Below are 56,009 nucleotides of genomic sequence, written 5' to 3'. Positions count from 1 at the left end.
CCACTCCTTGGTGCCGGCGATGAAGACCGGGAGGGCGTTGACGAAGGCGACCTTGGCGTCGATGGCGCACTGGGCGTAGAACTTCGCCGCGTCCTCGGAACCGACGGGCAGGTAGCAGACGAGGACGTCGACCTGCCTGTCCTTGAGGATCTGGATGACGTCGACCGGCTCGGCCTCGGACTCCTCGATGGTCTGGCGGTAGTACTTGCCGAGACCGTCGAGGGTGTGGCCGCGCTGGACGGTGACACCGGTGTTGGGGACGTCGCAGATCTTGATGGTGTTGTTCTCGGAGGCGCCGATGGCGTCCGCCAGGTCGAGTCCGACCTTCTTGGCGTCCACGTCGAACGCGGCGACGAACTCCACGTCCTTGACGTGGTAGTCGCCGAACTGCACGTGCATCAGGCCGGGGACCTTGGACGCCGGGTCGGCGTCCTTGTAGTACTCGACGCCCTGCACCAGCGATGCGGCGCAGTTGCCCACGCCGACGATGGCTACGCGAACCGAACCCATTCCGGTTGCTCCCTGTGTGTACGAGTGAGGCCCTGAACGGGTCTCACGTGGCGGTGTCGTCGGACGCATCCGGCCGGAGGGAATCCCCGGACCGGGGCAGGGCGCCCGGCGTTCCATTGGTGGTGTTCTGCTGAGCGGACCCCCCGGAGGCGGAACCCTTCAGGTCCCGTCCGGCCCGCTCGCTCTCGATGAGCTCGTTCAGCCAGCGCACTTCGCGCTCCACGGACTCCATCCCGTGGCGCTGGAGCTCAAGCGTGTAGTCGTCGAGGCGTTCCCGGGTGCGAGCCAGCGAGGCGCGCATCTTCTCCAGGCGCTCCTCCAGCCGGCTGCGGCGGCCCTCCAGCACGCGCATCCGTACATCGCGGGAGGTCTGCCCGAAGAAGGCGAACCGTGCCGCGAAGTGCTCGTCCTCGTACGCGTCGGGGCCGGTCTGGGACAGGAGCTCCTCGAAGTGCTCCTTACCTTCGGCCGTCAACCGGTAGACGATCTTGGCGCGGCGCCCGGCGAGCGGCGCGGCGAGAGCGTCCTCGGTGGTGCTCCCCGGCTCCTCGATCAACCAGCCGTTGGCGACCAGCGTCTTGAGGCAGGGGTAGAGCGTTCCGTAGCTGAACGCACGGAACACGCCGAGCGACGTGTTGAGTCGTTTCCGCAGCTCATAGCCGTGCATCGGGGACTCGCGGAGCAGGCCGAGGACGGCGAACTCAAGGATGCCGGAGCGCCGGCTCATGGTCGCCTCCTCTCGTCCGCGGCTCGCTTATCTCGCTCTGATGTATCGACTCGATACATCCCGACGATAGATCGGGTTTCCTCGTGCGACAAGAGGAACGACGGTGAACGGGATCACATCACCGATTCGTTGGAGGCAACTTGCCTGATTTGGGGTGAACTTCGGGCCTCGGCGGGTTTTGGTGGTGCGTAGTCTGTGCGGCATGCAGACCACCGGGAACCAAGTGACGCCTGGGGGGCGTCCACGTCCTCGGTGCCGTACGGGTGAATGCAGGACCGACCACATCCGTATTTCGGGGGGACCGGAAATCAGCCGCCGTTCCAGGCGCCCACGGGTGCGCCTGCCCGAGGAGTAATCGTTCGATGAGCGAGCACCGTCGCAAACCGCCGCCGCCGCAGGGAGGCGGACGTGCCGCGGCCCGACGCGGCCAGTCCGGACCGTCCTCCGGTCGCCGTGCGGCACCGCGAGGCGCCACTGGGTCTCTTTCCGACTCCTATGGGTCCAGTTCCTATGGGTCGGACTCGGGCTCGGGAGGTGAGGAGCGTCCGTACGGCAGCCGTGCCGAGGCACGCCGGGCGGCGCAGAGAAGCACGGGAAACAGTCGCCGCAGACCGGCCGACAACGGGAGTCGTGGTCCGGGTGGTCCTGCCGGGCCCGGGCGCGGCAGAGGCCGGGCGTCGACGGCGCCCGGCAAGAAGCGCCTGATCGACTACCCCCGGGCGAACAGATTCGGCTGGCGCCGCTGGGTGCCGTCCTGGAAGCTCGTCTCAGGCCTGTGCCTCACCTTCTTCGGCAGCCTGGTCGCACTGGTCGGCGTCAGCTACGCCATGGTGGGTGTCCCGAGCGAGAACACGGCGGCCCAGTCCCAGAACAACGTCTACTACTGGGCCGACGGCAAGCAGATGGTCGCGACGGGCACCGGCGTCAACCGGCAGAACGTCAACATCGCCCAGATCCCCAAGGCCATGCAGTTCGCCGTGATCTCGGCGGAGAACAAGAGCTTCTACACGGACCCGGGCGTCGACTTCAAGGGCATCGCCCGCGCGCTCGTCAACATGGCCCAGGGCGGTGAGACGCAGGGTGGTTCGACGATCACCCAGCAGTTCGTCAAGAACACCTACCTCAGCCAGGACCAGACGCTCACCCGCAAGTTCAAGGAGATGTTCATCTCCATCAAGGTGGGCACGAAGCTCCCCAAGGAGCAGATCCTCCAGGGCTACCTGAACACCTCCTACTTCGGCCGTGGCGCGTACGGCATCCAGGCCGCCGCCCAGACCTACTACGGCGTGGACGCGAAGGACCTCAAGCCGAGCCAGTGCGCGGTCCTGGCAGCCCTGCTCAAGGGCGCGACCTACTACGACCCCGCAGGTAACCCGGACATCGACCCCGCGGCCACCCAGAAGGCCAACTACCAGCGCTCGCACGACCGCTGGGCCTGGATCCTCGAAGAGATGCACAAGGACCAGCACCTCACCGACGCCGAGTACCAGACGGCCGCCAAGAAGTACCCGATGCCCCAGGGCCGCAAGGCGGTCAAGGGCATGACCGGCCAGATCAGCTACCTCGCCGACACGGCCAAGAAGTACGTCCTCGCGCACTCCAACATCACGGAGACGCAGTTCGACCAGGGCGGCTACCAGATCTACACGACGTTCCAGAAGGACAAGGTCAACGCGCTGACCGCGGCCGTGCAGAAGGTCCAGAAGGCGCGTCTGGACCCGAAGAACCGGGAGAAGGACAAGTACGTCCAGTTCGGTGCCGCGTCGGTGGTGCCCAACGACGGCGCGATCGTCGCGCTGTACGGCGGTGCCGGTTACGAGAACAACCACTTCACCAACAACGCCGACACCTCCGGTGTCCCCGTCGGTTCGACGTGGAAGCCCTTCGTCCTGGCCGCCGCCATGCAGTACGGCACGTACAAGACCTCTCCCGAAGGGGTCTCGCCGCTGAGCAAGTACAACGGCAACGACCACCTCAAGGTCATGAACGAGGACGGCACCGCCGTCCTGAACAAGGACGGCTCGACGTTCTTCCAGAACAACGAGAGCAACTATCGCTGGGGATACATCTCCCTGCGCAAGGCGATGGAGCAGTCGATCAACACGCCGTTCGTGCAGCTCGGCTGGGACGTCGGCATGTCGCACGTGAGGGACGTGGCCAGCCGGTCCGGCATCCTGGACAGCAGCTTCGCGACCCTCAACCCGTCCTTCGCCCTCGGTACGTCGACTCCGAGCGCGATCCGCATGGCCGACGCCTACGCGACCTTCGCCGCCTCCGGCAAGCACGCGGACCCGTATTCGGTGACCGAGGTCAAGCAGGACGGAACTGACCTGCAGGGCTTCAGCAAGCCGAAGGTGACCAGCGCGATGCCCGAGAACATCGCGAACAACGTCACGGACACCCTGGAGAACGTGATCCAGAACGGTACGGGTACCAACGCCAAGGCCCTGGGCCGTACGGCGGCGGGCAAGACCGGTACCACCGACAGCAACAAGTCGGCCTGGTTCGTCGGCTACACCCAGCAGCTGGCCACGTCGGTGGCGATGTTCCGAGAGAACCCGAAGGACGCCGAGCTGCTCTCCATGAATGGCACCGCCGGCGTGGCGTCCATCCACGGTGGTGACATCCCGACCTCGGTGTGGACCGAGTACATGAAGGCCGCGCTGAAGGGCAAGAACGACCCCGGTTTCCCGGATGCCTCCAAGGTCGGCCAGATCGCCGACGAGGCGGGGGCTCCCTCCCCGACGCCGACCGTCAGCATCACGCCGAGCGAGACGCCGACCGAGACGCCGAGTGCCACTCCGAGCGAGACGGTCACTTCCCCGTCGCCCACGGTGACGGAGACCTGCCAGTTCGCTTGGAACTGCTCGACCGACGGTGGTGACACCGGCGGCAGCACGTCGGGTACGACGTCCTCGCCGACGGCTACGGAGTCGACCGGCGACAGCACCACCAGAGGCAATGCCAACGGCGGAGGGAATCTCTTCGGTGGATCAACCGGCTAGCCGGGCGGTCTGACCGGCTGGTGACCATTTCGCCCGCCGAAGTCTGTTTCACGTGAAACATGGGCCGCCGCACCCGGCGAGGTGCGGCGGCCCTCGGCGTATTCCTAGGGAGGTACGGCAGGATGGGCCCCATGCCCAGTGCAGAGACGACGCCCGCGGGCGTGCGTGAGTCGGAGCCGGTGCGGCCGACCAGGGAAGACGAGGTCGCCGCGGCCGGGAGTGAGCTGATCGGCGGCCCCATCGGGCGGCGTGCGCTGCTCGGCACGTCCTGGTGGACGCCGCTACGCGTGGTCGTCATCGTGGCGGTCGGGATGTTCGCCCTCGGCATGGTGCAGAAGCTGCCCTGCTACGACAGCGGCTGGTTCTTCGGCGCGAGCTCCCAGTACACCCACGCCTGCTACTCGGACATTCCGCACCTTTACCAGGGGCGCGGTTTCGCCGACGGTCTGGTGCCGTACTTCGACAAGCTCCCGGGCGACATGGACTACCTCGAATACCCGGTGCTGACCGGTGTGTTCATGGAGGTGGCCGCATGGCTCACGCCTGGCAGCGGCAGCATCATGCTCCAGGAGCAGGTGTACTGGTTCGTCAACGCCGGGATGCTGATGCTGTGCGCCGCGGTCATCGCGGTCTGTGTGGTCCGTACGCACCGCCGGCGCCCCTGGGACGGCCTGCTGGTCGCCCTGGCGCCCGCCTTCGCGCTGACCGCCACCATCAACTGGGACCTCCTGGCGGTCGCTCTGACGGCCGCGGCGATGCTGATGTGGTCCCGGAGCCGTCCCCTCGCCTTCGGCGTCCTCCTGGGGCTTGCCACGGCCGCCAAGCTGTACCCCGTCTTCCTGCTGGGGCCGCTGTTCCTGCTGTGCTGGCGCGCGGGTAAGTGGCGGGAGTTCTTCGTTGCCACGGGCGGTGCGGTGGTCGCCTGGCTCGTCGTGAACCTGCCGGTGATGATCTTCGCCTTCGACGGCTGGTCGAAGTTCTACACGTTCAGCCAGGAGCGCGGTGTCGACTTCGGTTCCTTCTGGCTGATCTGGGCGCAGAACACGACCACCCCGCCCAGCACCGACTTCGTGAACACCGCGGCGACGGTCCTGGTGCTGCTCTGCTTCCTGGGCATCGCCGCCCTGGCCCTCACCGCCCCGCGCCGGCCGCGCTTCGCCCAACTGGCCTTCCTGGTGGTGGCGGCCTTCATCCTCACCAACAAGGTCTACTCCCCGCAGTACGTGCTGTGGCTGGTGCCGCTGGCCGTCCTCGCCCGGCCCAAGTGGCGGGACTTCCTGATCTGGCAGGCGTGCGAGGTGGCGTACTTCCTGGGGATCTGGATGTACCTCGCGTACACGACCAGCGGAGACGCCCACAAGGGCCTGCCGACCGACGGCTACCACTGGGCCATCGCCGTGCACCTGCTGGGCACGCTCTACCTGTGCGGCATGGTCGTCCGCGACATCCTCATGCCCGAGCGGGACGTGGTGCGCCGCACCGGGGAGGACGATCCCTCCGGCGGGGTACTGGACGGCGCGGAGGACGTCTTCGTGCTCGGCGCGGCGGCCCGTCCCCCGCGCCACGCGGCCCACTTCGAGGGGCCGCAGGTGGAATGGGGAAGCCGATCCTCCGAGGACGGTTCGCTCTGAGCGAACATCCCTGGTCCGGAACGGGAGAAGGGCCGCACACGGACTCCGTGTGCGGCCCTTCTCCCGTTCTGCGAACGGTCGGCGGTCCGAATCTCTGCCCTGCGGGCGGTCAGCGGTCCACGAGACGGTCGAACTGGGTCGTGGTGTGCCGCAGATGGGCCACCAGCTCCTCGCCGACCTTCGGCTCCGGGGCGTCCGAGGGCACGAAGAGGATCGACACCTGCATGTGCGGCGGCTCCGCGAACCAGCGCTGCTTGCCGCCCCAGACGAACGGAGAAAGGTTCCGGTTCACCGTGGCCAGGCCGGCCCGTGCCACGCCCTTGGCGCGCGGCATGACGCCGTGCAGGGCCTTCGGGGCCTCCAGGCCCACCCCGTGCGACGTACCGCCCGCAACGACCACCAGGAACCCGTCCGAGGCCGCCTTCTGCTGCCGGTAGCCGAACCGGTCGCCCTTGGCGACGCGGCTGACGTCCAGGACCGCCCCGCGGTACTCGGTGGCGTCGTGGTCCCCCAGCCACAGCCGGGTGCCGATCCGGGCCCGGAACCGGGTCTGCGGGAACTGCTGCTGGAGCCGGGCGAGTTCGTCGGCCTTGAGGTGGCTGACGAACATCGTGTGCAGCGGCAGCCTGGCCGCGCGCAGCCGGTCCATCCAGCCGATGACCTCCTCGACGGCGTCCGAGCCGTCGGTGCGGTCCAGCGGCAGGTGGATGGCGAAGCCCTCCAGCCGGACGTTCTCTATGGCCGAGTGCAGCTGCGGCAGGTCCTGCTCGCTGATGCCGTGCCGCTTCATCGTGGACATCACCTCGATGACCACACGGGCACCCACCAGGCCGTACACGCCGTCGATGGACGACACCGAGCGGATGACCCGGTCGGGCAGCGGCACGGGTTCCTCACCGCGCCGGTACGGGGTCAGCACCAGCAGGTCGCCGCCGAACCAGTCCTTGATGCGCGCGGCCTCGTACGTCGTGCCGACGGCGAGGATGTCCGAGCCGAGCCGCGTGGCCTCCTCCGCCAGGCGCTCGTGCCCGAAGCCGTAGCCGTTGCCCTTGCAGACCGGGACCAGACCCGGGAACTGCTCCTGCACGTGCTTGTGGTGCGCCCGCCAGCGCGCGGTGTCGACGTAGAGCGTGAGCGCCATGGCCGGACCTGGAACCTTTCTGGGGGCTGGCGACTGCCAGAGGACTGCGGTGTGTCAGGGCTATAGAAGCACGGAGCGTGACGTCAGCGGCGCGACATGTAGATGTCGAGCGCCTTGTGGAGCAGCTTGTTCAGCGGGAAGTCCCATTCGCCGAGGTATTCGGCGGCCTGGCCACCGGTGCCCACCTTGAACTGGATCAGGCCGAAGAGGTGGTCCGTCTCGTCCAGCGAGTCGGAGATGCCGCGCAGGTCGTAGACGGTCGCGCCGAGCGCGTACGCGTCGCGCAGCATCCGCCACTGCATGGCGTTCGAGGGCCGCACCTCACGGCCGATGTTGTCGGAGGCGCCGTAGGAGTACCAGACGTGCCCGCCGACGATCAGCATGGTCGCCGCGGACAGGTTGACCCCGTTGTGCCGGGCGAAGTACAGCCGCATCCGGTTGGGGTCCTCGGTGTTGAGCGCCGACCACATGCGCTGGAAGTACGACAGCGGGCGCGGCCGGAAGTGGTCGCGCACGGCCGTGATCTCGTACAGCCGCTGCCACTCCGCCAGGTCCTGGTAGCCGCCCTGCACCACCTCGACGCCGGCCTTCTCGGCCTTCTTGATGTTGCGTCGCCACAGTTGGTTGAAGTTCTTGTGGACGTCTTCCAGGGAACGGTTCGCCAGCGGCACCTGGTAGACGTAGCGCGGCTGGACGTCGCCGAAGCCGGCGCCGCCGTCCTCGCCCTGCTGCCAGCCCATCCGGCGCAGCTTGTCGGCCACTTCGAAGGCGCGCGGCTCGATGAAGTCGGCCTCGATGTCGCGCAGCCGCTTCACGTCCGGGTTCTGGATGCCGGCCTTGATGGAGTTGGCCTCCCAGCGCCGGATGATCACCGGCGGGCCCATCTTCACCGAGAACGCGCCCTGCTGCTTGAGGTGGGCCAGCATCGGCTGGAGCCACTCGTCGAGATTCGGCGCGAACCAGTTGATGACCGGGCCCTCGGGGAGGTAGGCGAGGTAGCGCTTGATCTTGGGCAGCTGGCGGTACAGCACCAGGCCCGCGCCGACCATCTCGCCGGTGCGCTCGTCGAACCAGCCCAGGTTCTCCGAACGCCACTCCGCCTTGACATCGGCCCAGGCCGGGACCTGCATGTGGCTAGCCGCCGGCAGATTCTGGATGTACGCCAGATGCTGTTCGCGGCTGATGGTCCTCAGGGTCAGGCTCATGTAGGGGCGCTCCTCGGGCTGGTGTGTCCCCATGGGTACAGGGGCTCCGGCTCTCGCGCCGAAGCCTACTGCGCCTCGCCCGCGGCCCGACTGGCCGTACGGCACCTACGCCCCGGCTCCCGTCGGGCCGGGGCGTTCCGCGGTTGTGCGGGGGTGCCGGCTCAGCCGAACAGGCCGCCGTGCGCCATGCCGATGAAGAAGCCGATGCCCGAGGCACCGAGACCCAGGATCAGACCGAAACGCTCGCGTGTGGTGATCGAGACCCACTGCCCGTACAGACCGGTGAAGAGGCCGATCAGGCCGGTCCAGGAGCTGAGCAGGTGCAGGCTGTGGAAGAACGACGTGATGAAGGCGATCAGCCCGAGCGCCAGCGTCACTGCCATCAGCGAGTCCTGGAGCGGATGGGTCTTGCCGTCGGTGGCGAACAGGGATCCGGCGGTGTTGGGTCGCAATGCCTGTGCCATGGGGCACCTCCTGCGGAAGGTGGCGCATCGTAGCGCCGTTCACACCCGATGTGTACAGATTGAGGGCCCTGGCCGCCGGATTTCAACCGGAAGCGGGTGTGCGGGTAGTCTGTAGCGTCTGCACCGGTGTCTGCCCAGGCCCTGGCCGGGATCCCAGCGGGAACCCCCGAATGTCAGTGGCTGCCGATACCGTTGCGTACGCATCACAACCCTCCTGCCACGGAACGACCGTGGCCGCTGAGTCCAAAGGAGGTGGGTTCCACATGCGTCACTACGAGGTGATGGTCATCCTCGACCCCGATCTGGAGGAGCGCGCTGTCGCCCCCCTGATCGAGAACTTCCTCTCCGTCGTCCGTGAGGGCAACGGAAAGGTCGAGAAGGTCGACACCTGGGGCCGTCGTCGTCTCTCGTACGAGATCAAGAAGAAGCCCGAGGGCATCTACTCGGTCATCGACCTGCAGGCCGAGCCTGTGGTCGTCAAGGAGCTCGACCGCCAGATGAACCTGAACGAGTCGGTCCTCCGGACCAAGGTCCTCCGCCCCGAGACCCACTGAGCTCTCCGCTCAGCCGATCTCGGGATTTCGAGTAGCAGCACAAGCAGCCAGCAGCAAACCCGCCGAGAGGTTCCCCCATGGCAGGCGAGACCGTCATCACGGTCGTCGGCAATCTTGTCGACGACCCCGAGCTGCGCTTCACCCCCTCCGGTGCGGCGGTCGCGAAGTTCCGTGTCGCGTCCACCCCCCGCACCTTCGACCGTCAGACCAACGAGTGGAAGGACGGCGAGAGCCTGTTCCTGACCTGCTCGGTCTGGCGTCAGGCGGCGGAGAACGTCGCGGAGTCGCTCCAGCGAGGCATGCGCGTCATCGTGCAGGGCCGGCTGAAGCAGCGGTCCTACGAGGACCGTGAGGGTGTCAAGCGCACGGTCTACGAACTGGACGTCGAGGAAGTCGGCGCCAGCCTGCGGAGCGCCACGGCCAAGGTCACCAAGACCGCCGGTGGCGGCGGCCGCAGTGGCCAGGGCGGTTACGGCGGCGGTGGCGGCCAGGGTGGCGGCGGCTGGGGCGGTGGCCCCGGTGGCGGCAACCAGGGCGGCGCCCCCAACGACGACCCCTGGGCTTCCAGCGCTCCCGCCGGTGGCGGGAGCGGGAACCAGGGCGGCGGCGGCTGGGGCGGCGGCTCCGGCTCCGGCGGCGGTGGCGGCTACTCGGACGAGCCCCCCTTCTAGGGGCACGGGCTCGTATCCCCACTTCTTGATCACACAGGAGAAACACCATGGCGAAGCCGCCTGTGCGCAAGCCTAAGAAGAAGGTCTGCGCTTTCTGCAAGGACAAGGTCACGTACGTGGACTACAAGGACACGAACATGCTGCGGAAGTTCATTTCCGACCGCGGCAAGATCCGTGCCCGCCGCGTGACCGGCAACTGCACGCAGCACCAGCGTGACGTCGCCACGGCCGTCAAGAACAGCCGTGAGATGGCGCTGCTGCCCTACACCTCCACCGCGCGCTAAGGGAAGGGTGACCAACTCATGAAGATCATCCTCACCCACGAGGTCTCTGGCCTCGGCGCCGCCGGCGACGTCGTCGACGTCAAGGACGGCTACGCACGCAACTACCTCATCCCGCGGAAGTTCGCGATCCGCTGGACCAAGGGTGGCGAGAAGGACGTCGAGCAGATCCGTCGTGCTCGCAAGATCCACGAGATCCAGACCATCGAGCAGGCCAACCAGGTGAAGGCCCAGCTTGAGGGCGTCAAGGTCCGCCTGGCCGTCCGTGCCGGCGACGCCGGCCGCCTCTTCGGTTCCGTCACCCAGGCCGACATCGCTTCGGCGATCAAGGCTGCCGGTGGCCCCGAGGTCGACAAGCGCCGCATCGAGGTCGGTTCGGCGATCAAGACCCTGGGCGCCCACGAGACGTCCGTGCGTCTGCACCCCGAGGTTGCCGCCAAGGTCAACATCGAGGTCGTCGCGGGCTGACGCTGCGCTCGGCATGAGCAGTAGCCCGAGAGGGGCCGCACCCGTGAAAGGGTGCGGCCCCTCTTTCTTGCCCATCACTCTTGGCCGGCGATGGTGTGGAGTCATGGGTGTTTCACGTGAAACGTGACAGCCCGCGATGTTTCACGTGAAACCGTCGGCAACGCGCATCGGTCAGCGCGTCGCGCCGGTCACGATCCACAGGCCGGAGCGGGCGCGCAGCCAGAGGGTGAGCATCCGAACGGTCATCATCAGCGTCATGGCTCCCCAGAGCGCCGTAAGTCCGCCGCCGAGGACGGGGACGAGCAGCGCCACCGGGGTGAAGACCACGAGCGTGAGGACCATGGCCCCAGCGAGATACGGCCCGTCTCCGGCGCCCATCAGTACGCCGTCGAGGACGAAGACCACGCCGGAGATCGGTTGGGAGAGCGCCACGATGAGCAGCGCGGGCAGCGCGGTGCTCTTCACGGCGGGGTCGCCTGTGAACAACGGCAGGAAGAGCGGTCGGGCGGCGATTACGAGCAGGCCGAGAATCACTCCCGTGGCTATGCCCCACTGCACCATGCGCCGGCAGGCTTCGCGGGCGCGGACGGCGTCGTTCGCCCCGAGATAGCGGCCGATGACGGCCTGTCCGGCGATCGCGATCGCGTCCAGGGCGAAGGCCAGCAGGCTCCACAGGGAGAGCACGATCTGGTGGGCGGCGATGTCGGCATCGCCGAGCCGGGCCGCCACGGCGGTGGCGATCATCAGGACGGCACGCAGCGAGATCGTCCGGATGAGCAGGGGCACACCAGCCTGTGCCGAGGCTCGTATCCCCGCGGTGTCGGGGCGCAGTGAAGCCCCGTGTCTGCGGGCGCCGCGCACGACGACGGTCAGGTAGACCGCCGCCATTCCGCACTGCGCGATGACCGTGCCCCAGGCGGAACCGGCGATGCCCAGTCCGGCCCCGTAGACGAGTGCCGCGTTGAGCCCGGCGTTGGCGATGAACCCCGCTACGGCGACGTACAGGGGCGTCCGGGTGTTCTGGAGGCCGCGCAGGACGCCGGTGGCGGCGAGCACGACCAGCATGGCCGGGATGCCGAGGGAGGAGATCCTCAGGTAGGTGGTTGCGTAGGGAGCGGCGGTGGCCGAGGCACCGAAGACATCCACGATGCCGGAGGCGAAGGGGAGGACCACGGCGATGACCGCGGCACCGAGCAGCAGGGCCAGCCAGATTCCGTCCATCCCTTGGCGGACGGCCGCCTGGAGATCGCCTGCGCCGACCCGCCGGGCGACGGCGGACGTGGTGGCGTAGGCGAGGAAGACGAAGACGCTCACGGCAGTGGTGAGGAGGGCTGAGGCGATTCCCAGACCCGCGAGTTGAGCGGTGCCGAGGTGGCCGACGATTGCGCTGTCGGCCATGACGAAAAGCGGCTCGGCGACGAGTGCGCCGAAGGCCGGGACCGCCAGCGCGATGATCTCTCGGTCATGCCCCCGGCGGGTGGCCTCGGAGGTCGCGGGAGCCTGTGACATGGGCGCTAATCTAATCGTCCACAGGTAAGTGATGCAAATGAATAGTGACCCTTACCTGTGGTTGCGTGGCCCGCGCCGTCGCGCGTTGTTCGAAGCGATCTTGGCCCGACTGGGAAAGTTTTTCTTCTGCACAGCCGGTGGATGGGAAAAGCGCAGTTCAGAAGGTGTTGTGGACAGGGATCGAGGGCTTGTTCACAGGGCTGTCCACCGCGTCGTGCACAGGTTTTGGCAGGTTCTCCACAGCATACGGGCGGTCGTCCACATGGCCTGTGGATAACCAGATTGGCTGACGGTGCCCGCGGGCCTAACGTGGTCCGGCACCCGCTCCTCGTCACGGCCTCGGAAACCTCACAAAACCGACGCGTCCAGAACCGGAATGGGGCGTCCTAGTTGTCAGTGTCGTGCCGTACAAAAGAGGGCACGGCGAGATCCGCGGTGCGGACGGGAGGAGGTGGCTCGGTGAGCATTTCCGAGCCCTTGGACGACCCGTGGGCCGATGCCGGTCCGAGTGATCGTCTGCCCGCCTCCCGCCGACGGGACGAGGGCGGTCGTGGCCGGGACGACCGCCACGACCGGGGCCGGGACAGCGGGGAATGGGACGGCGGGGGCGCCACCTTCGAGCGGGTTCCCCCACAGGACCTGGACGCCGAGCAGTCCGTGCTCGGCGGCATGCTGCTCTCCAAGGACGCCATCGCCGACGTCGTCGAGATCCTCAAGGGCCACGACTTCTACAAGCCCGCCCACGAGACGATCTATCAGGCGATCCTCGACATCTATGCGAAGGGCGAGCCGGCCGACCCCATCACCATCGCCGCCGAGCTCACCAAACGCGGCGAGATCAACAAGGTGGGCGGCGCCACCTATCTGCACACCCTCGTCCAGACGGTGCCGACGGCGGCGAACGCCGAGTACTACGCGGAGATCGTCCACGAGCGGGCGGTGCTGCGCCGCCTGGTCGAGGCGGGCACGCGGATCACGCAGATGGGATACGCGGCCGACGGCGACATCGACGAGATCGTCAACAGCGCGCAGGCCGAGATCTACGCCGTCACCGAGCAGCGGACCAGCGAGGACTACCTGCCGCTCGGCGACATCATGGAGGGCGCTCTCGACGAGATCGAGGCGATCGGCTCCCGTACCGGCGAGATGACCGGCGTGCCCACCGGCTTCACCGACCTGGACTCGCTCACCAACGGCCTGCACCCCGGCCAGATGATCGTCATCGCCGCGCGTCCCGCCATGGGCAAGTCCACCCTCGCGCTGGACTTCGCACGCGCCGCGTCGATCAAGCACAACCTCCCCAGCGTCATCTTCTCCCTCGAAATGGGCCGCAACGAGATCGCGATGCGTCTGCTGTCCGCCGAGGCCCGGGTCGCCCTGCACCACATGCGCTCCGGCACGATGACCGACGAGGACTGGACCCGGCTGGCCCGCCGGATGCCGGACGTATCGGCCGCGCCGCTCTACATCGACGACTCCCCGAACCTGTCGATGATGGAGATCCGCGCCAAGTGCCGTCGGCTCAAGCAGCGCAACGACATCAAGCTCGTGATCATCGACTATCTCCAGCTGATGCAGTCCGGCGGCAAGCGGTCCGAGAGCCGCCAGCAGGAGGTGTCGGACATGTCGCGAAACCTCAAGCTGCTGGCCAAGGAGCTGGAGGTTCCGGTGATCGCGCTCTCACAGCTCAACCGTGGTCCCGAGCAACGTACGGACAAGAAGCCGATGGTGTCCGACCTGCGTGAGTCCGGCTCCATCGAGCAGGACGCCGACATGGTCATCCTGCTGCACCGCGAGGACGCCTACGAGAAGGAGTCGCCGCGCGCGGGCGAGGCGGACATCATCGTCGGCAAGCACCGTAACGGCCCGACGGCGACGATCACCGTGGCGTTCCAGGGCCACTACTCCCGCTTCGTGGACATGGCGCAGACCTGATCCGAGCCGGGACGGCACCGATCTGATCCGTGCCGGCGAAATGGACTCGACGCCGGTCCGTCCACCGGGTGGACTGGGCGCATGACGACATTCCAGGAAGAGCTGCTCCCCGCCACCCGGCGGGCGCTGCTGCATCGGATCGCCGTGGCCCAGTCGGAAGGACGGGCGCCGTCTCTGGTGGCGGCGGTCGTGCGAGGCGGACGGGCCGTCTGGCACGGGGCGCGGACCTCGGTGGACGGGCATGGGCCGGACGAGAACGTGCAGTACCGGATCGGCTCGATCACCAAGACGTTCACGGCCGTTCTGGTGCTCCGGCTGCGTGACGAGGGGCTGCTCGACCTCGGCGACCCGCTGGAGAAGCATCTGCCCGGCACCGGCGCGGGGGAGGCGACCATCGCCGAACTCCTCGCGCATACCGGCGGGTTGGCCGCCGAATCCCCGGCGCCCTGGTGGGAGCGCACGCCGGGCACGCTACGTCCGGAGCTGAGCGACGTGCTCGGTGAGCAGCCTCTCCTGCATCCCGTCGGCCGCCGTCACCACTACTCCAACCCCGGCTACACCCTGCTCGGCGCACTGGTCGAGGAAGTCCGCGGTGCCCCCTGGGAGGAGGTACTGCGGAGGGAGGTGTTCGAGCCCCTGGGCCTCGACCGCACGAGTGCCCAGCCGCAGCCGCCGCATGCGGGTGGCTGGGCGGTGCACCCCTGGGCCGACGCCCTGCTCCCGGAACCGCTGGAGGACCTCGGCCGGATGGCGCCGGCCGGACAGCTCTGGTCGACCACCGGCGACCTGGCCCGCTTCGCCGTGTTCCTGGCCGCTGGGGACGACCGAGTGCTGAGCGCCGAGACCCTGCGGGAGATGCGCACCCCGGCAGCCCCCGCCGAACCCGCCGACGTCCTGGACGGCGCCACCTACGGCCTCGGTCTGCAGATCCAGCGTCGTGACGGGAGGCTGTTGGTCGGGCACTCCGGCTCGCTGCCCGGCTTCCTGGCCAACCTCACCATCAGCGTGGAAGACGACGTGGCGGCCGTGGTGCTGGCGAACTGCACCTCCGGCCCGCTGCTGTCCGCGACCGGCGCCGACCTCGTCCGTATCGTCGCGGAGGCCGAGCCGCGCATCCCCGCACCATGGCGCCCACTGACTCAGGCAGAGCCGTCCGTCCTGGAGTTGGCAGGCCCGTGGTACTGGGGAACACATGCCTTCGTGCTGCGGGTGTCGGCCGACGGGCTTGTCTCGCTGGGGCCGCTGACCGGCGCCGGCCGCCGAGCCCGTTTCCGCTCCAACAGCGACGGCACCTGGACGGGCCTGGAGGGCTATTACGCAGGAGAGGTTCTACGGCCCGTACGGCGCCCGGACGGCACCGTGAGCCACCTGGACCTCGGATCGTTCGTGTTCACGCGTCAGCCGTACGACGAGGCGGCTCCCGTACCCGGTGGGGTGGACCCCGAGGGATGGCGGGGGATCGGCTAGCGGAGGAGAGGGCGGGGGTGGTGTTTCACGTGAAACACCACCCCTGTGCGCATGCTCCGCTCGACGGCGAGTCGCCGGTGGTCAGATTTCGAGCTTGAAGCCTGTGTGCGAGGCCGTGAAACCGAGCCGCTCGTAGAAGCGGTGGGCGTCGACCCGTGACGTGTCCGAGGTGAGCTGGACCAGCTGGCAGCCCTGGCGACGGGATTCGTCGATCGCCCACTCGATGAACCGGGTGCCCAGCCCGCTGCCGCGCTCGTCGGCGTGGATACGCACGCCTTCGATGATCGACCGGGTGGCACCGCGCCTCGACAGCCCGGGAATGACCGTGAGTTGGAGCGTGCCGACGACGCGACCTTCGCGGACCGCGACGACCAGATGCTGGTTGGGATCGGCACTGAGCCGTTCCAGGGCGCTCAGATAGGGCGCGAGGTCGTCCGGCGTCTCCCGCCGGGCGCCCAGCGGGTCGTCGGCGAGCATGGCGACGATGGCCGGGACGTCGTCGGCGACCGCGGTGCGTATGTCAAGGTCTCCCATACCCGCAGCCTATGCGGGCACGTGCAGCGACTCCACGGCCCGGACCAGGGGAGCGAGGTCCGGGTTCCTGGCCGCTTCGTCGAGGGACTCGCGCAGCGCCGTGTCGTTGGTGGGGCGAGCCTCTTCCAGCAGCCGCAGGCCTGCCTCGGTGACGTTGGTGTAGATGCCGCGGCGGTCGGTCGGGCAGAGGTAGCGCTCCAGGAGACCGCGGTCCTCCAGGCGTGTGACCAGGCGGGTGGTGGCGCTCTGGCTGAGCACGACCGCATCGGCCACCTGCTTCATCTGCAGATGGCCCCCTTCACCGTCGTGCTGCCGGCTGAGGACGTCGAGCAGCGAGTACTCGCGCACGCTCAGATCGTGCTTGGCCTGAAGGGCGCGCTCGATGTGCGCCTCGATCCTGCCGTGCAGCAGGGAGAGGGCGCACCAGCCCTGGGCGAGGGCGGTGAGCGCGGGGTCCGTCGCTGTCATTGGCGTTTTCCTCCGTCCAGGAGCCGCTGAACCCAGGATAGAGCAGGCGCGCAATATCCCTCGCTTGCACATAGCCCGCGTCTGCAACTATTGTGGACGCACGCAAAGCGCACCTGCAATCGTCTGGGAAGGTCGTACCTCCATGCCTCTCGCGCTTCTGGCCCTCGCGATCGGGGCCTTCGGAATCGGAACGACCGAATTCGGGATCATGGGCTTGCTGCCCGAGGTCGCGGGCGACTTCGGGGTCTCCATCCCGACCGCCGGCCTGCTCGTCACCGGCTACGCCCTCGGCGTGGTGATCGGCGCCCCGCTGATGACCGTGCTGGGCACGAGGGTTCCTCGCAAGCGGATGCTGATGCTGCTGATGGGCATCTTCATCGCCGGCAACCTGCTGACCGCCGTCGCCCCCGTCTTCGCCGTCATGCTGATCGGCCGCGTGGTCGCCTCCCTCGCCCACGGCGCCTTCTTCGGCATCGGCTCGGTCGTGGCGGCCGAACTGGTCGCCCCGAGCAAGAAGGCAGGGGCCATCGCGATGATGTTCACCGGCCTCACCGTCGCCAACGTCATCGGCGTCCCGCTCGGCACCCTCGTGGGGCAGCACGCCGGCTGGCGCGTCACCTTCGGCATCGTCGCCGCCCTCGGCGTCGTCGGCCTGGCCGGTATCGCCAAGCTGGTCCCCGAACTGCCCAGCCCGCAGGGCGTGCACCTGCGCCACGAACTGGCCGCGTTCAAGAACACCCAGGTCCTGCTCGCCATGGCGATGACCGTCCTCGGCTTCGGCGGGGTCTTCGCGGCCATCACCTACATCGCGCCGATGATGACCCATGTCACCGGCTTCGCCGACGGCTCCGTCACCTGGCTGTTGGTCCTCTTCGGCCTCGGCATGGTCGGCGGCAACCTGGTCGGCGGCAAGTTCGCCGACCGCGCCCTGATGCCCATGCTGTACGTGTCCCTGGGCGCCCTGGCCGTCGTCCTCGCCCTCTTCACGCTCACCGCACACAGCAAGATCGCTGCCGCTGTGACCGTCGCGCTGATCGGAGCCCTCGGCTTCGCCACCGTTCCGCCGCTCCAGAAGCGTGTCCTGGACCAGGCACACGGCGCTCCCACCCTTGCCTCGGCCGTGAACATCGGCGCCTTCAACCTCGGCAACGCCCTGTCCGCCTGGCTCGGCGGCATCGTGATCGCCGCCGGCTTCGGCTACACCTCCCCCAACTGGGTCGGCGCGGCCCTCGCCGCGGCCGCCCTCGTCCTCGCCTTCCTGTCGGCCGCGCTGGAGCGCCGCCACGGCGCCCCGAGCGCGGTGGTCGCCGGCGGCACGCCCGCAGGACAGCGGGCCTCGGTCCACCACTGACCGCCCGCATCTCTCACCGCACGTCAGCACCGTCCAAGGAGAACCATGAGCACCACCGCCGTCGCCCCACTCACCATCCAGGACGCCGAACTCCTGATCGCCGAGGCCCGCCGCGCCGCGGAGGCCGCCGGAGTCACCGTCAGCGTCACCGTCCTGGACGCCGGGGGCCATCTGCTGGCCTTCCGGCGGGACGACCGCGCCGTGCTGATCTCCGGTGAGACCAGCACCCGCAAGGCCTACACGGCGCTCCAGCTGAACACCCCCACCGCCGACCTCGTCGACGCCGTCCAGCCCGGCGGCCTCTTCCACACCCTGCCCACGGCGCTCGACCGGCCGCTGCTGTTCATCGCGGGCGGTGTCCCCGTCCAGCGTGACGGCCGGCTCGTCGGGGCGATCGGTGTCGGCGGCGGTGCGCCCGACCAGGACCACGGCTTCGCCTCAGCCGCCGTAGCGGCACTCGTCTGACAGCACCTCGCTCGACGGCGAACGCCGGCTCCCCGGAAGGAGCCGGCGTTCGCCGCGGTCGAAGGCCGCTCAGCCCGCCGCGACCGTCAGCGGTGCGAACCGTCGTGTCCAGTCCCCCGGTGACTCCGTGATCCCGTAGGTCATCACCGAGTTCATGGCGACGGAGGCCAGCCCGCGGGCCTTCGCCCAGGCCAGCAGTTCCTCGTGCCGGACGTCGATGTCGGTACGGAGAGGGCGGTCGGTGTGGGCGGCGAGCGAGGCGATCAGGGACTTCGCGGTCTCCGTGTCGCGGGCGATCAGCGGTCCGACGACATGGCTGTCCATGTTGGGCCAGGCGGCCGCGTATCCGACGATCTTCCCGTCGTCCACGGCGACGCGCAGCAGGTCCGAGAACGCGGGCAGCCGGGTGATGAGCAGGGTGCGGTCGACGCCGAACACCTCCTCGTCCAGCCGGAGGATGGAACCGAGGTCCCCGGCGGTGGCCGCCCGGGTCACCACCCGCGGCTCGGGCCCGCCCGGGGTGAACGGTCCGCGGAGCATCTCCGAACGTCCCGTGACCTTGAATCCCAGCTCCTCGTAGAGCGGCCGGCCGTACGGCGTCGCGTACAGGGTCAGCGGAGTCGTTCCCATCGCCGAGACGATGTGCCGCATCAGCCGGCGCCCGATGCCCCGGCGGGCATGTCGTTCGGCGACCAGGACCATGCCGACCGCGCCGAGATGCGGGCGTTCCCTCGGGCCGTACTCCGTGATGACACAGGCGGCGACCAGGCCTCCTGCGGGGTCGTCGATCCCGTACCCCTTCCCGGCGGTGAGGAGCAAGCGCCACTTGTGTTCCTCTCGGGGCCACCCCCGATCCTCGGACAAGTCGGCGCAGGCGCTGAGGTCGCGTGGCGTCAGTCGACGAATGGGCAGAGGGGCGTCGGAAGGAGTTGACACGCAGGTCAGGCTTGCCGACCGACACCTCCGGCGTCCACCTGTTTCAGGTTGGACGCACGCGCTTTTGGCCATGCCGTAGTGCCCGGCTCAGCGCCGTAGTACGCGGCTCGGCCCCTGGACAGGTGTGGGGCGTTTCACGTGAAACATCACTGTATGGTCCCCGTGCGTTGCCGCACCAGGGAGCTCTGCGCGCCACCGGTTAGCCTCGGGTCCATGGCGAGACTTCACCTCTTCGATCTCGACGGCACCTTGCTGCACGGCACCTCTGCACCCGTCGAGATTTCCCGTCAACTCGGTCTGGAAGCAGAGACCATGGAGCTTGATCGGGAGATTTCGGCCGGACGGATAGATCCGCCGGAGTACCAGGCCCGTGTGTACACCCTCTGGGCCGAGCTGACCGAGGCGCATGTGACGGCGGCCTTCGACGGTGCGCCGTGGCTGGCCCGGATCCAGGACGTCTGGGCCGAGATCAGAGGAGCAGGGGACTACTGTGCGGTGGTCTCGCTCTCACCCTCGTTCTTCGTGGAACGCCTGCTGGACTGGGGAGCCCATGCGGCCTTCGGGTCCCGCTTTCCGGCGGTGCCGTTCGTCGAACCGGTGGATCCGGCGGGAGTGCTCACTGCCGCGGCCAAGGTGACGATCGCAGACCGTCTGTGCGAGCAGTTCGGGGTCGGCCGGGCGGACTGCGTCGCCTACGGCGACTCGATGTCGGACAGGGACTTGTTCGGTGCGGTTCCGGTGTCCGTGGCGGTCAATGCGGACGGACATCTCGCCGGTCTCGCGACGTACTCCTACACGGGCCGGGATCTATGGGATGCCTATGAATTGGCGCGGGGCGCCCGGTAATTGAGGGAACCGATGGTTCGCCCGTTGCCAGTTTCACGGCGGAGACAGGGGGGACTTGTGCGTGCGGCGACGGCCGGTAGGGTCGACTCCGGTTAACGTCCGGGGCGGGACGCTCCCGGCGGGAGCGATTGCGGCCCATGTCACACTCTCGCCTTACTTGTCCGTACACGGGGAATCACGGGTTGAATGTGGTCGTGTCGGCCACGGGACCCGACCGGGGAGAGCTAGCCGTCAACGGGGGAAAGCAAGCACCTTCCGAGTGAAGTGCGCAGACCGATCGCAAGATGTTCGAGGCGAGGGCACACCATGGACGCTCCGACCACCACGTCGGCGGGCAACGACGGGGCCGGCGGAGGCAACTGGTTCACGTCCCACGGCAGCCCCGCGGTCGACCCCTCGGCAGGGCCTCCGGGCGTGGCGCCGGGGGCCGGGCAGGAACCGCCCCAGGGCAGCCCTCTCGTGCCTGCAGAGCCCCGGGAGCGAATACGGCAGACGGCGGAACCGACGCGCCTTCAGGGAGCCGCTCAGGCCCCGTCCGGCGGACAGTACGCAGTACCCGGCCCCTTCGCTCCCGCGACCGGACATCCTGCACCCGGTTCCTTCGAACAACGCGTCCCGCCGCCGCGGAGCGCGCAGCAGCCGCAGGACGCCTCCCCGGACGCGATCCGCATCCGCAGCACCATGGCCGAGATCGGTCCGATCGCCGACAAGGTCACCTCGTACTTCTACGCCCTGCTCTTCGTCCGTCACCCCGAACTGCGTCCGCTGTTCCCGGCCGCCATGGACACCCAGCGGGACCGGCTGCTGAAGGCGCTGCTCACCGCGGCCGAGCACATCGACAACCCGCCCGTCCTGGTCGAGTACCTCCAGAACCTGGGCCGCGGCCACCGCAAGTACGGCACCCGGCCCGAGCACTACCCGGTCGTCGGGGAGTGCCTCATCGGCGCACTGAGCAGGTACGCCTCGGGCAGCTGGGACCCCGAGACGGAGGCGGCCTGGGTACGGGCGTACACGACGATGTCCCAGGTGATGATCGACGCGGCGGCCACGGACGAACTGCGCGCGCCGGCCTGGTGGCACGCGGAGATCGTCGCCCACGACCTCAGGACCGCGGACGTCGCGGTGCTCACGCTCCGTCCGGACCAGCCGTACCCCTTCCTCGCCGGGCAGTACGCGAGCCTGGAGACACCTTGGTGGCCGCGGGTGTGGCGGCACTACTCCTTCGCCTCCGCGCCCCGCTCGGACGGCCTGCTCACGTTCCATGTGAAGGCCGTCCCGGCAGGCTGGGTCTCCAACTCGCTGGTGCACCGCGCCCGTCCCGGTGACGTCGTCCGCCTCGGGCCGGCCGGTGGCTCGATGACCGTCGACCACACGCGGGACAACGGACTGCTCTGCCTGGGCGGCGGCACCGGCATCGCACCCATCAAGGCGATGGTCGAGGACATCGCCGAGCGCGGCTCACGCCGCCCGGTCGAGGTGTTCTACGGCGCCCGTACCGACCACGACCTGTACGACATCGACACCCTGCTCCGGCTCCAGCAGAGCCATCCCTGGCTCGCGGTCCGCGCGGTCGTCGACCAGCGGGCGCACCTCCAGCTCCCCGACGCCATACGCGGCTACGGCCCGTGGATCGAGTACGACGCCTATCTCTCCGGTCCGCCCGGCATGATCCGCAACGGGATCACCGCGCTCCGGGCCGCCGGCATCCCCGCGCACCGCATCCGGCACGACTCGGTCGAGGAACTGGTCGTCGTCGGCGACTGACCCGTCACCCGAGATCGGGAGCGTGCATGGCCCGCACGCCCTCGATGTTGCCGTCCAGGTAGTGCCGCAGCGACAGCGGTACGAGATGGACGGAGGCGATCCCGACACGGGTGAAGGGGACCCGCACGATCTCGTACTCGCCGGCGGGTTCGTCGACTTCGGGGCCGTGCCGCAGGGCCGGGTCCATGGACTCCAGCCGGCAGACGAAGAAGTGCTGCACCTTCACACCGGTCGCGCTGCCGCTGTCACCGATGTGCTCCACGGTGTCCACGAAGCAGGGCACCACATCGGTGATCTTGGCGCCGAGCTCCTCGTCCACCTCGCGGTGCAGGGCGTCGACGACGGTGGTGTCCTCCGGCTCGACCCCGCCACCAGGCGTAACCCAGTAGGGATCGACACCGGGCTTGGTGCGCTTGATCAGAATCAGGTCGTCGCCGTCCAGGAGAACGGCACGGGCGGTGCGCTTGACCACGGGTCGGACGGTCATGGGAGAAATGTGGCCCAGCTGGTTCCACGTGAAACATCGCGAAGCGCCACCGTGCGGCCGCATTGCGTCAACTCCGCAGGAAGTGCTCAGCCCCAGTCCGCGGACGCATGCTGGAGCCACTCGTGGGCACGTGCCACATGCGGCATGGCGAGCGTGCCGGTGCGCACCACCAGGAAGTACGTCCGGAGCGGAGGCACCGCGGGATCGTGCAGTGCCACGACCTCTCCGCGTTCCAGTGCGGCCGTGCACAGATACCGGGGCAGCACGGCGAGGCCGGCGCCCGCGACCGTACAGGCGAGCACCGCGCGCAGATCAGGCACCACGACCGTCCCCGAGGCGGCTGGACGCATGTCGAAGACGGAGCCCCAGTAGCGCGAGACGAACGGCAGAGACTCGTGGACCTCGACGACCGGGAGGTTCTCCAGGGCGGCCGCGCCCTTGCCGCGTACCGTGCCGGGGCCGATCTCCTCGGCCCAGCGCGGGGCGGCGACCAGTACATGCTCCTCGTCGCAGAGTGCGGCGGCGGTGAGCAGGGCGCCGCGCGGCCGGATGGTACTGATGGCCAGGTCGTGGTGGCCGGCGGACAGCCCCTCCAGGGTTTCCTCGGCGTTCCCGAACGAGGCACGCAGTGCGAAGCCCTGGCCGTCGTCCCCGGCGAGTTCCGCGAGAGCGGGGAGGGCGCGCTCGGCGGTGAACTCGGGTGGACCGGCGAGGTGCAGGGTGCGCACCGAGGAGTCGTCATCGAGACCGCGTTCCGCTATCTCCACGAGGGCGTCGAGATGCGGGGCGGCCTTGTGGGCGAGTTCGTCGCCGATGGTCGTGGGGGTCACCCCGCGGGCCTGGCGCAGGAAGAGCGGTCGGCCCAGTTGCCGTTCCAGGGTCCGGATCTGGGAGGTCACGGCCGGCTGTGAGAGGCCGAGCAGGGCGGCGGCGCGGGTGAAGGAGCCGGCCCTGTGCACGGTGACGAAGGTGCGCAGCAAGGCCAGATCCATCGCACGCCCTTCCGTTCGGCCTGCCCTTTTCCGGCCTCCGGGCAGGCCCCAACTATAAATAAGTCGATAGGTCTCTGTCGCTACAGTGATTGGACACTGACGCAGAGTCAACTAGCCTTGGTCGCGCGGTTCTTGGCGCGCGAGAATCGGGACGGTCCGAGCCACGAGGGGGGAGGCTCGGACCGTCCGTTATGCGTAGCCGGACCCGTGGGGGCGTCCGTAATCCGGTCACCGGCCCGACTCGTCGAGGGCACGCAGCACATCGGCCACGAGATCCTCGGGGTCCTCGGCCCCGACCGAGAGCCGGATGAAGCCGTCCGGTACGTCGTCCCCGCCCCAGCGCCGCCGCCGTTCGGCCGTGGAACGCACCCCGCCGAAGCTCGTCGCGTCGTCGACCAGCCGCAGGGATTCGAGGAAACGCTCGGCACGCGCGCGCGTGGGCAGCGTGAAGGAGATCACCGAGCCGTAGCGGCGCATCTGCTGCGAGGCGATCTTGTGCGCGGGGTCGTCGGACAGGCCCGGGTAGCGCAGGCCGGTCACCTCGGGCCGTTCGCGCAGCGCCTCGGCGAGCAGCAGGGCGGTCGCGTTCTGCCGGTCCACCCGCAACTGGAGGGTGGCGAGGGAGCGGTGGGCCAGCCAGGCTTCCATGGGCCCCGAGATCGCCCCGACGATCTTGCGCCAGCGGCGTACCGCGGCCATGGCTTCCGTGTCGCGCCCGGCGACGTAGCCCAGCAGGACGTCTCCGTGGCCGGTGAGCTGCTTGGTGCCGCTGGCCATGGAGAAGTCGGCGCCCAGCGCCAGCGGCCGCTGGCCGAGCGGGGTGGCGAGGGTGTTGTCGACGGCGACCAGGGCGCCGCGTGCGTGTGCCGCCTCGGCGAGCCGCCGGATGTCGCAGACGTCGAGCCCGGGGTTGCACGGCGACTCGATCAGCAGCAGTTTCGCGCCGTCCAGGACGTCGAGCTGGGCGTCGCCGGCGGTCGGCGCGGTGCGCACCTCGATGCCGTACGCCTCCAGCTGGGCGCGGATCAGGGGCAGCACCTGGTAGCCGTCGGAAGGCAGCACGACCGCGTCACCGGCGCGCAGTTGGGAGAAGAGCACTGCCGCGATGGCCGCCACGCCGGATGCGAACACCAGCGTCTCCACGTCCTCGCCGGGTGCCTCCAACTCGCCGATGGCCCGTTCCAGATGGGTCCAGGTCGGGTTCTCGTCGCGGCCGTAGGCGTACGGCCCGCTCACCTCACCGGGCAGGTGGAAATGCGCGGCGAAGACCGGCCCGGGCAGAGTCGGCTCGTTCTTGACCGGCTCGGGCAGCCCCGCGCGCACCGCGCGCGTGCCCTCGCCCATGGTCGAGTCGCTCATGCCGCTGTCCCCTCCACTTCGGCCCGTACCACGGCGAGCAGACCCGTGCTCGCCGCCTCCACCATCTCAAGACACTCCTCGAAGCCGTCCAGACCGCCGTAGTACGGATCCGGTACGTCCAGGTCGTCATCGGCGGCCGGGTCGTACGAGCGCAGCAGCCGGACCTTGCGCGCGTCCTCCTCGGTGGGAGCGAGGCGGCGCAGGGACTTGAGGTGGCCGGAGTCGAGGGCGATCACGAGGTCGAGGCGGGCGAACCAGGACGCCTGGAACTGGCGGGCGGTGTGCTCGCTCTCGTAGCCGTGCTCCTCAAGGACGCGGGCGGTGCGCGGGTCGGCGCCGTCGCCCTCGTGCCAGCCGCCGGTGCCGGCGCTGTCGGCCGCCACGCGGTCGTCGAGCCCGGCCTCGGCGATACGGGCACGGAAGACGGATTCGGCCATCGGGGACCGGCAGATGTTGCCGGTGCAGACGAAGCAGACGCGGTAGGTCATCAGGCGCTCAGTCCGAGTCGGGAAGGACCATGTTGAGGGCCCAGGACACGATCGAGATGATCAGGCCGCCGAGGACGGCCGTCCAGAAGCCCTCCACGTGGAAGCTCAGGTCGAGCTTGTCGCACACCCACGACGTCAGCAGCAGCATCAGCGCGTTGACCACCAGGGTGATCAGGCCGAGCGTGAGGATGAACAGCGGGAAGGTCAGGATCTTCACGATCGGCTTGACCAGGAAGTTGACCAGGCCGAAGACCAGGGCGACCAGGATCAGCGTCCAGACCTTCTTGGCGGTGCTGTCGCCGGTCAGGGTGATCTTGTCGAGCAGCCATACGGCGACCGCAAGGGCGCCCGCGTTGGCGATCGTCTTGACTACGAAATTCTTCATGTGTCTGATCGTGGCAGAAGAGATCGGATGCAAATAGTGAGGCGAGGGCGACAACGGCGATGAAGGCATTCCGGCTGGACGAACTGGAGGCGGAGCGCGCCGCCAACGACGGGGCCTACCTGCAGTTCCTGCGGGAGCGGAACATGTCGGTCGGCCTCTACGCCCTCGACGCGGGCTCGCACGACCCGCAGCAGCCGCACAACCAGGACGAGGTCTACTTCGTCGTCAGCGGCCGTGCCGCGATCACCGTGGGCATGGAGACCACACAGGTGGCGCGGGGCAGCGTGGTGTACGTCCCGGCCGGGGTGGCCCACAAGTTCCACCACATCAGCGAGGATCTGCGGGTTCTGGTCGTCTTCTCTCCGCCCGAGGCCTGACCCCGGGCCTCGGGGTTCCCTAGGGGAAGGGTCAGGGGAGGACAAGGGATCCCGGGCCCCCGTACGACCCCTTCGCGGCTCTAGCATCGGGTGCAGGACATCGCATCGTGCGGGACGCACGAGACCGTACGTGCCGGAGCGCACGAGAAGGCGGAGGACAGGGCAATGCGAGAGATCTTCACGGGTCTGCCGTGGTGGGTGAAGTGGATCGCGGTGCCGGTCATCGCGCTGGTGGTGTTCGGCGGTCTGATCACGGCCGTGATCAGCTGGGTGGTCTTCCTGCTCTTCAAGCTGCTGATCTTCGTGGCGCTGGTCGGCGGACTGATCTACATCGTGCGCAAGTTCATGTCGAACTCCTCGTCGAAGAGCGACTGGTGAGGACCGTGGGAATCGGTGACCGGTAACAGGAGTCACCGGTTCCCTCGGGCGGGGGAAGTTTCCCGTACGGGCCGACCGGGAGCGTCGGTGGACGGTTAGAGTCGCTGACCCCCTCGCGCTCCGGGAGTGACCCTTGGCCACGCTTGACGCCACCTCCGCACCCACGGAACACCCCCCGCCCCCGACCCAACGCAGTTCCGGCACACCCCCCGTGCAGCGGCCGGCCTCGCCGGCCGACTCCGCACAGCCCCATTCGGCCACCCTCATCGGCTCTGTGCAGCGCGCGATGCGCCTGCTGGAATGCGTCGCCGGACACGAGCACGGCGCACCCGCCAAACAACTGGCCCGCGAGACCGGCCTCGCCCTGCCCACCGCCTACCACCTGCTGCGCACCCTGGTGCACGAGGGCTATCTGCGCCGCGACAAGGGGCTGTTCTTCCTCGGTGAGGCCGCGGAGCGGCTGAGCAGCAGCGGAGCACAGCAGAAACGTCGCAGCGCGGTCGTCGACACCCTCGCGCACTGGAGGGATTCGATCGGTGTCCCGGTGTACTACGCCATGTACCGGGACGGCGAGATCGAGGTCATGAGCATCTCCGACTCCGCGGCCACCCCGGCGGTCGAGGAGTGGGTCGGCTTCCGCGAGACCGGGCACGCGCACGCCGTCGGCCAGTGTCTCCTCTCCCAGCTGGACCAGGACGTCCGCCGCGACCATCTCCGCCGCTATCCCGTGCGGCCCCTCACCCCGTACACGGTCCGTGACGAGCAGACTCTGCTGCGACGGCTGGAGCGGACGCGGCGGATGGAGCCGGTGGTGGAGCGCCAGGAGTACACGCTGGGGACGGTGTGTGCGGCGATCCCCCTCACCGTCGGCACCACGGCGGGCACGATCGCCATCTCCCTCCCTCTCCACCAGGCCGACCGGCTGCTGCCCGCCGTCCGGCAGTTGCAGGCCGAAGTGGGCCGGCACCTGGGGTCGCTGGCGATCGCTATCAGTATCTGAAAACTCACTCCTTGTGATCTCCCGTGTACTTTCAGCAAGATTTGACCACCATCAAAGGGATAAAACCCGGCCAGTCGGTGTCATATGACGGGGTAGGCAATGCGCGAGTCCGTACAAGCAGAAGTCATGATGAGCTTTCTCGTCTCGGAGGAGCTCTCCTTCCGCATCCCCGTGGAGTTGCGCTACGAGACCTGTGATCCCTATGCCGTCCGGCTCACCTTCCATCTGCCCGGGGACGCCCCGGTGACCTGGGCCTTCGGCCGGGAACTGCTGATCGACGGCGTGGGGAGGCCGTGCGGGGAGGGCGATGTGCACATCGCGCCCGCCGATTCCGAGGTGCTGGGTGAGGTGCTGATCCGGCTTCAGGTCGGCGGCGACCAGGCGGTGTTCCGGTCCTCCGCGCCGCCGCTGGTGGCGTTCCTCGACCGTACGGACAAGCTGGTGCCGCTCGGCCAGGAGGGCTCGCTCGCCGATTTCGACGCCCACCTCGACGAGGCGCTGGACCGCATCCTGGCCGAGGAGCCGAGCGCCGGCTGAAGCGTGCGTCACGGCACGGGGCCGCGCGCCGCTCGTCCGGGCCGCACGAGGACGCGCAGGAACGCTTCTCCACCGGTGCACCGTCGGCGCCCCAACTCGTGGACGGCCTTCTCCCGGGCCGTCCACCGCGCCTCACCGCTTGCGGCGGCGCCCCCGCCCGCCGCGCGCCGCGGCCGGCGCGGCCTCCACGGGCACGGCCGCCTCGGCGCCCGGCCGGTCGGCCGACACCACCAGGGCCGCGAGCAGCGTGGTGACCGGCACCGAGGCGACCAGGCCGATCGAGCCGACCAGCGTGCGCACGATCTCCTCGGCCACCAGCTCGCTGTTGGCGACCGTGGCCACACTGCTCTGCGCGATCGAGAAGAGCAGCAGCAGGGGGAGTGCGGCGCCCGCGTAGGCCAGCACGAGGGTGTTGACGACAGAGGCGATGTGATCGCGGCCGATGCGGATGCCCGCCCGGTACAGCCCACGCCAGCCCATCGTCGGGTTGGCCTCGTGCAGCTCCCAGACGGCCGAGGTCTGGGTCACCGTCACGTCGTCCAGGACACCCAGCGAACCGATGATGACACCGGCCAGCAGCAGGCCGCTCATGTCGATCGAGGGGTACAGGCCGTGGATCAGGCCGGTGTTGTCATCGGTGTTGCCGGTGAGCGCGGCCCAGTCGATGAACTCCGAGCCGAGCAGGCCGATCAGGCAGAGCGAGACCAGTGTGCCGAGCACCGCCACCGAGGTCCTGGCCGACAGCCCGTGGCAGATGTACAGGGCGATCAGCATGATGGCGCTCGACCCGACCACCGCCATCAGCAGCGGGTTCGAGCCCTGCAGGATCCCCGGCAGGATGAACATGGTCAGCACCAGGAAGCTGACGGCCAGCGCGACCAGCGCCATCACGCCGCGCAGCCGGCCCACCACCACGACGGCGAGCGCGAAGATCCCGGCGAGCAGCGCCATCGGGAACTTCCGGTTCACGTCGGTGACCGAGTACTGCAGGTCCTTGGGTGCGGAGGGCTCGTACGCGGCCACCACCTGCTCGCCCTCGTGCAACTGCCGCGACTGGTCGGGCTGCACGATCTCGGTGAAGGTACGGCCCTTGTCCTTGCCGGTGTCGACCCGGACCGTGGCCTTCTTGCAGGTGCTGTCCTCCTCCTTCGAGGAAGTGCCGTCGGTGGAGGCGTCGCCGGTCGAGCCGCCTCCGGAGGCGTTGACCGACTTGCAGCTGACCGAGACGACCTTGGTGACCGTCGCCGCCTGCGTCTGGCGGTCGAAGCCGACGCCGGTGCGCTCGTGCGGCGGGGCACCGCCTGGCCACAGCACCACCAGGCCGACCACGACCGCGGCGGTGAAGGGGATGAGGATCGCCGCGATGACCTTCCGCAGATGCTTGGAGACGGGCGCGGCGGGACCGTGGCTGTGGCTGTGGCTGTGCCCGTGCGAGTGGCCATGACCGCCGCCGGGCCCGGAGCCGCCCTGTTCGGGGCCTGCACCGGGCGAATGGCCATGAGACCGGCCGTGGGGCGCGTGGCCCTGTGCCTCGGCGCGGCCGTGGGCATGGCCGTTGTCGTCATGCCGGGCGTGGCTGAGGGCCTGCCCGTGGCCGTACGGCTCGCCCTGCCCGTGGATGTGTCCGTCACCGGCACCATGGCCCCCGTGGCCGGTTCCGCCGCCCTGCGTGGCGCCGTTGCCGCGCCGCGGGTCGGGGGGCGGATAGGGGTGCTGCTGTGTCGAGGTCACCGCCCGATCATCGCAAGAACGGCAGGGGCCCTCTGTTCACCGCGCCCGAATTGACGCTAGCGTGGAGGCACCTTTGCACACGCGGGAGCTCGGAGCACCGGGCTGAGAGGGCGCTGACCTCCGTATTCGCGATGTTTCACGTGGAACGAGTGATGTTTCACAGGAAATGCCGCCCGACGGAAGCCGCTGCGTCGACCGCTGAACCTGTTACCGGGTAATGCCGGCGTAGGGAGTAGGTCTCATGACCAACAAGGACGTACGCACGCCTGCCTTCGGCCAGGACGAACAGCCCATTGCGGGCGAACCGTCCCCGGAGGCCGGGAAGTCCATCGGCTGGCACAAGGGGTATGTCGAGGGCTCCCGCCCCGACCTGCGCGTGCCGGTCCGTCAGGTGCATCTCACCAACGGGCAGTCGGTCACGCTCTACGACACCTCGGGCCCGTACACCGATCCGCTCGTCGAGACCGACGTCCGCAGGGGACTGCCGCCGCTGCGGGAGAACTGGATCGTCGCCCGCGGTGACACCGAGGAGTACGCGGGCCGTCCCGTCCGTCCCGAGGACGACGGGATCAAGCACACCTCGCCGCGGGGTGGCCTGCGCAACCTGGACGCGGTCTTCCCGGGCCGTCCGCGCCAGCCGCGCCGCAGCCGGGGAGGCGAGGCGGTCACGCAGCTCGCGTACGCCCGCCGGGGCGAGATCACCCCGGAGATGGAGTACGTGGCCATCCGCGAGAACGTTTCTCCCGAGGTGGTCCGCGAGGAGATCGCGGCGGGCAGGGCCGTACTGCCCGCCAACGTCAACCACCCGGAGATCGAGCCGATGATCATCGGCAAGCGGTTCCTGGTGAAGGTCAACGCCAACATCGGCAACTCCGCGGTCACCTCCTCCATCGAGGAGGAGGTCGAGAAGATGACCTGGGCGACCCGCTGGGGCGCCGACACGGTCATGGACCTGTCCACCGGCCGCAACATCCACACCACCCGCGAGTGGGTGCTGCGCAACTCCCCCGTCCCCATCGGCACGGTGCCGCTCTACCAGGCGCTGGAGAAGGTCGACGGCCGGGCCGAGGAACTGACCTGGGACATCTACAAGGACACGGTCGTCGAACAGGCCGAACAGGGCGTGGACTACATGACCGTCCACGCGGGCGTGCGTCTGCCGTACGTGCCGCTCACGGCCAACCGCAAGACCGGCATCGTCTCGCGCGGCGGCTCGATCATGGCGGCCTGGTGCCTCGCGCACCACAAGGAGTCGTTCCTGTACGAGAACTTCGAGGAACTCTGCGAGATCCTCGCTGCCTACGACGTCACGTACTCGCTGGGCGACGGGCTGCGCCCCGGCTCCATCGCGGACGCCAACGACGAGGCCCAGTTCGCGGAGCTGCGCACGCTCGGGGAACTCAACCGGATCGCGAAGCGTTTCCATGTACAGACGATGATCGAGGGCCCGGGCCATGTCCCGATGCACAAGATCAAGGAGAACATCGACCTTCAGCAGGAGATCTGCGATGAAGCTCCGTTCTATACGCTCGGCCCGCTGACCACGGACGTCGCGCCGGCGTACGACCACATCACCTCCGGCATCGGTGCCGCGATGATCGCTTGGTGGGGCACGGCGATGCTCTGCTATGTCACGCCGAAGGAGCACCTGGGCCTGCCCAACCGGGACGACGTCAAGACCGGCGTCATCACCTACAAGATCGCAGCCCACGCGGCCGACCTCGCCAAGGGCCACCCGGGCGCCCAGGACTGGGACGACGCGCTGTCCGACGCCCGCTTCGAGTTCCGGTGGGAGGACCAGTTCAACCTCGCCCTGGACCCGGACACGGCCCGCGAGTTCCACGACGAGACGCTTCCGGCGGAGCCGGCGAAGACCGCCCATTTCTGCTCGATGTGCGGGCCGAAGTTCTGCTCGATGAAGATCAGCCAGACCATCACGGAGCGGTTCGGTGGTGCGGCGGCTGAGGGTGCGTCGCCCGAGGAGGTCGCGGAGGGGATGCTCCAGAAGTCGAAGGAGTTCGCGGCGAGCGGGAACCGGGTGTATCTGCCGATCGCGGAGTGACGGCGGGTCCGTGAGTGTGCCGGAGACCTGGGGAATGCGCTGCCGCGATCGCGCAGAGGGGCGGTGGCGTCATGCCGAGGACCGGGGTGGGCACGGCCGGGCCGGGTGTCCGGCCTGCGCCCCCTGGCCGGGGGCGCAAGCCGGGTTATTCCGGCTGGTGTTCCGGGCCTCCGAAGTCCGGGCTGGTGTAGTCCGGGCTGGTGAAGCTCGGGCGGGGGGCGGGGGCGGAGCCGTTGTCGGTGCTGAAGCCGGGGCGGTCGTAACCGAGGCGCGGCATCCGGCCCGCCGGGCCCGACGGGGCGGTACGGCGCAGTCCGGCCGTGCCGGTGTCGGCGGCCAGCGCTTCCCGCAGGAAGGGCAGGATGCCGCGCTCCAGCAGGGCGTCCCGCCAGGCCTCCCGGGCCTTGGCCACCTCCCCGCCGGGTTCGCCGTAGGCTCCGGCCTCCAGCGAGGGGCTGTTGCGCAGTGCGGTGAGCAGCAGTCCCGCGCCGGCCATGATGATGGCGGCCGCGGTCACGACGCCGAAGACCCAGCCCGCGGTGAGCATGGTCTGGGCGAACGCCGGCGCCGGGTCCAGCATCTTCAGGACGTAGCCGACGAGCAGGAAGATCGCGGCAGCGGTGCCGGCCAGTACCGGCGCCAGGACCAGGGCGAGGGCGAATCCTCCGGCGCCGGTGGTCTCGGCGGCCTCGCCGAGGGTGGTGGCGAGCCCCATCGCGCCGCCCGCGCCCGGCTCCGCGGAGCCGGACTCGTGGACGGCGGCCGGGGTGGACCGCGCCGGGTTGCGCAGTTCCTCGCGGACCTTCACATAGTGCTGGTACTCGGTCGCCGCGGCCGCCGCGATCAGTGCGGTGGCGTTGAGCGCCATGGTGCGCAGCTGTTCGGTGTTCAGACGCTGGCCTATACCGGCCAGTTCGGGACGGTACGGGGCGGAGCGCAGCGCCTCATCGAGGATCCGCTCGTATTCCTGGCGGTCCTCGCTGTGCAGGTGCTGCGGAACGCTGTTCATGTGCATCCCCCGATGCTCCGTAGGGCTGGTAGCTCGCACGCCGGCGAGCCGTCGGGCAGAAACGGAGGGGAGCCTGCTACGGATAAACCGATGGTAGAGCCGTTACGGCACGCGGTGACAGGGGGTTGCCGGAAATTGGGGGTGGCCCGTGTGTGACGTCGGGGGGATGAAACTGCCCGTCTGACGCTCAGGTGTTCAGCGGGAGTTGCCTCACCAGCAGCTTTCCGGCCATGGTCACGCCGCCGTCCATGGCGATGGCGAGCCCGTCGGCGTAGACGTGCGGTCCCTCGACAACGGGGCCGCTGCCCTCTTCGCCCTCTTCGGAGCCGACTTCGCCCAGCAGATAGGGAATCGGGCTGTGCCCGTGAACGATGCGGGTACCGCCGTACGTATCGAGGAGGGAACGGACGGCGTCTGCACCCCCCTCGTCGCGGAAGGAGAAGCGCTTGGTGAACTTCCGGAACAGATCCCACACCTCGTCCGCGTCGTTACGCGTGATGGTCTCGCGGACGGTGTCGTTGACCGCCTCGATCGAGTCGCCGTAGTCGAGGTAGGCGGTGGTGTCGGAGTGGACCAGCAGGTAGCCGTCGACCTCCTCGACGGCGTCCAGCCGGGCCATCCACTGCAGGTGGTGGTCCTGGAGCCGGTCCATGTCGGTCTTCTGGCCGCCGTTGAGCAGCCAGGCCGCCTGGAAGGTGGCGGTGCCCGCACCGGAGTTGACGGGGGTGTCGCCGAACCGCTTCGCGCCGAGCAGCAGCAGCTCGTGGTTGCCCATCAGGGCCTTGCAGTAGCCGCCGGCCGCGGCCGCCTCGGCGGACAGCCGCATCACCAGGTCGATGACGCCGATACCGTCCGGACCCCGGTCGGTGAAGTCGCCGAGGAACCAGAGCCGGGCGGTGCCCGCGCACCACTGCCCGTCCGCGTCGATCAGGCCCTGCTCCCGCAGCGCGGCGAGCAGCTCGTCGAAGTACCCGTGCACGTCGCCGACGACGTACAACGGGCCGGGACCGTCCGCGGGCTGCGCGGCCGGGGCGGCGGCCGGTTCGACGGGCGTCTGGAGCGTGTCGCCGCGGTTGATGACCGGCAGGTCGCGCTGGGTGGGCGTGTACCCGTCCGGATACCCCTCGGGGTACATGTCGTCGAGGGGCGGGACGACGTCACCGGGGTGGGTGCTGGCGACGTACGGACCGGTCTCGTTGACGTACCCGGGCACCCGGAAGTCGCGCAACGTCGCCGTCCGCTCCGTCTCGGGTCCCTGACCGGCCCCCTGAGTCATCAGACCCCTCCACCATCGCGCCGCATCTGCACCGCTTCGGACTGCCTGGTCGCAGCGGCCCGCGGTGTCGTGGGCCCATCATAGGAATGCCCGTCGCGCCGTGTGATGACCCAGGGGTGGTGAATCCGGGCAGGACTCCAGTTCAGCGTGGCTTTCGCCCCGGTTGGGCAGGGGTTCGACCACCCGCCGATCGGCTGCCGGCCGTCGTGCGACGACGCCCGGCAGCCGCGCCGCCCCGTTCTCCGCGTGTCCGTGCTACCCCTCCTCGGGTGCCCGCGGCGGGCTGACCGTGGTGCGCTGCGTGCGTCGCTGGGAGGAGGTACGCACGATCAGTTCGGTCGGTATCACCTGCTCGACCGGCTGGTCCGAATCGACCCCCTCGATCGCGTCGATGAGCAGCTGCACCACCGCCGTGCCGATGCGGCGCGGCTTCAGGGAGAGCGTGGTGATGGGCGGCTCGGTGTTGGCGTACACGGTCGACTCGCTGCAGCACACCAGGAGCAGGTCGTCGGGGACGCGCAGCCCGTAGCGGCGGGCGGCGGCCAGCAGGTCGGTGCCGTTGGGGTCGAACAGCCCGTAGACGGCGTCGGGGCGGTCCGGCCGGGCGAGCAGCCGGTCGGCCGCGACGGCGCCCGCGCACGGGTCGTGCGCCGGGTAGGCCTCGTAGACCGGGTCCTGGCCGACGCGCTCGCACCAGCGCAGGTAGGCGGTGGTCGACAGGTGCGTGTACGTGTCCGTGGTGGTGCCCGTGAGCAGGCCGATCCGGCGGGCTCCCGCGTCGGCGAGGTGGTCGAGGATGCCGAGCACGGCGGCCTCGTGGTCGTTGTCCACCCAGGCGGTGACCGGGAGCGAGCCGGCCGGGCGGCCGTCGGAGACCACCGGCAGGCCCTGCCGGACCAGTTCGCTGACCACCGGGTCCTGGTCGGAGGGGTCGATGACGACCGTGCCGTCCAGGGCCACGTTCGACCACACGTCGTGCCGTGAGGTGGCGGGCAGGATGACGAGGGCGTAGCCGCGGGCGAGCGCGGCCGAGGTGGCGGCCCGCGCCATCTCGGCGAAGTACGCGAACTCGGTGAAGGTGAAAGGTTCATCCCCGTACGTCGTCACAGTCAGGCCGATGAGGCCGGACTTGCCGGTACGGAGGGTGCGGGCGGCGGCCGAGGGGCGGTACCCCAGCCGGTCGGCGACCTCTCTGACGTGGCGGCGGGTGGCATCCGGGAGCCGCCCTTTGCCGTTCAGGGCGTCGGAGACGGTCGTGATGGAGACTCCGGCGGCGGCGGCGACGTCTCTGATGCCCGCCCGGCCCGGCCGGCTGCCTCGCCGAGAGGTTTCCGCGCGGCTCACCTGGTGCTTCCCTGCTGCTGTCATGGCGAGCCGATAGTAGGGCTCATGCGGTGGGGTAGTGCGGACGCATATGCACGCGTTGACAGGCACGTTTCTGCAAGGTCAATATGGGTCAACTACCTTAGAAAGAAAGTCAGTTGAACGATCCAATGGTAGGACGTGACTTGTCGGCACGCATGGGCCTGCCAAGTGCCCGATGTTTCGAAGAGGTCTCAACTCACCTGCACGGGTGATGCGCGCTACGGCGTGAGCCACCGGCGCGTAGATATATGTAAGGCGCGCCCCCGATAAATGCGCCTTCGTACGGTGATGCCCGTGATGCCAGTGGTACGGATGAGGTTCGCCGTTCCGGCTCCCCCGTCCTCGCGCCGCGGTGCCGGTCCGGTTCTTCGTGCCCTCTTCCGCAGTACGCAGCGGCGCCGAATCCTCATAAGGTGAGCAGTATTGGATGCCGGCGGCGCGGACGGTCCGCCGGTGGTCGCGAGGAGGACTGCGGTGAGCGAGACGAGCCCCAAGCTGCGCACCGAGCTGGAGGGTATCCCCACCTACAAGCCGGGCAGGCCGGCGGCGGCCGGCGGCCCGGTCGCGTACAAGCTCTCCTCCAACGAGAACCCGTATCCCCCGCTGCCCGGCGTGATGGAGTCCGTCACCGCGGCCGCCTCCTCGTTCAACCGCTACCCGGACATGGCGTGCACCGGGCTGATGAACGAGCTCTCGGACCGCTTCGGCGTGCCGCTCGGGCACCTGGCCACCGGCACCGGGTCGGTCGGTGTCGCCCAGCAGCTGATCCAGGCCACCAGCGGGCCCGGCGACGAGGTGATCTACGCGTGGCGGTCTTTCGAGGCTTATCCGATCATCACGCAGATCAGCGGTGCCCGGTCGGTCCAGGTGCCGCTCACGCCCGGTGATGTGCACGACCTGGACGCGATGGCGGACGCCATCACCGACCGCACCCGCCTGATCTTCGTCTGCAACCCCAACAACCCGACCGGCACCGTCGTGAAGCGGGCCGAGCTGGAGCGGTTCCTGGACCGGGTGCCGAGCGACGTGCTGGTGGTCCTCGACGAGGCCTACCGGGAGTTCATCCGCGATCCCGAGGTGCCGGACGGCGTCGAGATCTACCGTGAGCGGCCGAACGTCTGCGTACTGCGGACCTTCTCCAAGGCGTACGGCCTCGCCGGGCTGCGCGTCGGCTTCGCGATCGCGCACGAGCCGGTGGCTGCGGCGCTGCGCAAGACGGCGGTCCCCTTCGGCGTGAGCCAGCTCGCCCAGGAGGCGGCGATCGCCTCGCTGCAGGCGGAGGACGAGTTGCTGGGCCGGGTCGGCTCGCTGGTGTGCGAGCGGCAGCGCGTGGTCGGGGCGTTGCGCGGGCAGGGCTGGACGGTGCCGGAGACCCAGGCCAACTTCGTGTGGCTGCGGCTGGGGGAGCGGACGACGGCCTTCGCGCAGCTCTGCGAGGAGCACGGTGTGGTCGTCCGGCCGTTCCCGGGCGAGGGCGTGCGGGTGACCGTCGGCGAGACCGAGGCGAACGACATCTTCGTGAAGGTGGCGGAGGCGTTCCGCAAGGAGCTGTAGCGCCCGAGGGACCGCACGGGAGGCTCCCCGCGGTCCGGAGCTGTCAGACGTGCGGGGCCGCACGGCCGGGACGAGGGCCGAGCGGCCCCGTTCGCATGCCCCGCAGGGGCCGGACGGCTCAAGTGCGACCCCCCTTCGATGTTCGAGAGTGAGTGCGCCATAATGGCTTGTGAATGTGAATGCATTCACAAGCGCGTCCCGTTTGCTCCGTGATGTACGTGACAAATGGGGGCACATGCCGCTGTATCACGGCGACGTAAGGAGACTGACGACGTGGACCTGGCTCTGGCGCCGGAGACACTGGCGCGCTGGCAGTTCGGCATCACCACCGTCTATCACTTCCTGTTCGTCCCGCTGACGATCTCGCTGGCCGCCCTCACGGCCGGCCTGCAGACCGCCTGGGTGCGCACGGAGAAGGAGAAGTACCTCAGGGCGACCAAGTTCTGGGGCAAGCTCTTCCTGATCAACATCGCGATGGGTGTGGTCACCGGCATCGTGCAGGAGTTCCAGTTCGGCATGAACTGGTCCGACTACTCGCGTTTCGTCGGTGACATCTTCGGAGCCCCGCTCGCCTTCGAGGCGCTGATCGCCTTCTTCTTCGAGTCCACCTTCATCGGGCTGTGGATCTTCGGCTGGGACAAGCTGCCCAAGAAGATCCACCTGGCCTGCATATGGATGGTCTCCATCGGCACGATCCTGTCCGCGTACTTCATCCTCGCGGCCAACTCGTGGATGCAGCACCCCGTCGGCTATAAGATCGACAAGGCGAAGGGGCGGGCCGAACTCACCGACTTCTGGGCCGTCCTCACCCAGAACACCGCGCTGGCCCAGGCCTTCCACACGCTGTCCGCGTCCTTCCTGACCGGCGGGGCGTTCATGGTCGGCATCGCCGCCTTCCACCTGTTCCGCAAGAAGCACATCACCGTGATGAAGACCTCGCTGCGGCTCGGCCTGGTCACCGTGGTCATCGCCGGCATGCTCACCGCGATCAGCGGTGACACCCTCGGCAAGGTCATGTTCAAGCAGCAGCCGATGAAGATGGCCGCCGCCGAGGCCCTGTGGGACGGCCAGAAGCCGGCGCCCTTCTCGATCTTCGCCTACGGCGACGTCAGCAAGGGCCACAACACCGTCGAACTGTCCGTCCCCGGCCTGCTGTCCTTCCTGGCCGACGACAACTTCAACTCGTACGTCCCCGGCATCAACGACACCAACAAGGCCGAGCAGCAGAAGTACGGTGCCGGCGACTACCGGCCCATCATCCCCGTCACCTTCTGGGCGTTCCGCTGGATGATCGGCTTCGGCATGGCGTCCTTCGCGATCGGTCTCGCCGGACTCTGGCTGACCCGCAAGAAGTTCATGCTGCCGCAGCACCTGCGGGTCGGTGAGGACGAGGTGCCGAACCTGGTCCTCTTCAAGAACAAGGCGCTCAGCCCCAAGCTCGGCAGGCTGTACTGGCTGGTGGCGATATGGACGCTGGGCTTCCCGCTGATCGCCAACTCCTGGGGCTGGATATTCACCGAGATGGGCCGCCAGCCCTGGGTCGTCTACGGCGTCCTGCAGACCCGTGACGCGGTCTCCCCCGGTGTCTCCCAGACCGAGATCCTCATCTCGATGATCACCTTCACCGCGCTCTACGCGGTCCTGGCCGTCGTCGAGGTCAAGCTGCTCGTGAAGTACGTGAAGGCGGGCCCGCCCGAACTCACCGAGGACGATCTCAACCCGCCCACGAAGATCGGCGGCGAGGCCCGTGACGCCGACAAGCCGATGGCCTTCTCGTACTAGGCCGAGGGAGACGCAGTCATGGAACTTCACGACGTCTGGTTCGTCCTGATCGCCGTCCTGTGGACCGGCTACTTCTTCCTGGAGGGGTTCGACTTCGGGGTCGGCATCCTCACCAAGCTGCTCGCCCGGGACCGCCTGGAGAAGCGGGTGCTGATCAACACGATCGGCCCGGTCTGGGACGGCAACGAGGTGTGGCTGCTCACCGCGGGCGGTGCGACCTTCGCCGCCTTCCCCGAGTGGTACGCCACACTCTTCTCCGGCTTCTACCTGCCCCTGCTGGTCATCCTGGTCTGCCTGATCGTCCGGGGCGTCGCCTTCGAGTACCGGGCCAAGCGGCCCGAGGAGAACTGGCAGCGCAACTGGGAGACCGCGATCTTCTGGACCTCGCTGGTCCCGGCGTTCCTGTGGGGCGTGGCCTTCGGGAACATCGCGCACGGCGTGAAGATCGACCGGAACTTCGAGTACGTCGGCACCGTCTGGGACCTGTTCAACCCGTACGCCCTGCTGGGCGGACTGGTGACGCTGACCCTGTTCACCTTCCACGGCTCGGTGTTCACCGCGCTCAAGACCGTCGGCGACATCCGGGTACGGGCGCGGAAGCTGGCGACCAGGGTCGGTGTCCTCGCTGCCGCACTGGCACTGGCCTTCCTGCTGTGGACCCAGGCCGACAGCGGTGACGGCAAGAGCCTGGTGGCCCTGATCGTGGCGGTTGCCGCACTGGTGGCCGCCCTCGGAGCCAATCTGCGGGGCCGCGAGGGATGGGCGTTCGCCCTGTCCGGTGTGACCATCGTGGCCGCCGTGGCGATGCTCTTCCTGTCGCTCTTCCCGAACGTCATGCCGTCGTCGCTCAACGGGGACTGGAGCCTCACGGTCACCAACGCCTCGTCGAGTCCCTACACCCTGAAGATCATGACGTGGCTCGCGGCGATCGCCACACCGCTCGTCCTGCTCTACCAGGGGTGGACCTACTGGGTGTTCCGCAAGCGGATCGGTACGCAGCACATCGCGACCGAAGCCGCGCACTGAGTCCGAGGTTGGGGGTGTTTCACGTGAAACACCCCCAACCAGGCCGAAGGGCATGTTTCACGTGAAACCAATTGATCCCCGTCTGCTGCGTTACGCCCGCGCCACCCGCCTCTTCCTGGTGGCCGTCGTCGGTCTCGGTGTCGTAGGCGCCGGGCTGGTCATCGCCCAGGCCATGCTGATCGCCGAAGTGGTCGTCGGCGCCTTCCAGCACGGTCACTCCGTCTCCGAACTCCGCACCCCCTTGCTGCTGCTGGCGGCCGTGGCCGTCGGCCGGGCGCTGGTCTCCTGGCTCACCGAACTCGCCGCACACCGGGCGAGCGCCGCGGTCAAGTCCGAGCTGCGAGGCCGGCTCCTCGACCGGGCGGTGGCGCTCGGTCCCGGCTGGCTGGGCGGACAGCGGACCGGTTCGCTGGTCACCCTCGCCACGCGCGGTGTCGACGCCCTCGACGACTACTTCTCGCGCTACCTGCCGCAGTTGGGACTGGCCGTGGTCGTGCCGGTCGCGGTGCTGGCGCGGATCGTCACCGAGGACTGGGTGTCCGCGGCGATCATCGTGGGAACCCTGCCGCTGATACCGCTCTTCATGGTCCTGATCGGCTGGGCCACCCAGTCCCGGACGGACCGTCAGTGGCGGTTGCTGTCCCGGCTCTCCGGTCACTTCCTGGACGTGGTCGCCGGACTGCCGACGCTGAAGGTGTTCGGCCGGGCCAAGGCACAGGCCGAGTCCATCCGCCGGATCACCGGCGAGTACCGGCAGGCGACCATGCGGACCCTGCGGATCGCCTTCCTCTCCTCGTTCGCGCTGGAACTGCTCGCCACGCTGTCGGTGGCGCTGGTCGCCGTGACCATCGGCATGCGGCTCGTCCACGGCGACATGGACCTGTACATCGGGCTGGTCATCCTGGTGCTGGCGCCCGAGGCGTATCTGCCGTTGCGGCAGGTGGGCGCCCAGTTCCACGCGGCGGCGGAGGGGCTGGCGGCCGCGGAGGAGATCTTCGCGGTGCTGGAGACGCCGGTGCCGGCGTCCGGGACGGGTGCGGTGCCTTCCGGTGCCGCCCTGGCCTTCGAGGGGGTGACGGTCCGCTACCCGGGGCGCTCGGCGGACGCCGTGACCGACGCGTCCTTCACGGTCGGACCCGGGGAGACCGTCGCGCTGGTCGGCCCGAGCGGTGTGGGCAAGTCGACGCTGCTCAACGTCCTGTTGGGGTTCGTGCGGCCGGCGCGGGGGCGGGTACGGATCGGGGACGCCGATCTCGCCGACGTCGACCTGACGGAGTGGCGGTCGCGGATCGCGTGGGTGCCGCAGCGGCCGCATCTGTACGCCGCGACGATCGCCGAGAACGTACGGCTCGCGCGTCCCGACGCGGACGACGACGCCGTCCGGGGGGCGTTGCGGGACGCCGGGGCGCTGGAGTTCGTGGATGCGCTGCCGGAAGGAGCGGAGACGGTTCTCGGCGAGGACGGGGCCGGGCTGTCCGCGGGGCAGCGGCAGCGGCTGGCGCTGGCGCGGGCGTTTCTGGCCGACCGGCCTGTGCTGTTGCTGGACGAGCCGACGGCTGCGCTGGACGGGGTGACCGAGGGGGAGGTCGTGGCGGCGGTACGGAGGCTCTCCGCGGGGCGCACCGTGCTGCTGGTGGTGCATCGGCCGGCGCTGCTGTCGGTGGCGGACCGGGTGGTGCGGCTCTCCGGCAGCGAGGCTCCCAGGGGGCTCCGCCCCCTGGACCCCCAGAACCTTTGCCCACCCACCACCCGACTCGGTCAGTTGGAAAGCGAGGTCGCGGAGGGACTGCTCGGTCGGTCGGAAGGTGAGGGTGCGGGGCGGCTCGGTGGGTCGGTAAGCGGGGGTATGGGGTGGCTCGGGGAGTTGGATGGTGGGCGGGCGGGGGTGTTCACGGGGGGTGTAGGTGGCGCCGTGGACTCGGTTGCTGTGCGGGGCCGGGGGGTTCTCGGGCGGGTGCGTGCTGCCTCCGGGGCCCGGCGGGGGCGGTTGCTGCTCGCGCTTGTGCTGGGGGCCCTTGCGCTCGGCAGCGCTGTCGGGCTGATGGCGACCTCCGGATGGTTGATCTCGCGGGCCTCACAGCAGCCGCCGGTGCTGTACCTGATGGTCGCCGTGACGGCCACACGGGCGTTCGGGATCGGGCGGGCCGTGTTCCGGTACGGCGAGCGGCTGGTGTCGCACGACGCGGTGCTGCGGATGCTGGCCGATACGCGGGTCGCCGTGTACCGGCGGTTGGAGCGGCTCGCGCCTGCCGGACTGCGGACGACCAGGCGGGGCGATCTGCTCAGCCGCATGGTCGCCGATGTGGACACCCTGCAGGACTACTGGCTGCGCTGGCTGCTTCCCGTCGGGGCCGCGCTGACGGTGTCCGCCGGCGCCGTGGGCTTCACGGCCTGGCTGCTGCCCGAGGCCGGGGCCGCGCTCGCGGTGGGGCTGCTGGCGGCCGGTGTCGGCGTTCCGCTGGTGACCTCGGCCGTGGCCCGGCGCGCCGAGCACCGGCTGGCACCCGCCCGCGGGCTGCTCGCCACCCGGGTGACCGACCTGCTGACAGGCACCGCCGAACTGACCGTCGCAGGCGCACTGCCGGCCCGCACCGACGAGGCCCGGCGGGCCGACGGCACGCTCACCCGGATCGCCTCGCGAGGTGCTACGGCCACCGCACTCGGTGACGGGCTGACCGCACTGCTGACCGGCCTGACCGTCGTGGCCGCCGCGCTGCTGGGGGCCCAGGGGGTCGCCGACGGGCGGCTGAGCGGGGTGGCGATGGCGGTCGTCGTGCTCACCCCGCTGGCCGCCTTCGAGGCCGTACTGGGGCTGCCGCTGGCCGTGCGGCACCGCCGGCGGGTGCGCAGGAGCGCTGAGCGCATCTACGAGGTGCTGGACGCGCCCGAGCCCGTGCGGGAGCCGGAGCGGCCGCGGCAGGCGCCCGCCACGCCCTTCCCCGTCGTACTGAAGGGGCTGACCGCTCGGTACCCGGGGCAGCCGCGGGACGCGCTCGGCGGGCTCGACCTCACCCTGCACGAGGGGCGCAGGGTCGCCGTGGTCGGTGCCTCCGGCGCCGGCAAGTCCACCCTCGCCCAGGTCCTGCTGCGGTTCCTCGACCCGGGCGCGGGCTCCTACACGCTCGCCGGTGTGGACGCGTACGGCCTGGACAGCGACGACGTACGGCGGCTCGTCGGGCTGTGCGCCCAGGACGCGCACCTCTTCGACAGTTCCGTGCGCGAGAACCTGCTGCTTGCCCGGAAGGGCGCGACCGAGGAGGACCTGCGGGACGCGCTCAGCCGAGCCCGGCTGCTCGACTGGGTGGACGGGCTCCCCGACGGGCTCGACACCCTGGTCGGTGAGCACGGGGCGCGGCTGTCCGGCGGGCAGCGGCAGCGGCTGGCGCTGGCCAGGGCACTGCTCGCCGACTTCCCGGTGCTCGTGCTGGACGAGCCTGCCGAGCATCTCGACCTGCCCACGGCCGACGCGCTCACCGCGGACCTGCTGGCCGCCACCGAGGGCCGTACCACGCTGCTCATCACGCACCGGCTGGCGGGTCTGGAGGCCGTGGACGAGGTGATCGTCCTCGACGACGGCAGGGTGGTGCAGCGCGGGAGCTACCCGGAACTGGCCGCCGTGGCCGGACCGTTGCGCGCGATGGCGGAGCGGGAGGCGGCGGCGGAGTCGCTGGTGGGGGCGCGGTAGTCCGGCGCGGCGGACCGTCTCAGGCGCGGGCGGCCAGCAGCTGCTCGATCACAACGGCCACCCCGTCCTCGTTGTTGGCGGCCGTGCGGCCGGAGGCGGCGGCGACCGCGGCGGGGTGGGCGTTGCCCATGGCGTACGACTGGCCGGCCCAGGTCAGCATCTCGACGTCGTTGGGCATGTCCCCGAAGGCGACGACCTCCGTGCGCGAGATGCCGCGCTCGGCGCACTCCAGGGCGAGCGTGCTGGCCTTGGAGACGCCCGGCCCGCTGATCTCCAGCAGGGCGCTGGGGCTGGACCGGGTGACGGTGGCGCGCTCGCCGATGGCGAGGCGGGCGAGGGTGAGGAAGGCGTCGGGGTCGAGGTCGGGGTGGTAGGCGAGGATCTTGAGCACGGGCTCGCCGGCCATCGGACCGTCGGCCGCGAGGATCTCCTCGGCGGCGAGCAGGTGGTCCGGTATCTCCAGGTGCAGCTTGGGATAGGCCGGTTCCTGGTGGAAGCCGTACGTCTGCTCGATCGCGTACACGGTGCCGGGCGCGGCCTCGCGCAGCAGCCGTACCGCGTCCAGCGCGTTCTCCCGGGCCAGGTCGCGCACCTTCACGAAGCGGTGGGCACCGGGGCCGCCGTGCAGGTCGACCACGGCCGCGCCGTTGCCGCAGATCGCCAGGCCGTGGCCGTGGACGTGGTCGCTGACGACGTCCATCCAGCGGGCCGGGCGGCCGGTGACGAAGAAGACCTCGACACCCGCCTCCTCGGCGGCGGCCAGCGCGGCGACCGTCCTCGGGGAGACCGACTTGTCGTCGCGCAGCAGGGTGCCGTCGAGATCGGTGGCGATCAGCCGGGGCGGGGTCGCGAAGGCAGGGGTCTCGGGCTGTCGGGTCGCTGAGGTCACCGGGCCATTCTCGCGCATATGCCCGCACGGCCGTGCGGCCGGGCGCACAGATGAGACACAGACGACTCGGAACCGTCCTCGGCCGCGTCTCAGCCGAGTTGGGCCAGGGCCTCCATGGCGATCTGCTCGAAGACCTTCTGCTCGGCCGCGAAGTCCGAGTCCGGGATGGGCCAGTGGATCACCAACTCGGTGAAGCCCAGCTCCCGGTGGCGGCCGGCGAAGTCCACGAAGGCGTCCAGGGACTCCAGGGGGCGGCCACGGTCCGGGGTGAACCCGGTGAGCAGGACCTTGTCCAGCTCCGTCACGTCCCGGCCGATCGCCGTGCAGGCCTCGGCGAGCTTCCCCAGCTGTCCGCGGAGCGCCTCGACCGACTGCTCGGGCGTGCCGTTCTCGTACAGCTTCGGGTCGCCGGTGGTCACCCACGCCTGGCCGTGCCGCGCGGCCAGCCTCAGTCCGCGCGGGCCGGTGGCCGCGACCGCGAAGGGCAGCCGGGGCCGCTGCACACAGCCCGGAATGTCACGCGCCTCGTGGGCCGAGTAGAACGTGCCTTCGTACGTCACGGAGTCCTCGGTGAGCAGCCGGTCGAGCAACGGCACGAACTCGGCGAACCGGTCGGCGCGCTCGCGCGGGGTCCACGGCTCCTGGCCCAGCGCGGTGGCGTCGAAGCCGTTGCCGCCCGCGCCGATACCGAGGGTGACGCGGCCGCCGGAGATGTCGTCGAGGGAGATCAGCTCCTTGGCGAGGGGCACCGGGTGCCGGAAGTTCGGCGAGGTGACCAGCGTGCCGAGGCGCAGTCGGTCGGTGACGGAGGCGGCTGCGGTCAGCGTCGGGATCGCCCCGAACCACGGGCCGTCCCGGAAGCTGCGCCAGGACAGGTGGTCGTAGGTGTACGCGGTGTGGAAGCCCAGCTCCTCCGCGCGCGTCCAGGCGGCACGGCCACCCTCGCTCCAGCGGCGGTACGGGAGGATCACGGTGCTCAGGCGCAGACTCATGCGTCCGAGACTAAGGGGACCCTCCGGCAACGGCCGAAACGGTCACCGTATGCGGCTGCCCAGCCACGGCGTGAGCAGGTGCGCGGCGAGGTGTTCCTTGTACGTGCGGTCCCCGGCCAGCGGCACGACCAGGGTGGCCGCCGGTGGGAAGCGGCGGGCCCGGACATGGGCCAGGCCGCCGAAGACGGAGTGCAGGAAGGCGATCACGTCGTCGCGCGGGACGTCGTGGAAGTCCACGCCCTCGACGGTGATCAGCGCGTCGTCCTCCGGGAAGAGCCGCACGCTCACCCGGGGCAGGCCGCCGAACTCGGCGTACGCCTCGTGCGGCAGCGAACCGTCCGGGTCCGTGGTGACACCGAAACCGGCCGCGCTGCGCCGCGAGGTCTGGTCGGCGCCGATGTCGTGCGTGACCTCGATCTCGCGTCCGTGCTCGGCGGCGATCGCACGGAGCGCGCCGACGGCCGCCTCGGTGGTCGGCAGGTGCGCTCGGTGGTTGCGGTGCTCCTGGTACTCCGAATGGTCCATACCACTCATCATGCCGGGGTCAGTGCGGATCGGGGAAGCGCAGGTAGCGCGGCGGTACGGCCTGGGTCAGCCACACCCCGTTCGCGCTGATGTGGAAGACGTGCCCGTCCCGGTGCATCGCGCCCGCGTCCACCGACAGCACCACGGGCCGCCCGCGCCGGGCGCCCACCCGCGTCGCGGTCTCCCGGTCCGCCGACAGATGCACGTCGTGCCTGTTCATCGGCCTCAGGCCCTCGCTCCGGATCGCGTCCAGATTCCTCGCGACGGTGCCGTGGTAGAGATACGGCGGCGGGGTCGCCGGGGGCAGGCCGAGGTCGACGTCGATACTGTGGCCCTGGCTGGCGCGGATCCGGGTGCCGTCGATCGCGAACCGCTGTTTGTCGTTGGCGGCGACGACGTGGTCCAGTTCCTCGCGGGTGACCGGGAAACCGTGCGCCGCGGCCGCCGCGAGCAGCGTGTCGATCTCCACCCAGCCCGCGTCGTCCAGGCTGAGCCCGATGCGTTCGGGCTGGTGGCGCAGGTGTTTCGAGAGGTACTTCGACACCTTCACGGTGCGCCGCTCGTCCTGTGCTCCTTCGTTGTGTCTCGCGTTCATGCCACCAGGGTGCCGGGCGAGACGTGGATCACGCAGATATTTTTCGCCGCAGGTTTGATCCACAACCAAGTGCGGTTATCCACAAGGAAATTGGCCGAGTTGTGGACAAGTGCTGGGCAGTTCAGGGTGTTTCGTCAAGATCGTTAACAGGGACGTGATGTGCGGAGAGCGCGTCCAAACGCCGGGCCCGGACCTCGCGTTCGGCGGCGGTCGCGACGAACTCGGCGATGCGGTCCGGGCCAACGAGCCGCCGTACGGCCTGAATCGTGTCGGCGGGGAGGGACACGGGACGCGTCTCGTCCGGGGTTTTCGGCTGCTCCCCCGCACCGAGTCGCCGACGCACCTCGCGAGTCGCGAACAGGCGCATGGCACGGGCCAGTTCGGCGTCCACCGTCTGCTGGGCCAGGGGGCGCAGCCGGCGTACCAGCGAGGCCGCTTCGGCCGCGCCGGCGTCGGTGCGGTGGTCCGGGTCGTCGAGGTAGCGGGCGAAGACGTGCTCGGTGGTGAACTCCAGGAAACGGGCCGCGATGTGCTCGACCTGCACCCTCAACTCCCTCAGGTGCCCGGCGATCGCGGAGAGGGGGACGCCCGCCGCGTACAACTCCGCTGCCACGGCCAGCTCCTGGGGGCTGGGGACGAGGAAGGAGTCGGGGTCGCCGTCCACCGGCTCCAGTACGCCGAGTGCCACGGCCTCGGCGACGGCCGTGTCGTCGGGGGTGCCGCCGAAGCGGGCGTCGAGATCGGCGCGGGACAGGCGCACCGGTTCCTCGTCGGTCCAGGGGCCCTCGGCCTCGGTGACCAGCCCCAGGACGCCGGCCAGGCCGCGGCCGGTGTCCCAGGCGTCGAGCAACTCCTTGATGGAGGCGAGGGTGTAGCCGCGGGCGAGGAGGTCGGCGATCTGGTGGAGGCGGGTGAGGTGGGCGTCGGAGTAGAGGTTGGCGCGGCCCTGGCGTTCGGGGCGGGGGAGGAGGCCTTTGTCCTGGTAGGCGCGGATGGTTCGGACGGTGGTGCGGGAGAGGTGGGCCAGGTCCTCTATGCGGTAGGAGGGGGTGGCCGGGGGGTCGGTCATGTGGGGGTTCCTTGGCTGGTGCGGGTGGGTGGGGCCGGGGCGGGGTGGGGGCGCTTACCGGCGCTGGCAGGGTGCCTCCCCCAGCCTTCGGCCGGGGGGACCCCCAGCGCCCACCCGTGCCGCCCTGCGGCACGCCTGCCCGCAGCTACGTTTTCTGGGGGCGCGGGGAACTGCGCGATCAGCCCCCGCGTACCCGCAGTTGGATCACGGACCTGGTTGGACCACGGCCCGCTACAACTTCGGCTCCACCCGCGCGAGCCTCCTCAACACCCCCGGTGCCACCCGCGAAAGCCACCTCGCGCCTCTTGCCTCCGGTGTCACCGGTACCACCGCGCGGTTGTGTTCCACCGCCTCCAGGATCGCCGAAGCCACCTTCTCCGGCGGGTAGTTGCGCATGCCGTACAGCCGGGCCGACCGCTGCTGCCGTCGGCGTTCCTCCTCCTCGTCGACCCCCGTGAAACGGGCCGTGGAGGTGATGTTGGTGTTGATGAGCCCGGGGCAGATCGCCGTCACCCCGATGCGCTGGGCGGCCAGTTCGGCGCGCAGGCACTCGGAGAGCATGAGGACGGCCGCCTTGGAGGTGCTGTAGGCAGGCAGGGCGCGGGAGGGCTGGTAGGCCGCCGCCGACGCGATGTTGACGATGTGGCCGCCCTGGGCGCGGTTCGCCATGCGGGCCCCGAAGAGGCGGCAACCGTGGATCACGCCCCAGAGGTTGACGTCCAGGACCCGCCGCCAGTCCTCCGTCGTCGTGGTGAAGAAGGAGCCGGACAGGCCGATGCCCGCGTTGTTGACCAGCACGTCCAGGACGCCGTACTCGCGGTGGACCTTCTCCGCGAGCTTCTCCATGGCCTGCTCGTCGGAGACGTCGGCCGTCTCCGCCCACGCGTCCGCCGCGCCGACCAGCCGGGACAGCTCGGCGGTGCGGGCCGCCGCCTCCGCGTCCCGGTCGACCGCCACCACGCGCGCGCCCGCCTCCGCGAACGCGAACGCCGTCGCCCGTCCGATGCCGCTGCCCGCGCCGGTGACCAGGACCAACTGGCCCCCGAACCTTTGGGCATGGCGGTCGGCGGGCTTCGGCTCAGCGCTTCGGCCGTCCTCCACCGATGTCACGAACTCCTCGATCCAGGACGCCACCTGGTCCGGCCGGGTGCGCGGGATCCAGTGCTTGTCCGGCAGGGTGCGGCGGGTGAGCCGGGGCACCCAGCGCTCCAGGTCGTCGTACAGCCGCTCGGAGAGGAACGCGTCGCCGAGGGGCGTGATGAGCTGCACGGGCGCGTGCGCGTACGCGTCCTCGCGCGGGCGGCGCAGCCGGGGCCGTACGTTGTCGCGGTACAGCCAGGCGCCGTGTGCCGCGTCGGAGGGCAGGGAGGACGTGGGGTAGTCCCCCGGGGGGAGCTTCTCGGCCCGCTCCAGGATTCTCGGCCAGGCCTTGCCGAGGGGGCCGCGCCAGGCCAGTTCGGGCAGGGCGGGGGTGTGCAGCATGTACACGTACCAGGACTTGGCGCCCTGGCCGAGGAGCTGGCCCACCCGGCGGGGGGTCGGGCGCCGCACGCGCGCGTTGATCCAGTGCCCGAAGTGGTCCAGGGACGGCCCGGACATCGACGTGAAGGAGGCGATACGGCCCTCGGTGCGTCCCACCGTGGCGAACTCCCAGGACTGCACCGAGCCCCAGTCGTGGCCGACGAGGTGCACCGGGCGGTCCGGGCTGACCTCGTCGATCACCGCCAGGAAGTCGTCCGTGAGCTTGGCGAGGGTGAAGCCGCCGCGCAGGGGTTTCGGGGCGGTGGAGCGGCCGTGGCCGCGGACGTCGTACAGGACGACGTGGAAACGGCCGGCGAGCCGGGCCGCGACCTCGGACCAGACCTCCTTGCTGTCCGGGTAGCCGTGGACGAGGACGACCGTGGGGTCCGCCGGGTCGCCCAGCTCCGCCACGCACAGGTCGACCCCGCCCGTGCGCACCCGGCGCTCGCGTGCGCCTTCGATCCCGGTCACTTGTCCTCCGCCCAGCGCCGCACGTGCGGCAGATCGTTGTCCAGCCAGAAGGCGCTCTGCTCGGGGTCCCGGGAGTCGGTGACCACGAGGATCTCCTCGAACTTGGCGCCCGTACCGCGGAAGCCGAGGTGTGGTTCGACCGCCCACAGGCCCGGCTGCGGCGGGTGGTCGGAGAAGCGGTACGGCGACCACAGGGGCGACCAGCCCTCGCGGTGGCCGTGCAGGGCGTCCGCCGCCAGGCCCTTCAGGGACTGGGTGCCGAACCCGAAGAGGTGCGGTGACCAGCGGCGCTGCTTCACCCGGTCCACCTTGTGGGCGATCACCCCGAAGGGGTACGCGCGGTGCCGGTTGGCGTAGCCCTGGCGGACCATGAGGCGGTCCACGTCCTCGTAGATCTCGCGCAGCGGGCGCCGTTCGCGCACCTCGCGCAGGATCAGCTCCCGGTGCGCCTCCAGGTCGGCCATCAGCCGGTCCTGCACGGGGTTGGGCCCGAGGGAGCCGGAGTAGCCGATGTCGGCCGTGTACCCCTCGTACACCGGGGCCAGGTCCAGGATGAACGGCATGCCGGGCGCGAGCCGGCGGTCGGTCGGGAAGAACTGCAGCGGTATGCGGAAGTCCGTGAACGCCGTGCGGTCGCCGAACCAGGCGAAGGGGAGGTGGAACCAGTCCCGTACGCCCCGCGCGCGCAGCCACTCGCGCTGCATCCGGGCCGCCTCGCGCTCGGTGATCCCCGGCTCCAGCCGGGCGGCGACCGCCTCCGCGCACTCGTACGCGAGCTGCTGCACCCGCCGGAAACCCCTGAGCTCCGTGGCGCGTTCTTCCTTCGATGCCACTGCCGAAACCACTGCCGTCGTCATCCGCCCCGTCCCGTCCCCGTCTCCGTCGACTGCGGTACGTGCCCGTAACTTGACACTGGTGAATGTGACAGTTGTTAGAGGCGACGTCAATAGCGAGGGCGAGGCCTGTGGATAACTCTGCGTAGCTCTCAGGCAGGGGATCCCCTAGGGCCCCGTAATACTCGAGAGTGATGTGAAGACGGCTCCAAGGTCTGACGACCCCAGTGGCGCGGGTCACTACCTTCTATGGCGTGACTGTGATCGCGACCGAAAGCCTGAGCAAGCGGTTCCCCCGGGTGACCGCGCTCGACCGGCTGTCCGTGGACATCGGACCCGGTGTGACCGGACTCGTCGGAGCCAACGGCGCCGGCAAGTCCACCCTGATCAAGATCCTGCTGGGTCTGTCCCCTGCGACCGAGGGCCGCGCCGAAGTGCTCGGCCTCGACGTCGCGACCAAGGGCGCCGCCATCCGCGAGCGCGTGGGCTACATGCCGGAGCACGACTGCCTGCCGCCCGACGTCTCGGCCACCGAGTTCGTCGTGCACATGGCCCGCATGTCCGGCCTGCCGCCCGCCGCCGCCCGCGAGCGCACCGCCGACACCCTGCGCCACGTCGGGCTCTACGAGGAGCGGTACCGCCCCATCGGCGGCTACTCGACCGGCATGAAGCAGCGCGTGAAGCTCGCCCAGGCCCTGGTGCACGACCCGCAGCTGGTCTTCCTCGACGAGCCGACCAACGGCCTCGACCCGGTCGGCCGCGACGAGATGCTCGGCCTGATCCGCCGCATCCACACCGACTTCGGCATCTCGGTCCTGGTCACCTCGCACCTGCTCGGCGAACTGGAACGCACCTGCGACCACGTGGTCGTCGTAGACGGCGGCAAGCTGCTGCGCTCCAGCTCCACCACCGACTTCACGCAGTCCACGACCACCCTCGCCATCGAGGTCACCGACAGCGACGAGCACCCGGACGGCACCCGCGCGGTCCGCGACGCGCTCCACGCGCGCGGGGTGGAGACGGACAACGAGGGCGGCGGCCTCCCCGGCGCCGGCCACATCCTGCTGCTCACCGCCCAGGGAGAGGAGACGTACGACCTCGTGCGCGACGTCGTCGCCGACCTCGGCCTCGGCCTGGTGCGCATGGAGCAGCGCCGGCACCACATCTCCGAGGTCTTCACCAGCGACGACGAGCAGCGGAAGGAGGCGGCCGTCCATGGCGGTTGAGCAGCCCCTGGCCACCCCGGCGGGTGACCAGTCCCGGATCCACGACATCGGCTATCGCGGCTACGACGGCCCGCGCCTGGGCCGCGCGTACGCCCGGCTGTCCCTCTACTCGCAGACCCTGCGCGGCTCCTACGGCCTCGGCCGCTCGGTGAAGTCCAAGGTGCTGCCGATGCTGCTGTTCGCGGTGATGTGCGTGCCGGCGGCCATCATGGTCGCCGTCGCCGTCGCCACCAAGGCGCACGACCTGCCGGTGACCTACACGCGGTACGCGATCATCATGCAGGCCGTCATCAGCCTGTACGTCGCCTCGCAGGCACCCCAGGCCGTCTCCCGCGACCTGCGCTTCAAGACCATCCCGCTGTACTTCTCGCGGCCCATCGAGACCGCCGACTACGTCCAGGCCAAGTTCGCGGCCCTGGCCTCCGCGATGTTCATCCTGACCGGCGCCCCGCTGGTCGTGCTGTACGTGGGCGCCCTGCTCTCCAAGATGGACTTCGCCCACCAGAGCAAGGGGTTCGGCCAGGGACTGGTGTCGGTGGCCCTGCTGTCCCTCCTCTTCGCCGGCATCGGCCTGGTCATCGCGTCGGTCACCCCGCGCCGCGGCTTCGGCATCGCCGCCGTGATCGCCGTACTGACCATCTCCTACGGCGCGGTCTCCACCCTCCAGGCCATCGCCGACTCCCAGGGCAGCACCGGCGCCATCCCGTGGATCGGCCTGTTCTCGCCGGTCACCCTGATCGGCGGCCTGAGCACCGCCCTGCTCGGCGGCACCAACACCTTCCCGGGCGGCGACGGACCCTCCCACGCCCAGGGCGCGGTGTACCTGCTCGTCGTCCTCGGCCTCATCGCCGCGAGCTACGGCCTTCTGCTGCGCCGCTACAAGAAGGTGGGACTGTGACCACGCTCTCCATCGACCACGTCTCCCGCTGGTTCGGCAACGTGGTCGCCGTCAACGACATCACCATGACCATCGGCCCCGGCGTCACCGGCCTCCTCGGCCCCAACGGCGCCGGAAAGTCCACCCTCATCAACATGATGGGCGGCTTCCTCGCCCCCTCCACCGGCACGGTCACCCTCGACGGGCAGCCGACCTGGCGCAACGAGGCCATCTACAAGCACATCGGCATCGTCCCCGAGCGCGAGGCGATGTACGACTTCCTCACCGGCCGCGAATTCGTCGTCGCCAACGCCGAGTTGCACGGCCTCGGCGCCAAGGCGGCCCAGAAGGCCCTCGCCACGGTCGAGATGGAGTACGCGCAGGACCGCAGGATCTCGACGTACTCCAAGGGCATGCGCCAGCGCGTGAAGATGGCGTCCGCCCTGGTCCACGAGCCGTCGCTGCTCCTCCTCGACGAGCCCTTCAACGGCATGGACCCGCGCCAGCGCATGCAGCTCATGGAACTCCTGCGGAAGATGGGCGACGAGGGCCGCACGGTCCTCTTCTCCTCCCACATCCTCGAAGAGGTCGAGCAACTCGCCTGGCACATCGAGGTCGTGGTCGCCGGACGGCACGCGGCCAGCGGCGACTTCCGCAAGATCCGCCGCCTGATGACCGACCGCCCGCACCGCTACCTGGTCCGCTCCAGCGACGACCGCGCCCTCGCGGCCGCCCTCATCGCCGACCCCTCCACCTCGGGCATCGAAGTCGACCTCGCCGAGGGCGCACTGCGCATCCAGGCCGTCGACTTCGGCCGCTTCACCGCCCTGCTGCCCAAGGTCGCCCGCGACCACGGCATCCGGCTGCTCACGGTCTCGCCGTCCGACGAGTCCCTCGAATCCGTGTTCTCGTATCTGGTCGCGGCGTAGGAGGCCGAAGATGTACGACCCCACAGTCGCCCGGCTCACCTACCGGGCCCTGCTCGGCCGCCGTCGGGCCCTCATCCTGGGCGCGCTGCCCCTGTTGCTGATCGCGATCTCCGTCGTCGTCCGCGGCCTCGCCGGCGCCGACGACCAGACGGCCGCCGATCTGCTCGGGGGCCTCGGGCTCGCCACCATGGTGCCGATCATCGGCGTCATCGCCGGCACCGGCGCGATCGGTCCGGAGATCGACGACGGCTCGGTGGTGTACCTGCTGTCCAAGCCGATCAAACGGCCGACGATCATCCTCACCAAGCTGACCGTGGCGATCGCCGTGACGATGGTCTTCTCCGCCCTGCCGACCCTGATCGCGGGCTTCATCCTCAACGGCAACGGCCAGCAGATCGCCGTCGCCTACACGGTCGCCGCGCTGGTCGCCTCCATCGCCTACGCCGCGCTCTTCCTGCTGCTCGGCACGGTGTCGCGGCACGCGGTGGTCTTCGGGCTCGTCTACGCCCTGGTCTGGGAGGCCCTGTTCGGCTCCCTGGTCCCCGGAGCGCGGACGCTGAGCGTCCAGCAGTGGTCCCTGGCGGTCGCCCACAAGGTGACCGGCGGTGACCTGGTCACATCCGACGTCTCCCTGACGACGGGCACGGTGCTGCTGGTCGTGGTGACCGTCCTGGCGACCTGGTACGCCGGTCAGAAGCTGCGCTCGCTGACGCTGGCGGGCGAGGAGTAGACGCCCGCTTTATTGACGGGGGCTTCATCCGGGCCCGGGCACACTGGGCAAAGGGGATGTTCTGTGGAGAGGAACGGGGATGGCCGAGGGTTTCCGGGACGCCGACGCAGACTGGGACGGCGTGGCGCTGGACGAGGAGTTCATACGGTCGGCGGGGGCGGCGGAGCCGTCCGCGCGGGCGCGGATGCTGGCGGCTCGCTGGAAGGCCGAGAAACCCGAGCCGCAGCCGTGGCGTTCGGACGAGCCTCCGGCCGGGTGGTTCTTCAGCAAGGGGCGGCGCAAGTGGTGGCGCCGGTAGGCGGTTCTTCGGCTGCGGGCCGGTGGGGGCCGGTCGCGCAGTTCCTCCCCCAGCCTTCGGCCGGGGGTACCCCCAGCGCCCCTCACGGGGCGCGCTGCAGTTGACGTCAGTTAATTCGGTGGCGCCCAACTCCAGGCCAGGACACACTCGTTGCATTGCCACGAGCTGGGAGAGGAGCCGGACGATGTCCATGCACGACAGTACGTCCCGCTCCCGTCAGGGCAGCCTTCGGCGGGTCGCCGTGTAGCTGCCCGGGGCGGCCGCTTCGAGCACGCGATGGTCGCTCTCGCGTGGGCCGCCCACCCGGAGGATTGGCCGAGTGGTAAGGCACTGGCTTGCGCTGTGTTTGATGGAAAGCGAGTCATGGTCGGGCCTGGAAAGCCCGCGCACGTTCGATCCGTGCATCCTCCGCAAAACGTTGTCACTGGGACTTGGCCGACAGACAGGGCTAGGGCTGGGGCTGGTCGAGACTGCCTACGGCGGTCATCCCAGCAGGCGGTCCAACACCACCGCGATCCCGTCCTCCTCGTTGGAGGACGTCACCTCGTCGGCCACCTCGCGAAGCTCCTCGTGGGCGTTGGCCATGGCCACGCCCCGAGCCGCCCAGGCGAACATCGGGATGTCGTTCGGCATGTCGCCGAAGGCGATCGTGTCGGCGGACTTGAGGCCCAGCCGGCGCGCGGCCAGTGAGAGACCCGTCGCCTTCGAGAGACCGAGGGGCAGCAGCTCCACGATGCCCTCGCCCGCCATGGCCACCGTGACGAAGCCCCCGGCAGCCTGCCGGGCCGCTTCCGCGAGTTCGTCGTCGGACAGTTGCGGGTGCTGTATGTAGATCTTGTTCAGCGGCGCCGCCCAGAGGTCGGCGACGTCCGTGAAGGGGATCGACGGGAGATGACCCTTCACCGCGTACCCCGGCCCCACCAGCACGTCGCCGTCGAGGCCGTCACGGCTCGCCGCCAGGTACAACGGGCCGACCTCCGCCTCGATCTTCGCGAGGGCGACCCCGGCCAGCTGCCGGTCCAGGGTCACGGAGGTGAGGAGGCGGTGCGCCCCGGCGTCGTAGACCTGCGCCCCCTGGCCGCACACGGCGAGGCCCTCGTAGCCGAGGTCGTCGAGGATGTGCCGGGTCCAGGGGACCGCCCGGCCGGTGACGACGATGTGTGCGGCGCCCGCCGCGGTGGCCGCGGCGAGCGCTTCACGGGTGCGCGGGGAGACCGACTCGTCGGAGCGCAGCAGCGTCCCGTCGAGGTCGGTGGCGATCAGCCCGTAGGGGAAGCTCACCGGGACACCGGCTCCAGGACCTCCCGGCCGCCCAGGTACGGGCGCAGCACCTCGGGGACGTACACCGACCCGTCGGCCTGCTGGTGGTTCTCCAGGAGCGCCACGATGGTGCGCGGTACGGCGCACAGCGTGCCGTTGAGCGTGGCCAGCGGCTTGACCTGCTTGCCGTCGCGGACCCGGATGGACAGCCGGCGGGACTGGAACTCGGTGCAGTCCGACGTCGAGGTCAGCTCGCGGTACTTGCCCTGCGTCGGGATCCACGCCTCGCAGTCGAACTTGCGGGCGGCCGAGGCGCCGAGGTCACCGGTGGCGACGTCGATCACCCGGAACGGCAGCTCCAGCGAGGTC

General features: G+C 69.7%; 53 protein-coding genes, 1 tRNA gene and 1 riboswitch (2 of these 55 running past the window's edge). Of the genes, 27 read left to right on the top strand and 27 right to left on the bottom strand.

Going from position 1 to position 56,009, the window contains the following annotated elements:
• Both ACFZB3_RS30550 and ACFZB3_RS30545 read right to left on the bottom strand, forming a co-directional pair.
• Positions 1–510: the 5' portion of an inositol-3-phosphate synthase gene (locus ACFZB3_RS30550; protein WP_391380912.1), read on the bottom strand. Its footprint begins 573 nt before the window's first position; 510 of the gene's 1,083 nt are visible here — the first part of the coding sequence; its start codon is at positions 508–510; its stop codon lies off the left edge, out of view.
• Positions 511–553: 43 nt separating this feature from the next.
• On the bottom strand, positions 554–1,237 hold the full coding sequence (locus tag ACFZB3_RS30545; protein WP_391380909.1) for a helix-turn-helix transcriptional regulator: 684 nt from the start codon (positions 1,235–1,237) through the stop codon (positions 554–556).
• A gap of 746 nt (positions 1,238–1,983) precedes the next feature.
• Between ACFZB3_RS30545 and ACFZB3_RS30540 the strand changes: the two genes are divergently transcribed.
• Both ACFZB3_RS30540 and ACFZB3_RS30535 read left to right on the top strand, forming a co-directional pair.
• Positions 1,984–4,242, top strand: coding sequence for a transglycosylase domain-containing protein (locus ACFZB3_RS30540; protein WP_391380907.1), 2,259 nt, complete (start codon positions 1,984–1,986; stop codon positions 4,240–4,242).
• A 131-nt stretch (positions 4,243–4,373) separates the two neighbouring features.
• Positions 4,374–5,873, top strand: a complete 1,500-nt coding sequence (locus ACFZB3_RS30535) for a glycosyltransferase 87 family protein (RefSeq protein ID WP_391380905.1) — start codon at positions 4,374–4,376, stop codon at positions 5,871–5,873.
• A 109-nt stretch (positions 5,874–5,982) separates the two neighbouring features.
• Here ACFZB3_RS30535 and ACFZB3_RS30530 read toward each other — a convergent pair whose 3' ends face one another.
• The 3 genes from ACFZB3_RS30530 to ACFZB3_RS30520 form a co-directional block, all read right to left on the bottom strand.
• Positions 5,983–7,014, bottom strand: a complete 1,032-nt coding sequence (locus ACFZB3_RS30530; protein ID WP_391380903.1) for an alanine racemase — start codon at positions 7,012–7,014, stop codon at positions 5,983–5,985.
• An 83-nt stretch (positions 7,015–7,097) separates the two neighbouring features.
• On the bottom strand, positions 7,098–8,219 hold the full coding sequence (gene femX, locus ACFZB3_RS30525; RefSeq protein WP_391380901.1) for a peptidoglycan bridge formation glycyltransferase FemX: 1,122 nt from the start codon (positions 8,217–8,219) through the stop codon (positions 7,098–7,100).
• Positions 8,220–8,380: 161 nt separating this feature from the next.
• The gene (locus ACFZB3_RS30520; RefSeq protein WP_391380899.1) at positions 8,381–8,683 is read right to left on the bottom strand and encodes a hypothetical protein; all 303 of its coding nucleotides are present in this window, start codon (positions 8,681–8,683) and stop codon (positions 8,381–8,383) included.
• A 263-nt stretch (positions 8,684–8,946) separates the two neighbouring features.
• On the opposite strand from ACFZB3_RS30520, the gene rpsF reads away from it, so the two are divergent.
• From rpsF to rplI, 4 genes are all read left to right on the top strand, one after another.
• Positions 8,947–9,237, top strand: coding sequence for a 30S ribosomal protein S6 (rpsF, locus tag ACFZB3_RS30515; RefSeq protein WP_093500872.1), 291 nt, complete (start codon positions 8,947–8,949; stop codon positions 9,235–9,237).
• 77 nt (positions 9,238–9,314) lie between these two features.
• Positions 9,315–9,908, top strand: coding sequence for a single-stranded DNA-binding protein (locus ACFZB3_RS30510; protein ID WP_391380897.1), 594 nt, complete (start codon positions 9,315–9,317; stop codon positions 9,906–9,908).
• 47 nt (positions 9,909–9,955) lie between these two features.
• Complete coding sequence (rpsR, locus tag ACFZB3_RS30505; protein ID WP_003949403.1) at positions 9,956–10,192, top strand: 30S ribosomal protein S18; 237 nt, start codon at positions 9,956–9,958, stop codon at positions 10,190–10,192.
• Between the two features lie 18 nt (positions 10,193–10,210).
• Positions 10,211–10,657: a 50S ribosomal protein L9 gene (gene rplI / locus ACFZB3_RS30500; protein WP_093500876.1), complete on the top strand. Its 447-nt coding sequence runs from the start codon at positions 10,211–10,213 to the stop codon at positions 10,655–10,657.
• A gap of 171 nt (positions 10,658–10,828) precedes the next feature.
• Here the strand turns inward: rplI and ACFZB3_RS30495 are convergent, their stop codons facing one another.
• Complete coding sequence (locus tag ACFZB3_RS30495; protein ID WP_391380894.1) at positions 10,829–12,166, bottom strand: MATE family efflux transporter; 1,338 nt, start codon at positions 12,164–12,166, stop codon at positions 10,829–10,831.
• Between the two features lie 459 nt (positions 12,167–12,625).
• Between ACFZB3_RS30495 and dnaB the strand changes: the two genes are divergently transcribed.
• On the top strand, positions 12,626–14,101 hold the full coding sequence (dnaB, locus tag ACFZB3_RS30490; RefSeq protein WP_391380892.1) for a replicative DNA helicase: 1,476 nt from the start codon (positions 12,626–12,628) through the stop codon (positions 14,099–14,101).
• Between the two features lie 81 nt (positions 14,102–14,182).
• On the top strand, positions 14,183–15,568 hold the full coding sequence (locus ACFZB3_RS30485; protein ID WP_391380890.1) for a serine hydrolase: 1,386 nt from the start codon (positions 14,183–14,185) through the stop codon (positions 15,566–15,568).
• A gap of 81 nt (positions 15,569–15,649) precedes the next feature.
• Here the strand turns inward: ACFZB3_RS30485 and ACFZB3_RS30480 are convergent, their stop codons facing one another.
• Together ACFZB3_RS30480 and ACFZB3_RS30475 are read right to left on the bottom strand one after the other, a co-directional pair.
• On the bottom strand, positions 15,650–16,102 hold the full coding sequence (locus tag ACFZB3_RS30480; RefSeq protein WP_391380888.1) for a GNAT family N-acetyltransferase: 453 nt from the start codon (positions 16,100–16,102) through the stop codon (positions 15,650–15,652).
• A gap of 9 nt (positions 16,103–16,111) precedes the next feature.
• Entirely contained in the window at positions 16,112–16,570 is a 459-nt protein-coding gene (locus ACFZB3_RS30475) for a MarR family transcriptional regulator (protein WP_391380885.1), read from the bottom strand.
• A gap of 142 nt (positions 16,571–16,712) precedes the next feature.
• Between ACFZB3_RS30475 and ACFZB3_RS30470 the strand changes: the two genes are divergently transcribed.
• Positions 16,713–17,921 (top strand): MFS transporter, encoded by a 1,209-nt coding sequence (locus ACFZB3_RS30470; protein WP_391380883.1) that lies wholly within the window; start codon positions 16,713–16,715, stop codon positions 17,919–17,921.
• A gap of 45 nt (positions 17,922–17,966) precedes the next feature.
• Positions 17,967–18,386 (top strand): heme-binding protein, encoded by a 420-nt coding sequence (locus ACFZB3_RS30465; protein WP_391380881.1) that lies wholly within the window; start codon positions 17,967–17,969, stop codon positions 18,384–18,386.
• A 69-nt stretch (positions 18,387–18,455) separates the two neighbouring features.
• Here ACFZB3_RS30465 and ACFZB3_RS30460 read toward each other — a convergent pair whose 3' ends face one another.
• Positions 18,456–19,322 (bottom strand): GNAT family N-acetyltransferase, encoded by an 867-nt coding sequence (locus ACFZB3_RS30460; RefSeq protein ID WP_391380879.1) that lies wholly within the window; start codon positions 19,320–19,322, stop codon positions 18,456–18,458.
• A 213-nt stretch (positions 19,323–19,535) separates the two neighbouring features.
• On the opposite strand from ACFZB3_RS30460, the gene ACFZB3_RS30455 reads away from it, so the two are divergent.
• Both ACFZB3_RS30455 and ACFZB3_RS30450 read left to right on the top strand, forming a co-directional pair.
• Entirely contained in the window at positions 19,536–20,168 is a 633-nt protein-coding gene (locus ACFZB3_RS30455; protein WP_391380876.1) for an HAD-IB family phosphatase, read from the top strand.
• 306 nt (positions 20,169–20,474) lie between these two features.
• Positions 20,475–21,932 (top strand): globin domain-containing protein, encoded by a 1,458-nt coding sequence (locus ACFZB3_RS30450; protein ID WP_391380874.1) that lies wholly within the window; start codon positions 20,475–20,477, stop codon positions 21,930–21,932.
• Positions 21,933–21,936: 4 nt separating this feature from the next.
• Here the strand turns inward: ACFZB3_RS30450 and ACFZB3_RS30445 are convergent, their stop codons facing one another.
• The 5 genes from ACFZB3_RS30445 to ACFZB3_RS30425 all read right to left on the bottom strand — a co-directional run bounded on the left by ACFZB3_RS30445 (position 21,937) and on the right by ACFZB3_RS30425 (position 25,643).
• A complete protein-coding gene (locus tag ACFZB3_RS30445) occupies positions 21,937–22,419 on the bottom strand; it encodes an NUDIX domain-containing protein (RefSeq protein ID WP_294011603.1) in 483 nt (160 codons plus the stop codon).
• Between the two features lie 86 nt (positions 22,420–22,505).
• Positions 22,506–23,411: a LysR family transcriptional regulator gene (locus ACFZB3_RS30440; RefSeq protein WP_391380872.1), complete on the bottom strand. Its 906-nt coding sequence runs from the start codon at positions 23,409–23,411 to the stop codon at positions 22,506–22,508.
• Between the two features lie 228 nt (positions 23,412–23,639).
• Positions 23,640–24,770 (bottom strand): cystathionine gamma-lyase, encoded by a 1,131-nt coding sequence (locus ACFZB3_RS30435; protein ID WP_391380869.1) that lies wholly within the window; start codon positions 24,768–24,770, stop codon positions 23,640–23,642.
• Positions 24,767–25,258: a low molecular weight protein-tyrosine-phosphatase gene (locus ACFZB3_RS30430; protein ID WP_391380867.1), complete on the bottom strand. Its 492-nt coding sequence runs from the start codon at positions 25,256–25,258 to the stop codon at positions 24,767–24,769. The genes ACFZB3_RS30435 and ACFZB3_RS30430 overlap by 4 nt, the downstream gene beginning before the upstream one ends.
• A gap of 7 nt (positions 25,259–25,265) precedes the next feature.
• Complete coding sequence (locus tag ACFZB3_RS30425) at positions 25,266–25,643, bottom strand: phage holin family protein (protein ID WP_351706038.1); 378 nt, start codon at positions 25,641–25,643, stop codon at positions 25,266–25,268.
• 59 nt (positions 25,644–25,702) lie between these two features.
• Here ACFZB3_RS30425 and ACFZB3_RS30420 point away from each other — a divergent pair, with 59 nt between their 5' ends.
• From ACFZB3_RS30420 to ACFZB3_RS30405, 4 genes are all read left to right on the top strand, one after another.
• Positions 25,703–26,020, top strand: coding sequence for a cupin domain-containing protein (locus tag ACFZB3_RS30420; RefSeq protein WP_089100494.1), 318 nt, complete (start codon positions 25,703–25,705; stop codon positions 26,018–26,020).
• A gap of 165 nt (positions 26,021–26,185) precedes the next feature.
• Positions 26,186–26,398 carry a DUF5326 family protein gene (locus ACFZB3_RS30415; RefSeq protein ID WP_089100495.1) on the top strand — a complete coding sequence of 71 codons (213 nt, stop codon included), beginning with the start codon at positions 26,186–26,188 and terminating at the stop codon, positions 26,396–26,398.
• A 133-nt stretch (positions 26,399–26,531) separates the two neighbouring features.
• On the top strand, positions 26,532–27,398 hold the full coding sequence (locus ACFZB3_RS30410) for a helix-turn-helix domain-containing protein (RefSeq protein WP_391380864.1): 867 nt from the start codon (positions 26,532–26,534) through the stop codon (positions 27,396–27,398).
• A gap of 99 nt (positions 27,399–27,497) precedes the next feature.
• Complete coding sequence (locus ACFZB3_RS30405; protein ID WP_351706050.1) at positions 27,498–27,935, top strand: SsgA family sporulation/cell division regulator; 438 nt, start codon at positions 27,498–27,500, stop codon at positions 27,933–27,935.
• A 132-nt stretch (positions 27,936–28,067) separates the two neighbouring features.
• Here ACFZB3_RS30405 and ACFZB3_RS30400 read toward each other — a convergent pair whose 3' ends face one another.
• On the bottom strand, positions 28,068–29,666 hold the full coding sequence (locus ACFZB3_RS30400; RefSeq protein WP_391380861.1) for a YibE/F family protein: 1,599 nt from the start codon (positions 29,664–29,666) through the stop codon (positions 28,068–28,070).
• A gap of 71 nt (positions 29,667–29,737) precedes the next feature.
• A riboswitch (TPP riboswitch) is annotated at positions 29,738–29,915 on the top strand.
• On the opposite strand from ACFZB3_RS30400, the gene thiC reads away from it, so the two are divergent.
• On the top strand, positions 29,908–31,728 hold the full coding sequence (thiC, locus tag ACFZB3_RS30395) for a phosphomethylpyrimidine synthase ThiC (RefSeq protein WP_391380859.1): 1,821 nt from the start codon (positions 29,908–29,910) through the stop codon (positions 31,726–31,728). Its footprint overlaps the riboswitch before it by 8 nt.
• A 145-nt stretch (positions 31,729–31,873) precedes the next feature.
• Here the strand turns inward: thiC and ACFZB3_RS30390 are convergent, their stop codons facing one another.
• The 3 genes from ACFZB3_RS30390 to ACFZB3_RS30380 form a co-directional block, all read right to left on the bottom strand.
• Positions 31,874–32,743: a hypothetical protein gene (locus ACFZB3_RS30390; RefSeq protein ID WP_391380855.1), complete on the bottom strand. Its 870-nt coding sequence runs from the start codon at positions 32,741–32,743 to the stop codon at positions 31,874–31,876.
• A gap of 181 nt (positions 32,744–32,924) precedes the next feature.
• Complete coding sequence (locus ACFZB3_RS30385) at positions 32,925–34,013, bottom strand: metallophosphoesterase (protein ID WP_391380853.1); 1,089 nt, start codon at positions 34,011–34,013, stop codon at positions 32,925–32,927.
• A gap of 255 nt (positions 34,014–34,268) precedes the next feature.
• Positions 34,269–35,381 carry a substrate-binding domain-containing protein gene (locus ACFZB3_RS30380; RefSeq protein ID WP_391380851.1) on the bottom strand — a complete coding sequence of 371 codons (1,113 nt, stop codon included), beginning with the start codon at positions 35,379–35,381 and terminating at the stop codon, positions 34,269–34,271.
• Positions 35,382–35,852: 471 nt separating this feature from the next.
• Between ACFZB3_RS30380 and hisC the strand changes: the two genes are divergently transcribed.
• The 4 genes from hisC to cydD all read left to right on the top strand — a co-directional run bounded on the left by hisC (position 35,853) and on the right by cydD (position 43,425).
• Complete coding sequence (gene hisC / locus ACFZB3_RS30375; RefSeq protein ID WP_391380849.1) at positions 35,853–36,932, top strand: histidinol-phosphate transaminase; 1,080 nt, start codon at positions 35,853–35,855, stop codon at positions 36,930–36,932.
• A gap of 273 nt (positions 36,933–37,205) precedes the next feature.
• Positions 37,206–38,714, top strand: a complete 1,509-nt coding sequence (locus ACFZB3_RS30370; RefSeq protein WP_391380847.1) for a cytochrome ubiquinol oxidase subunit I — start codon at positions 37,206–37,208, stop codon at positions 38,712–38,714.
• 18 nt (positions 38,715–38,732) lie between these two features.
• Entirely contained in the window at positions 38,733–39,740 is a 1,008-nt protein-coding gene (gene cydB, locus ACFZB3_RS30365; protein ID WP_391380844.1) for a cytochrome d ubiquinol oxidase subunit II, read from the top strand.
• Between the two features lie 52 nt (positions 39,741–39,792).
• Positions 39,793–43,425: a thiol reductant ABC exporter subunit CydD gene (cydD, locus tag ACFZB3_RS30360; protein WP_391380841.1), complete on the top strand. Its 3,633-nt coding sequence runs from the start codon at positions 39,793–39,795 to the stop codon at positions 43,423–43,425.
• A gap of 19 nt (positions 43,426–43,444) precedes the next feature.
• On the opposite strand, the gene ACFZB3_RS30355 is transcribed toward cydD, so the two are convergent.
• The 7 genes from ACFZB3_RS30355 to ACFZB3_RS30325 all read right to left on the bottom strand — a co-directional run bounded on the left by ACFZB3_RS30355 (position 43,445) and on the right by ACFZB3_RS30325 (position 50,344).
• The gene (locus ACFZB3_RS30355; protein WP_391380839.1) at positions 43,445–44,332 is read right to left on the bottom strand and encodes an HAD-IIB family hydrolase; all 888 of its coding nucleotides are present in this window, start codon (positions 44,330–44,332) and stop codon (positions 43,445–43,447) included.
• Positions 44,333–44,403: 71 nt separating this feature from the next.
• Positions 44,404–45,306 carry an LLM class flavin-dependent oxidoreductase gene (locus ACFZB3_RS30350; RefSeq protein ID WP_391380837.1) on the bottom strand — a complete coding sequence of 301 codons (903 nt, stop codon included), beginning with the start codon at positions 45,304–45,306 and terminating at the stop codon, positions 44,404–44,406.
• A 42-nt stretch (positions 45,307–45,348) separates the two neighbouring features.
• Positions 45,349–45,831, bottom strand: coding sequence for a hypothetical protein (locus ACFZB3_RS30345; RefSeq protein WP_391380833.1), 483 nt, complete (start codon positions 45,829–45,831; stop codon positions 45,349–45,351).
• 19 nt (positions 45,832–45,850) lie between these two features.
• Entirely contained in the window at positions 45,851–46,426 is a 576-nt protein-coding gene (locus ACFZB3_RS30340; RefSeq protein WP_391380831.1) for an RNA 2'-phosphotransferase, read from the bottom strand.
• 121 nt (positions 46,427–46,547) lie between these two features.
• A complete protein-coding gene (locus ACFZB3_RS30335) occupies positions 46,548–47,495 on the bottom strand; it encodes a MerR family transcriptional regulator (protein WP_391380829.1) in 948 nt (315 codons plus the stop codon).
• A 231-nt stretch (positions 47,496–47,726) separates the two neighbouring features.
• Entirely contained in the window at positions 47,727–49,487 is a 1,761-nt protein-coding gene (locus ACFZB3_RS30330; RefSeq protein ID WP_391380826.1) for an SDR family oxidoreductase, read from the bottom strand.
• Positions 49,484–50,344: a M24 family metallopeptidase gene (locus tag ACFZB3_RS30325; RefSeq protein ID WP_391380824.1), complete on the bottom strand. Its 861-nt coding sequence runs from the start codon at positions 50,342–50,344 to the stop codon at positions 49,484–49,486. The genes ACFZB3_RS30330 and ACFZB3_RS30325 overlap by 4 nt, the downstream gene beginning before the upstream one ends.
• 236 nt (positions 50,345–50,580) lie before the next feature.
• On the opposite strand from ACFZB3_RS30325, the gene ACFZB3_RS30320 reads away from it, so the two are divergent.
• The 6 genes from ACFZB3_RS30320 (at position 50,581) to ACFZB3_RS30295 (ending at position 54,791) form a co-directional block, all read left to right on the top strand.
• Positions 50,581–51,546 carry an ATP-binding cassette domain-containing protein gene (locus ACFZB3_RS30320; protein ID WP_391381444.1) on the top strand — a complete coding sequence of 322 codons (966 nt, stop codon included), beginning with the start codon at positions 50,581–50,583 and terminating at the stop codon, positions 51,544–51,546.
• Positions 51,536–52,444: an ABC transporter permease subunit gene (locus ACFZB3_RS30315; protein WP_391380822.1), complete on the top strand. Its 909-nt coding sequence runs from the start codon at positions 51,536–51,538 to the stop codon at positions 52,442–52,444. The genes ACFZB3_RS30320 and ACFZB3_RS30315 overlap by 11 nt, the downstream gene beginning before the upstream one ends.
• Positions 52,441–53,352, top strand: coding sequence for an ATP-binding cassette domain-containing protein (locus ACFZB3_RS30310; RefSeq protein ID WP_391380820.1), 912 nt, complete (start codon positions 52,441–52,443; stop codon positions 53,350–53,352). The genes ACFZB3_RS30315 and ACFZB3_RS30310 overlap by 4 nt, the downstream gene beginning before the upstream one ends.
• 10 nt (positions 53,353–53,362) lie before the next feature.
• Positions 53,363–54,082, top strand: coding sequence for an ABC transporter permease subunit (locus ACFZB3_RS30305; protein WP_391380817.1), 720 nt, complete (start codon positions 53,363–53,365; stop codon positions 54,080–54,082).
• Positions 54,083–54,161: 79 nt separating this feature from the next.
• A complete protein-coding gene (locus tag ACFZB3_RS30300) occupies positions 54,162–54,380 on the top strand; it encodes a hypothetical protein (RefSeq protein ID WP_391380815.1) in 219 nt (72 codons plus the stop codon).
• A 305-nt stretch (positions 54,381–54,685) separates the two neighbouring features.
• Positions 54,686–54,791, top strand: a tRNA-OTHER gene (locus tag ACFZB3_RS30295).
• 72 nt (positions 54,792–54,863) lie between these two features.
• Here the strand turns inward: ACFZB3_RS30295 and ACFZB3_RS30290 are convergent.
• Together ACFZB3_RS30290 and serS are read right to left on the bottom strand one after the other, a co-directional pair.
• The gene (locus ACFZB3_RS30290) at positions 54,864–55,661 is read right to left on the bottom strand and encodes a Cof-type HAD-IIB family hydrolase (protein ID WP_391380813.1); all 798 of its coding nucleotides are present in this window, start codon (positions 55,659–55,661) and stop codon (positions 54,864–54,866) included.
• Positions 55,658–56,009 carry the end of a serine--tRNA ligase gene (gene serS / locus ACFZB3_RS30285; RefSeq protein ID WP_391380811.1) on the bottom strand. The gene runs 926 nt beyond the window's last position, so only the last 352 of its 1,278 coding nucleotides appear in the window; its start codon lies beyond the right edge, outside the window; its stop codon occupies positions 55,658–55,660. Before serS ends, ACFZB3_RS30290 begins: the two co-directional genes overlap by 4 nt.

Source organism: Streptomyces sp. NPDC008092 (assembly GCF_042957285.1).
Taxonomy (GTDB): Bacteria; Actinomycetota; Actinomycetes; order Streptomycetales; family Streptomycetaceae; genus Streptomyces.
Note: the sequence above shows the minus strand (reverse complement) of the source record. Positions and strands in the feature narration are given on the sequence as shown.

Bases quoted from the DNA above. Each gene is read 5' to 3' on its own strand.
- ACFZB3_RS30545 (WP_391380909.1), bottom strand. From the start codon at position 1,237: ATGAGCCGGCGCTCCGGCATCCTTGAGTTCGCCGTCCTCGGCCTGCTC.
- ACFZB3_RS30535 (WP_391380905.1), top strand. From the start codon at position 4,374: ATGCCCAGTGCAGAGACGACGCCCGCGGGCGTGCGTGAGTCGGAGCCG.
- ACFZB3_RS30530 (WP_391380903.1), bottom strand. From the start codon at position 7,014: ATGGCGCTCACGCTCTACGTCGACACCGCGCGCTGGCGGGCGCACCAC.
- femX (WP_391380901.1), bottom strand. From the start codon at position 8,219: ATGAGCCTGACCCTGAGGACCATCAGCCGCGAACAGCATCTGGCGTAC.
- ACFZB3_RS30520 (WP_391380899.1), bottom strand. From the start codon at position 8,683: ATGGCACAGGCATTGCGACCCAACACCGCCGGATCCCTGTTCGCCACC.
- rpsF (WP_093500872.1), top strand. From the start codon at position 8,947: ATGCGTCACTACGAGGTGATGGTCATCCTCGACCCCGATCTGGAGGAG.
- ACFZB3_RS30510 (WP_391380897.1), top strand. From the start codon at position 9,315: ATGGCAGGCGAGACCGTCATCACGGTCGTCGGCAATCTTGTCGACGAC.
- rpsR (WP_003949403.1), top strand. From the start codon at position 9,956: ATGGCGAAGCCGCCTGTGCGCAAGCCTAAGAAGAAGGTCTGCGCTTTC.
- rplI (WP_093500876.1), top strand. From the start codon at position 10,211: ATGAAGATCATCCTCACCCACGAGGTCTCTGGCCTCGGCGCCGCCGGC.
- ACFZB3_RS30495 (WP_391380894.1), bottom strand. From the start codon at position 12,166: ATGTCACAGGCTCCCGCGACCTCCGAGGCCACCCGCCGGGGGCATGAC.
- ACFZB3_RS30485 (WP_391380890.1), top strand. From the start codon at position 14,183: ATGACGACATTCCAGGAAGAGCTGCTCCCCGCCACCCGGCGGGCGCTG.
- ACFZB3_RS30480 (WP_391380888.1), bottom strand. From the start codon at position 16,102: ATGGGAGACCTTGACATACGCACCGCGGTCGCCGACGACGTCCCGGCC.
- ACFZB3_RS30475 (WP_391380885.1), bottom strand. From the start codon at position 16,570: ATGACAGCGACGGACCCCGCGCTCACCGCCCTCGCCCAGGGCTGGTGC.
- ACFZB3_RS30470 (WP_391380883.1), top strand. From the start codon at position 16,713: ATGCCTCTCGCGCTTCTGGCCCTCGCGATCGGGGCCTTCGGAATCGGA.
- ACFZB3_RS30465 (WP_391380881.1), top strand. From the start codon at position 17,967: ATGAGCACCACCGCCGTCGCCCCACTCACCATCCAGGACGCCGAACTC.
- ACFZB3_RS30455 (WP_391380876.1), top strand. From the start codon at position 19,536: ATGGCGAGACTTCACCTCTTCGATCTCGACGGCACCTTGCTGCACGGC.
- ACFZB3_RS30450 (WP_391380874.1), top strand. From the start codon at position 20,475: ATGGACGCTCCGACCACCACGTCGGCGGGCAACGACGGGGCCGGCGGA.
- ACFZB3_RS30445 (WP_294011603.1), bottom strand. From the start codon at position 22,419: ATGACCGTCCGACCCGTGGTCAAGCGCACCGCCCGTGCCGTTCTCCTG.
- ACFZB3_RS30440 (WP_391380872.1), bottom strand. From the start codon at position 23,411: ATGGATCTGGCCTTGCTGCGCACCTTCGTCACCGTGCACAGGGCCGGC.
- ACFZB3_RS30435 (WP_391380869.1), bottom strand. From the start codon at position 24,770: ATGAGCGACTCGACCATGGGCGAGGGCACGCGCGCGGTGCGCGCGGGG.
- ACFZB3_RS30430 (WP_391380867.1), bottom strand. From the start codon at position 25,258: ATGACCTACCGCGTCTGCTTCGTCTGCACCGGCAACATCTGCCGGTCC.
- ACFZB3_RS30425 (WP_351706038.1), bottom strand. From the start codon at position 25,643: ATGAAGAATTTCGTAGTCAAGACGATCGCCAACGCGGGCGCCCTTGCG.
- ACFZB3_RS30420 (WP_089100494.1), top strand. From the start codon at position 25,703: ATGAAGGCATTCCGGCTGGACGAACTGGAGGCGGAGCGCGCCGCCAAC.
- ACFZB3_RS30415 (WP_089100495.1), top strand. From the start codon at position 26,186: ATGCGAGAGATCTTCACGGGTCTGCCGTGGTGGGTGAAGTGGATCGCG.
- ACFZB3_RS30405 (WP_351706050.1), top strand. From the start codon at position 27,498: ATGCGCGAGTCCGTACAAGCAGAAGTCATGATGAGCTTTCTCGTCTCG.
- thiC (WP_391380859.1), top strand. From the start codon at position 29,908: ATGACCAACAAGGACGTACGCACGCCTGCCTTCGGCCAGGACGAACAG.
- ACFZB3_RS30390 (WP_391380855.1), bottom strand. From the start codon at position 32,743: ATGCACATGAACAGCGTTCCGCAGCACCTGCACAGCGAGGACCGCCAG.
- ACFZB3_RS30385 (WP_391380853.1), bottom strand. From the start codon at position 34,013: ATGACTCAGGGGGCCGGTCAGGGACCCGAGACGGAGCGGACGGCGACG.
- ACFZB3_RS30380 (WP_391380851.1), bottom strand. From the start codon at position 35,381: ATGACAGCAGCAGGGAAGCACCAGGTGAGCCGCGCGGAAACCTCTCGG.
- cydB (WP_391380844.1), top strand. From the start codon at position 38,733: ATGGAACTTCACGACGTCTGGTTCGTCCTGATCGCCGTCCTGTGGACC.
- cydD (WP_391380841.1), top strand. From the start codon at position 39,793: ATGTTTCACGTGAAACCAATTGATCCCCGTCTGCTGCGTTACGCCCGC.
- ACFZB3_RS30355 (WP_391380839.1), bottom strand. From the start codon at position 44,332: ATGCGCGAGAATGGCCCGGTGACCTCAGCGACCCGACAGCCCGAGACC.
- ACFZB3_RS30350 (WP_391380837.1), bottom strand. From the start codon at position 45,306: ATGAGTCTGCGCCTGAGCACCGTGATCCTCCCGTACCGCCGCTGGAGC.
- ACFZB3_RS30345 (WP_391380833.1), bottom strand. From the start codon at position 45,831: ATGGACCATTCGGAGTACCAGGAGCACCGCAACCACCGAGCGCACCTG.
- ACFZB3_RS30340 (WP_391380831.1), bottom strand. From the start codon at position 46,426: ATGAACGCGAGACACAACGAAGGAGCACAGGACGAGCGGCGCACCGTG.
- ACFZB3_RS30335 (WP_391380829.1), bottom strand. From the start codon at position 47,495: ATGACCGACCCCCCGGCCACCCCCTCCTACCGCATAGAGGACCTGGCC.
- ACFZB3_RS30325 (WP_391380824.1), bottom strand. From the start codon at position 50,344: ATGACGACGGCAGTGGTTTCGGCAGTGGCATCGAAGGAAGAACGCGCC.
- ACFZB3_RS30315 (WP_391380822.1), top strand. From the start codon at position 51,536: ATGGCGGTTGAGCAGCCCCTGGCCACCCCGGCGGGTGACCAGTCCCGG.
- ACFZB3_RS30305 (WP_391380817.1), top strand. From the start codon at position 53,363: ATGTACGACCCCACAGTCGCCCGGCTCACCTACCGGGCCCTGCTCGGC.
- ACFZB3_RS30300 (WP_391380815.1), top strand. From the start codon at position 54,162: ATGGCCGAGGGTTTCCGGGACGCCGACGCAGACTGGGACGGCGTGGCG.